We start from the raw sequence: 57,671 nt of genomic DNA, 5'->3' as shown, positions 1-57,671 counted from the left end.
CCGCAGTAGCTATGAAGACGGTCGCTATCACTGCTATTGTAGAACATCCAGCGCTAGATGATGTCCGTAAAGGTGTCATCGATGAGCTAAATGATGCCGGCTTTAAAGACGGTGAAAACTTAACGGTCAACTTCCAAAGTGCACAGGGCAATACTGCCACGGCGGGACAGATTGCCAAGCAATTCGTTGCAGACAATGCAGACGTTATCATCGCGATCGGCACTCCATCAGCGCAGTCAGTAGCTGCTGCGACTAGCAGTATCCCACTAGTATTTTCAGCAGTCACTGACCCAGTCGCAGCCAAACTAGTCACAAAACTAGATGGCTCTGGCACCAATGTCACTGGTGGCTCTGATGCACTACCTTATGAGCCACAAATTGAATTGATGCGTCAAATCATTCCTAGCTTAAAAAATGTCGGTTATGTTTATAGCCCAGGCGAAGTCAACTCAACGATTATCTTGAAAAACTTAAAAGAAAAACTGACACCACTAGGTATCAACGTACTCGAAGCGCCTGCCCAGCGTAGTACTGATATTGCGATGGCCGCCCGTAGCCTCGAAGGTAAGGTTGATATGATCTATACCTCAACCGATAACAACGTCGTATCGGCCTACGAATCACTATATCAAGTCGCTAAAGAGAGCAAAATCCCACTGATTGCCTCAGATACCAGTTCAGTTGAGCGCGGTGCCATTGCTGCCTTAGGCGTAAACTATTACGATCTTGGCCGCGAAACTGGTAAAATCGTTGTACGTATTTTGAATGGCGAAAAAGCAGGCACCATTCCTGTCTATACGCCGCAAATGTTGGATCTATACGTTAGTCCAAACCATGCCAAAGAACAAGGCATTACTTTGCCACAAGCGGTTATCGATAAAGCAAAAGAAGTGGTAGAATAACGCACTTTTTTTATAGTTGGCTCATCATAGCAATCATAATATAGATACCGAGTTTGATAGATTGCGTGTCAGCCGCCAGCTACCTTTATGCGATGAAGCTAAATGTTTAACATAAGAAACCCAGCTATGAATTAGTAGGCTGGGCTTCTTATTTAAGAGGCTATTGTTTAAAAAGCTATTGTTGCAGTAAAGGTTGTTTAAATGCTTTTATTTAGCTCAGTACTTATAAAGCACTTATAAGTACTGAGGTATTTGCTTAGAACTTTAGTATTTACATAGCACTTAACTTAACATAGCATCTAAATTTTGCGATATCTTGAACCAAAGCTTTGAACCAAGGTAGCTTATGATAGCTTTTCATCGTGACATGTTTTGGTTTACCCTAACCGCAGATTGCTTAATCTGTTAAATTCACCGCTTAGCCGTTTAGCTAAAATTGACTTATAAGTTTATAGATAAGAGCGCGCTGGTATAAGCCACTTACTCTATGAATTAATAAATAGAATGTTATTTACTAAACGCTTGGTTATGACTTACTGATATCTTATGTCTCTAATTGCTTTTTTTGGCGCGCTTGAAAGCGGTCTAATTTACGGCCTAGTAGCACTTGGTGTGCTCATCTCATTTCGTACGCTCGATTTTCCTGATTTGACGGCTGATGGTAGTTTTCCATTAGGTGGCGCCGTCGCTGGCATCTCTATCGTCGCTGGTGTCAACCCATGGTTGGCATGCGCTTTTGGTATGCTAGCAGGTTCAGTCGCCGGTATCGTTACTGCATGGTTGCATGTCAAACTTGGCATCCTGCAACTGCTTGCCAGCATCTTAGTCATGGTCGCGCTATATTCTGTCAACCTACGCATCATGGGCGCGCCCAACTTGCCGTTGTTAGGTGAAACCACAGTATTTAGCACTTTGGTCAATGACGAAAATGGCTATTGGATGCGTTGCCTTATCATTGGTGTGGTCATATTGCTTGCCAAGCTATTCTTAGATTGGTTTTATAGCACTGAAACTGGCTTATCCATGCGTGCAACTGGTTCAAACCTCCGTATGGCCCAAGCGCAAGGCATTAACACCTCTTGGATGACCATCATCGGTATGGCCGTCTCTAACGGCCTAATTGCTCTAGCAGGCGCGCTGTTCGTACAGACCCAAGGTGGTGCAGATATCTCTATCGGTATCGGTACGATTGTCATTGGTCTAGCAGCAGTCATCATTGGGGAGACCATCATCCCTGCCAAGCGTATTTGGCTGATTACCTTTGCTGTAATCGTTGGTGCGGTACTATATAAGCTATTTATTCAGGTCGCGCTATCGAGCGATACGCTGCGTAGTATTGGCTTTGGCCCGCAAGATTTGAACTTGATTACTGCCCTACTTGTGGTATTAGCACTGGTATTGCCAAAAGCAAAAACTAAGTTTTTATCTCGTAAAGTTCGCGTTCAATGACAGTCAAAGCAGGCGGTAAAAAACTGTAATAAGCTTGAAGAGACAATAAGGAATAACGATTATGATGCAAGCCACAGATTTACGGTTGACCTTTAACCCGGGCACGCCTATCGAAAACCCTGCCCTCCGTGGTATTAATTTAAACATCGCTGATGGCGAATTTGTGACTGTTATTGGTACTAATGGCGCGGGTAAATCAACTTTTCTAAACGCAGTAAGTGGTACTACGCGTGTTGATAGTGGCTCAATCTTATTAAACGGTATTGATGTCACCAAAAAAACAGCGCATCAACGTGCTCATTGGGTCGCCCGCGTATTCCAAGATCCAATGGCTGGCACCTGTGAAGCGCTAACCATTGAAGAAAATATGGCATTGGCCTATAAGCGCGGTGGTAAACGCGGTCTGAGCTTTGCACTAAATCAGAATAACCGTGATTTGTTTCGAGAAAAGTTATCAGTACTAAAGTTAGGCTTAGAAAATCGTTTGACCGACCGTATGGGGTTATTATCTGGCGGGCAACGTCAAGCAGTGAGCCTACTGATGGCATCATTACAACCCTCTAAGATTTTATTGCTTGATGAGCATACTGCTGCTCTTGACCCTAAAACTGCCGCTTTTGTTTTAGAGCTAACGGATAAAATTGTGACTGATAATGAACTTACTACCATGATGGTCACGCACTCAATGCAACAAGCATTAGCGCATGGCACGCGTACAGTGATGCTGCATCAAGGACAAGTGGTATTAGATGTCGCTGGTGACATACGTAAAGATATGACTGTGCATGACTTACTTGATATGTTTGAGCAAACGCGCGGTGAGAAAGTTGAAGATGACAGCTTGATTTTGAGTTAAATAACCCAACGGCTGCTATTTTCGCAAGAGATGTATTAGTTGCCAATCAAATTATAAACCTTCAAGAAAACACTCTTTTCTTGAAGGTTTTTTGTTATCTATAGTTAATGCTTCTACAAACTTTTCGCTAGCCATTATATAGTTGTTATATAAAGCTTATTTGCTGCCATTTACCTTTGAGGTCTGTTATGCGCAAAATTCCTGTTTATTCCCACCCTGCTGCCGGTTGGCCTGCGCTGATTTCCTCTACTCGTAAATTGATGGATTATCAGACTCTCTTGCGTGGTAGTTTAAGTGTGCTAAAAAGCAACCAGCCTAAAGGCGGATTCGATTGTCCAGGCTGCGCTTGGCCAGATCATAAATCACATAAGATGATTGATGTCTGCGAAAACGGCATTAAAGTTATCGCTAGTGAAACCATGTCAAAAAAGGCAGATGCACAATTCTTTGCACGGCATACGGTAACCGAGCTACAAGGATGGTCTGGCTACGAGCTTGAACATAGTGGGCGCTTATCAGAGCCCGTATATTATGATGCGACCCGAGACCGCTATGTACCGATTTCTTGGGAAGCTGCTTACAAGCGTATCGCTGAGCAGTTAGCACAGCTTGATTCGCCAGACGAGGCGCTATTTTATACCTCGGGCCGTGTAACTAATGAGCCAGCCTTTATGTATCAATTGTTTGTGCGCTGTTTTGGTACCAATAATTTACCAGATTGCTCAAACATGTGTCACGAGCCAACCTCAGTGATGCTCGGTAAACAGCTGGGCGTCGGCAAAGCGACGGTGATGTTAGAAGATTTTGAGCAAGCCAAACTGATATTAATGTTTGGTCAAAATCCTGCGACTAACCACCCACGCATGCTTGAAATGCTCGCCCATGCTCATGAGCAAGGCTGTCGAATCATCTCGATAAATCCTATGCGTGAACAAGGCTTAAGTAAATTTAGAAATCCGCAAAAGCCCACGCATATGGCGGCAGGTCAAAGTGATGATATGGTCGACGATGTCATTCAAATTCAAATCGGTGGCGATACTGCGCTGTTGACTGGTATTGCAAAATGGCTGATTGAGAACGATAAAATTAATAACGATTTTATTGCGACGCATACGTCAGGTTTTGAGCCATTAAAACAGTGGCTGACAGAACAGTCATGGGTGGATATCGAGCTTGGTTGCGGTATTGTTCAAACAGAAATTATTAATATCGCAAAGCTGGTTGCTAATAGTCCAGCGACGATTTGTACTTGGGGTATGGGCATCACCCAGCATGTGCAAGGTGATGACAATGTGGCGATGATTACTAACCTGTTACTATTGATGGGTATGATTGGGATTGATGGTGCAGGCGCTTCCCCAGTGCGTGGACACTCCAATGTGCAAGGCGATCGCACCATGGGCATTCATGAACGTCCCGGTCAAGCTCTGCTTGATAGCCTTGAGCGCGTTTTTGAGCGGCCAATGCCGCAAGAAGACGGTTTTGATGTGGTGGCTGGTGCCAAGGCATTAATTGCCGGCAAGCTTAAAGTCTTTATGAGTATGGGCGGTAATTATGCTGTTGCCGCGCCTGATAGCAGTGCCATTCAACAAGCCTTGACCACGACTCAGCTCAATATTTTTGTAGGAACTAAGCTGAATGAAACCATGCTGTATCCGGGCGCAAATAACCTCATCTTACCTTGCTTAGGTCGTACCGAACGCATAATCACCGCTAAAGGTGAGCAGTTTGCCACTATCGAAGATTCTATGTGTCAGATTGTACCTACTCAAGGCAACCTTAAACCTGTTAGTGATACGTTAAAGTCGGAAGCGCAGATTGTGGCAGATATTGCTACTCACGTGCTTGGCGTTGACTCATCTATCCCTTGGCAAGCAATGAGTGAAGACTTTGATATCATTCGTGATTATGTCGCACAAGCGATTGATGGATTTGAGAACTTTAACGAGCGTATTCGCGCGGCTGAGCGTGGCTTTCATTTATATCATCCAGCGCGCCATCGCGTGTGGAATACAGACAGTGGCAAAGCACAATTTGAAGTCCCACAATATCCGATTACTTATGTGGCAGCACAGATGGCAGAGACAACCTCAGCCCTTATAGACAATGCGAGAGAAGATAACAATATCGATAGCACGCAAGATAATGAGCAAAAAATCTGGCAATTGACCAGTGTCCGTAGCCATGACCAATTCAATACTATGATATTTGGTTATCAAGACCGCTATCGCCAAACCAATCGCCGTGATGTGCTATTTATGCATCCTGATGAGATGAGCCGTTTAGGTTGGCAAGAAGGTGACCATGTTGTGGTATCGCGTCAAGCCAGCTCAAATAGCTCAAACATTACAGACGGCACAGATAAACCACGTACATTAGGGCCTTTAGTATTGACTGAGATGGATATCGCATCCAACGCCGTCGCAACTTACTACCCTGAGTGTAATGATTTATTTGATTTAGACACGCATGCGCCAGACTCCCACATACCAGCTTATAAATCAACGACCGTTGTTCTGCAACGTGTTGATGCAAACGCTGGCATAGCCGACCCTGCATAGTAAGCGTGAGATAATGATTGAGTTATGAATATATTTAAAAGGAAAACGGTAATAACTATGTCAATGCCCATAAGATATAACGAGCCATCATGATAGCTGAAAGCAATGCTGAAACTGACGCGAAATATAGCGATCAATTCTTAGTAAATAATAAATTGGCAAATAAAATTTCAGAAACTATAGAATTATCTGCGGCACCACTTGCGCGTAATCATTTAGCGCAAAAGCATTATTATCCGTCAGATAAGTATGGTCATCATAGTATTGCTGGGACCAGTGTTGCTCAGACTAGTACTGATCAAATCAGAGTTGACTCCCAGTCAGCTAGCTTAGCAGTGGAAGCTGCGGTTGCTATCGTTATTAACGGTATTCACTATGCGGTATTGATGGCAAGTCCTCACCAGCTAGAATATTTAGCTGTTGGATTCTTATTTAGTGAAGGCTTAATTCAGCACAGTCATGAGCTGCTTGATTGGGAGGTTACCCAGCTTACAGATATCGCAAGTTATCAAAAGTTTACGCAAGATTCGTTTGGGCAGGATTCGCATGTAAAAAACCCTATGAATGAAAGTCTTGAATTTGAAGCATTTGAGCAAAGCTTAATATCACTGCAAGATTACGATATTTATGTGGTAGAGCTGGTGCTAAACCAACGCTGTCATCAGCGTATCCAAGCACAAAAGCGGCAGCTCGCAGGGCGTACAGGTTGCGGTATGTGTGGTATCACTGGACTAACGCAGGCACTGCCCGACTTGAGTGCTTATCGTCAAGACATGCAACAGGTCAAAGCAAATACTCCAAGCCTTAGCTATCTATTAGAAATACGGCAACAAGTCGATGCCATGCAACATACACATCAGTTGACAGGTGCCGTACATGCCGCCGCAACGATGTATAACCAACAATTATATTTGTTTGAAGATGTAGGACGTCACAACGCGCTCGATAAACTTATCGGCTGGCAACTGCGCAACAAGACGGAGGTTGAATGCGTCCTTATGACTTCACGCTTATCAATCGAGCTGGTGCAGAAATCCATTCGTGGTCGTATACCTTGGTTAGTTGGTATGTCCGCCCCTACCAGTACCGCCGTTCGTGTCGCCGAGCGTTATAGCTTGGGCTTGGCTGGATTCTTACGTGATAACAGAGTGACTTATTACTCAGGTACTTAAGGTGTTAAATTGAAAAAATATATAGGTGAAAGAAGTATTTAAACACAACGATATTTTCATTTCAGAAAATAAGCTTTAATATGGTTATAGATGCCTCTTTTCTTATGTTGGTTTTCAGAGCTTAGTAAAATTAAAGCTTAGAAAATTATTTATAAATCTCTATTTTTTAAACAATAGATTTTCTTACCCTATATTCAGAAAAAAAGAACAAGACACTAGATGCCTTGTTCTTTTTTTATTATTCAACGTTTACTATTAAGTCAAACTATCTAGTAAATTGTGAATACTTAGCACATGACGCAGGCTGCCAATAAGTCTCAGTTGCAAAAAACTCATCTCTACGAAGCACACCTTCATAACTGTCATCGAAAATGACTTTATAACGGCAAGTTTCTACATTTTGATTGGCATCATAGAATTTAAGGATATAATCCCATTCGCGAGCATTGAAGCCTTCTTGGAAGTGTGGAGTACCAATCAGTTTGTAAATCTCGTTTTTAGTAGTACCGACTTTAATTTTGGCAACATCATTTTGCTCAACGATTTTGCCTTCTCTTTGCCATGCTGAACTTTGATCAGGGAATACCAAATCATCAGGATTAACAGAGCCATGCTGAGCGCCCGGACTGACATGCCAAGTACAGCCAGTTACAGCAAATAAAAGAGCAGTAGCCAACAATCCGTGGCGATAAATAGATAAGTTCATTTTTTATTCCTTAATGTGTCATGAGTGATTTGACAATATCTGCCCGAGTACAGACATTGTCATAATGCGTTTGATTGGATTAGAAATGGAAGCCTGCACCGATAGCACCGCCAGCATTACCTTGAGTATCGGCTGTACCATTTATTTTCATCACCCAGCGACCGTTATCAGAGACTCTTGAGACACCGATAGCAACTGCGCTTTCGCCGTTATATGAGGCAATACCACCACCTACCATCGACTTACCTGCGATGTAAGCTTGTGGCAATGATGACATCGCCATCGCGGCTGAGATACCAGCATTGGCATTGTCTTCAACCTCACCAATTCTATAGCCTAAATTATTAACGTTTCTGTCAATAGTCACAAGCTCACCATTAATTGCTCTATCGACAGTATCAAGCTGACTCACGTTTACAGCATCAGTAGGATTAACACCAGCGGCGACATTAGTAATTGTATTGCCACCATTATCCAGACCATTGCTATCAAGCGTCGTATTGCCAGCTTTAATACTAGTCACTACTATATTTTCGGCAGTAGCTACTCTAATACCACCATTGTCATTACTCAGGACAATGTTATTTCCGGTGACAAAGTTAGCCGTATTGTTTGCTTGGTTAACAGTCTTGACATTATTACCATCAATCTGAGTAACGACTGTTTGCATGGCACTATCTGCTTTCACTAAGCTATCTTTACTGGCCTGACTGAGATCTACAGCATAGTCAGTAACGTTAGCGGCATTTTTATTACCAGCTGTTACGGTCACTGCACTAGAACCAGAAACGCTGGCACCATTCGCATTAACGGTATAGATATCTTGTCCATTTTCACCTGTGGTTTTAACCACATTAGTGATGTTAGTACCAGCAGCAACTTCAGTTCTAGAGCCAGCAGCAGCTGCTTGTATATCACCGATGTTAGCGGCATTGGTAGCGATATCGCCGCCACTTGCAACGTTAGTAATTACGGTACCGCCTGCATTAATACCACCTGCAGTAATACTAGGTCCAGTAGCGCCATCGCTATTAGTAAAGCTTACGCCCGTTTGATTAACAACAGTACTGTTACCAGCGTTATCACTAGCCGTAAAGCCGTTTGCACCGTAGCTAGTTGAATCACCAGCAGCATTGGTTACTGTAGTGCCACTTGCGGTCACAGTCGCTGTATTACCTGTACCATCATCAATACCCAGACCTTCATTGTTTAGAGTGCTATTACCAGCGGTAACACTAGTAACATCGAGTTCATCTGCAGTGGCCACTTGATAATTAGTTGAGCCATCTTCATTAGCGGTTGAAGTTACAACAATGTTTTTGCCTTGCGTAACTGTGCTTTTAGCAGCAGCACTGTTTCTGACTTCATTTAATTGATCAAAGTTAACCGCATCTGTGCCATCTGTAGCTCTAGCAACATTAGTGATTTTGTTACCGCCATTGTTTAGACCATTGTTGCTCAGTCTAATAGTTTGATTAGAACCGCCAGTCAGAATAACACCGTCATTATTAACAAGGGTGTTGCCAGTAGTGACGCTGTCTAAAGCTAAGTCTCTGTTCAATTGAAGTTGCACACCATTGGCTGTGGTCACTGGCGTTATATTTCCATCACCAGTAACGGCAATAGTGGCACCTAATACAAAATTATTAGCTGTAACGCCATTTCCGAAGTTAATACCCTGATTGATGCTAGTGGTATTATTGGTAATGTTAGTCGTATTATTAGTAATATTATTTCTATTATCAGTAATATCTGTGTTCAACGTATCTGCAACTGAGAAAAGCTGGCTGCCATTGATAGCATCAGTGCTGGTCGCCGTTACATTGCCCGCCGCAACGTTTTTCACTTGACGCTCTTGACCCGCAGCGCCAACAGATACCTGATCACCTGCTGCGATATTAGTTGCCCCAGCAAAGTTGCCAAAAGTTACGCCATTTATAGTAGCGCTTGTGACACTGTTCGCATTAGCCAAGGTATTCGAATTGGTACCAATCGCCACTGAACCCTCAGTGGTCGCTTGTGCGCCGCTACCAAGCGCAATAGAGTCTCTACCAGATGCTTTAGTTTGCTGCACAGATTGATAAGCAGCACCTTGCTGTCCAGAAACTGTAGAGGCATTTTCGATATCAGCAGAACCAATAGCGATACCACGATATCCAGTTGCAGTTGCAGAATGACCTACAGCTAACGAGCCTGTGCCTGTTGCGGCAGCAACGTTACCCATGGCTTGCGAATAATTACCTGTAGCAACAGATTGTCGTCCTATCGCTAAAGCAGTATTGCCTTCGGATAAAGAGCCGACACCTATAGCAACGCCAGCAGTGCCAGTGGTTTTTGCATATTCACCTATTGCTAATCCCAATGCACCTTCAGTGCGTGCTCCCGTACCTATGGCGACCGAGCCTGCGTTCATTCTCTCTGGTGTATAAGCTTGGGTAGCATTTGCATCAACGGTACTGGCATTAGCCACATTGTTGGTATAATAAGGATTGCCACGATCAGCGATTTGATATCCAATATCATCAGTAGAGGATGCGCAACCAATAGCGATATTTTCTTTATTAGTGCCTGAATTTGCTTGACTGACATTAGTACATTCGGAATTGGAAACAGCTGTACCATTACCTATACCGCCGCTTACCCCTACTGCAGCAATGGCTTGTGAAGACATGCCGATTGCCAAACCTGTTAGACCTACCGCAAATAACCCCGAACGTAATGCACTAAGGCGTAAGCTATAAGCACCTGCTGTCAGCTTGTTAGCAGATGCACTTGAAGCGTTAGAACTTACGCTAGACTTAGATGACTTGCCATTTGCTTTAGCGTTTTCAGCAACGGCTGTAAAACATTGTAGGGCGTCGTTCCAGATGACTTTATAATTGCGATTCATAATGTGTACTCCCAAATAGACCTATTAGATATAAAGAACAAAACCAAAATCTATGTTACAGAGAGCTTAAATACCAAAATGAAACGGGTCTTAATCTTATACGGAAGAAACATTTTGTTGAAATGTAACCAGCTACTAAGCGTTAAGAAGCGAAAACTTTTTGTATTGTAAACTTACTGTTTCCATATATATTCATAATTCCGGATATATGTATTCATATTAACGGATATACATATATAGAAACAATACCGTTAGACAGTTATTTACAACCGTTCGTCAATATCTTTACATATTAACAACAAAGTCAACTGTTAATATTTTAAAAAATTTATAACTAAATTCTCGTTTTAGTACAAAATTACTAGTCATTATCGACCATATTCAATACCAACAAAGACAAAAAGACCCCAAGCATTTAATAGCCTTGAGGTCCTTTTGTCTCTGCACTCACCTTAGTGAAATACACAAATATATGATTATAATTAAAGATTTAAACCAGCGTATTGGTTGGGAGTCTTAAAATTGTCACAGAAGACAATAGAATTAATTATTAATTGGAGAGTTTTTTCTGTAATGTGCAAGCTTACCTGTCATATATCAATCAATGAACTGTATAACACTCTTACTGCTTACCAGCTAAATAGCAAAAAATGTCCGTTCGTCGGGATTTTGAAGTCATTTATTATCAGGGACAGATAGGGATTTGATTGAATTTGTGCCAATAATTTGAGAAAAGTTGCTGAATTTGGTTATGTAGGTCCATAGATGAAGGCAGTATTTTTGGTTAGTCTTCCATTACTCAGCCCTCTTAATTATCAATTTATGACCTTCCATCTTATTTTAGTGCTAAATAGAATAAAGCCTATGAACACTACTGTCTGTCAACTACTTATCAACCTTACAATCATGCTCCCCACACATAATAAATATTTAAATATCAGATCTTTGAAGATTCGTATTCATTTGTGCTTTTGATATCTGAGGATAAATTTTTTAAGCATAGGAAGTAGTGAGGTAATCATATAGGATACAAGTGAGTCTTTAACAATTACATAGATTCATTTATCGTATTCGCATTGTTTCATATCAAATATAGGTATATTGTTAGGAAGCTGAAAACCCTATCTTATCAACCAGTTAGTACATAATCATTACTATCCATATTTTGAAATTGTCAATAGTTATATAGTTACATTTTCTTGACAAATAGCATCGCCCTACTCAACTCAATTGTTTCTAGCAACATTTGTTGTTAAGCGGCTCTAAATTTATAATTACTTTAAATTAAATATGATACTGTTAGATACAAAAAACCACTACTATTATTTCATAGCAGTGGTTTTTATAATTTATTAAAAGTAAAAATTTATGGACAGCTAGCGAGCTAAATAGGCTGTCATATCTTCCACTCCATGTAGTGTCATAGGGTACATGTTATTATTAAATAAATTTTTGATTTCCCCAATAGTCTGGGTATATTGCCAATAAGCTGGGGTTTCAGGATTCAACCATGCGACCTTGTCAAAATGGTCAAGTACCCTTTTCAACCACACTACGCCAGCTTCATTATTCATGTATTCAACGCTGCCACCCACTGAAAATAGCTCATAAGGTGACATTGAGGCATCACCAACGAATATCACTCGATACTCGCGACCATATTTATTTAGTAGCTCAAAGGTTGGCATAGGCGCACTATGACGACGATTGTTATCCTTCCAGACATAATCATACAAACAGTTATGAAAGTAAAAGAAATCTAAGGTTTTAAATTCGTTTTTTGCCGCTGAGAACAACTTTTCTAATGCTTCAACATGGATATCCATACTGCCGCCCACATCAAATAGCATCAGTACTTTGACACGATTGCGACGCTCAGCCTGCATATGAATATCGAGTACACCTTTCTTAGCAGTACGTTTGATGGTTTCATTAATATCTAGCTCGTCAGCGCTACCTGTGCGTGCAAATTGGCGCAAATTACGCAGTGCCATCTGAATTTGCCGCGTGCCAAGTAAACTATCATCGTCAAGGTTACGGTATTTACGCTGCTCCCAAACCTTTGCTGCACTGCGTTTACGTGACTCTCCGCCCACGCGTACGCCTTCTGGATGGTCACCATAAGCACCAAACGGTGAGGTGCCACCGGTGCCGACCCATTTACTACCACCTTGATGCCGCTCTTTTTGCTCTTTGAGACGCTCTTCTAAAGCCTTCATCAACTCTTCAAGCGAACCGTACTTTTTGAGCAATCGCCGCTGTTCTTCTGTTAGATTTTTTGGATCTAACTTTAAGTCCAGCCACTCTTTGGGAACGTCCGTCAGCTTCGCCATTAACTCATCAATGTCTAAGCTATCGACTCCTTCAAAATAATCTGCCATTGCCCGATCGAACTTATCAAAATGACGTTCGTCTTTGACCATACACAGACGAATAAGGCGATACATATCTTCACGACTGGCAAAATCGCGTAGCTCTGGGTCATCTGGATATTCAGGATGCGGCTGCATCATCAACCCGTGCTCAAGTGCAGCATTTAAATCAAGCAGCTCGCGTGTACTAACAGGGACACCGTAAGTACGTAAGGTATAAAATAGTTTGATAAACATAATGTTTAACCTCAGCGGCGCATCATATTGGCAAAACGCTGTAATAAGTTCACATCGGCTTCATTCTTAAGCAATGCGCCATATAATGGTGGGATAGATTTTTCTCCACGCAAGTTTTCTTCTAGCTCTTCTTGTGCCATGTTATCAGCCAGCAATAAGGTTAACCAATCGACCAACTCTGAGGTTGAAGGTGGCTTTTTGAGCCCTTGAATATTACGCAACTTATAGAAAATATCGAGTGCATCATTGACCAGTTTTTCTTGAATATTAGGAAAATGGACATCAATAATTTGACGCATGGTTTGCTCTTCTGGGAAGTCGATATAATGGAAAAAACAGCGACGCAAAAATGCATCCGGTAGCTCTTTTTCATTGTTTGAGGTGATAATGACGACAGGGCGCTGCTCAGCAGTAATGGTCTCGCCCGTCTCATAGACATAAAAAGACATTTTATCAAGCTCATGCAACAAGTCATTTGGAAACTCAATATCCGCTTTATCTACTTCATCAATCAGCAGCACGCTACGCTCTTTACTGGTAAAAGCTTCCCAAAGTTTACCAGGCTTGATGTAGTTACCAATTTCATACACCTTGTCATCACCCAATTGTGAATCACGTAGGCGTGATACTGCGTCGTACTCGTACAGCCCTTGCTCAGCTTTGGTCGTTGATTTGATATGCCATGTAATAAGCGGCATACTTAAACTGCTGGCAACTTCTTCTGCAAGTAAGGTCTTGCCTGTGCCCGGCTCACCTTTGATTAGCAGTGGCTTTTGTAATGTCATAGCCGCATTGACTGCCAGTTGCAGATCATCGGTGGCAATATAACTCTCAGTACCTGTAAAGCTTGGTTTTGCAGTCTTATTTTCAGTGCTCATGGTCAAATCTCAGTCGTTGTAATCAATATGGATATATGTCAAAAAATAATAGTTTAGATTAGCACAGCCTTTCTTAATGCCCAAATACTCATGCGTTCGCAGTAGCTAACAAATCTTAAGCATTTTGCTAATCTAAAGTTAACGTATTGCCATAAAAAAAGACACGCAACGGTGTCTTTTATTTTACTTCCTACAGTTTACAAAAAACTTGCTAGCTGATGTAAGTTGTTAACTATAGCTTCTTATCTGAATCAACCGAACCATCATCAACTTGTGTACTAGGCTTTGTCGTACTTAACCTCTTATCTATATTATCGTTAGAACTTTGCTTTTTCAAATTAATCTCTTGCTTGGCATTCATAGCATCATTATTTGAAGGCTTGGTAGTTACTGGAATGTTTACTGGTAATGGCTCACTATTCTTCTCTTCTATATAATTACCCGTTGCCAGTTGCATATTTGCTTGCGCATCTTCAGCACTACGGCGACGCGCTTTGTCCAAACTTGAATCAAAAGCGCCACGAATAAGCTGCCAGACAAAACCAACGAATAACCCAACGACCAATACCACTAGAATTGGTAGCGCATTGGTAATAGCAGTGGCAGTATCCTTCATCATAATCGCATAAACGACACTGATGCTTGCGGGCGCTATGACACTAGGATCACTAAGTGCAGTACCTGGTGCCAAGAGCACAGCAAACAATACCATCCAGCTCATGCCACCTAATGGACGCGGTAACATGCGTGCGACCAAAATCCAAAGTAGTAATACCACGATGGAGCCACCGAGATAAGCGTACATTGGCAGGTCGGCGGGTGGTACGTTTTTGACCATCTGACTCCACCAAATGACAATCTCACCAAGAATGTCACTAAGCTTTTCCAGAGGTAAGCTTTCTAAGATACTTTTTAACCAGTCCATGCGTGTTTAGATACCTACGTTTGTAATTAGCAATAGAGTCATTGATTAGTCACTAAATTAATTAGCAACTCAGCCCTAACGTGCAAGCTTGATAGGTGACTAGTTTATCACGACTTTATAGCAAAAAGCATATTAGCCTCTTGTGCAAAGACTTTTTTACGTGGGATTTTGGTAGCTTATTTAGTGGTTTTAGACTATCAGCTACCATCACCTTACTTGTGTTTTCACTGGCAGAATTATAAGTGCCTAGCCATAACCTAGTCGTAAATATTATCCTGAGACTCGCGAGCGCGCAGTTCTGCTTGACGGCGCATCACATCTTGCGGTGGCACTTGGACAAAATACCCTTGTGATTTTAGCTTCGCCAATACTTCTTCCTTGTCGACGCGGGCAAGCTTTGGCGTCGTTTCCAAATCCAGATGTATAACGAATTTACTCATACCTAAACTGGCTCGAAAGTCTTTTGGCAATACACCCAACCAATCCTTGATTTCATCAGTATCATCAGGATAATCGGGACGCGCGATATAGACATACATATCGTCATGTTTGGGAAATTTATAAATATCACAATGCATAGAACACCTATTTAACACTAAAGATTAAAGCAAATTGCAAGTTAAAGCAGTCATGCAAAATGCTTATGGATAATAGGATTATAGCCTATCATGGTTCACTTTATTATCAATACTCGCTTTCAGTGGTAGCTTTTTCACAAAGCAGCCTTATCTTTCCCTACTACTTATATTTTGTATTAGCATTTATTATTAGTAATGACTGAACTATCAATGAGACTTGGAGCATGATTTAGGGCATATTTGACGGTCAAAACCAGCAAAAAAACGACTTTTTATGAAATTATTGGCATTAATCCAATTGATGACTTGTAAAACAGCTATGAACCTTTCATAATAAAAGCGTTTTTCAGGAGAGAGTTTTTGGCAGAAATGAGCGCTCATTGTGCGCTATTCATACTGTCATACGACCACCGAAGGCGCATCTACCCTGCCAATCGCTCAGGTAAAAGGACTGAAAAACGCATGCCCCCACTGTTTATTTGCATTTTTTATTTTAATTTTGCAATCATAAACAAGCGGCATAACAAATCTGGAGAGTGGTAAGGACGGACGACGCCTTACCCACCGAAGGGGAGAAAATACGACACTACACGCTCTGAGCTCATATTGAGTGCATAGCCTCTGATAAACAGCTGTCGTATTGAAAATCTCAGGTCACAGGACAGATAGGGCTTTTGCTTAAACGGACGTTACGCGTCTGTTTGGCTCACTGCTTTATGTTTTGTGTTACCCTTTGTGGCAATGTTTGCACCCTGCAATCTTGCTTCTCGCTACTGTTACGACGCTCATCAACCTCGTGCTTTTTACAAAGTACTGATGACGTACACACAAGGATTTGTTATGACCGATACTAGTTCTCAAGACAATAATAGCCAAGCTCCTCAACGTACACCTCTATATCAGTCTCACGTCGATAGTGATGGCAAAATGGTGGATTTTTCTGGCTGGGAGCTCCCAATTCATTACGGCTCACAAATCGAAGAGCATGAGGCAGTACGTACTGATGCTGGGATGTTTGACGTCTCACATATGGTAGTGGCTGACGTCAAAGGCGCTGAAAGCAAGGCATGGCTACAAAAACTACTAGCAAACGATGTCAATAAACTAAAAACCGTTGGTAAAGCCTTATACTCGCCTATGCTTAATGAGCAAGGCGGCATCATTGACGATCTTATTGTTTACTTGATGAATGCGGATGAAACCGAATATCGTATCGTGTCAAATGCTGGTACCCGTGATAAGGACATCGCTCACTTTGATAAAGTTGCTGAAGCTTTTGAGGTTGCTATTACCGAACGTCCAGATCTTGCTATGCTTGCCGTTCAAGGGCCAAATGCAGTAGCAAAACTGGCACAAGCTAAACCAAGCTGGGCTGATATTCTTGACGAGCTTAAGCCCTTTGTTGGTGCTGACCTTACTGATATAGAAGGTAAAGATTGGTTTGTCGCTCGTACTGGCTACACTGGCGAAGATGGCGTCGAAGTCATTATGCATGCTGATGATGCGCCCGCATTCTTTGAACAGTTAAAAGCTAATGGCATTAAACCTGCTGGCCTTGGTGCGCGTGACACCCTACGTATGGAAGCTGGCATGAACCTCTATGGTCATGATATGGACGAAAATATCAGTCCTTATGAGTGCAACATGGGTTGGACACTGGCACTAAAAGACGAGCGCGACTTTGTTGGCCGTGAAGCAATGGTTAGCAAACGTCAGCAAGCAAAAGATGACAGCACTGCGATGAAGCAAGTTGGTTTACTACTGACTACCCGTGGCGTCTTACGTGAAGGCATGGAAGTCACCATCAATCAGGGCACAGATAATGAGCAAAAAGGCATCATTACCAGTGGTACGTTCTCCCCTAGCCTCAAAAACTCTATCGCTATCGCACGCGTTCCAGCCAGCTTATCAGACGACGATAAAGTACAAATCGACTTACGCGGTAAAGGTAAGTTCGTAGATGCTCGTGTCCTTAAGTTACCATTTGTACGCAATGGCAAGCAGCAGTTTGACTGATTTTAATATTGACTAAGCTTAACGAATACTGTTTGATTGTGGGTTAATCGAAACTTTCAACGACCAAAATGATAACTTCGATTAACCACAGCCTATTATTGGCTTTTATGATTTCTTAATATGTTTTATTATCCAGCCTCTATCACTTAGGAGAGACACCATGAGCAATGTTCCAGCAGAATTAAAATACATCGCCAGCCATGAATGGTTACGCTTAGAAGAAGACGGTACTATTACCGTTGGTATCACTGACCATGCCCAAGACTTGCTTGGTGACGTGGTGTTCGTTGAGTTACCAGAAGTTGGTGACACTATCGTCGTTGATGATGAAATCTCAGTGGTAGAATCAGTAAAAGCGGCATCTGACGTTTATGCTCCTATCTCAGGTGAAGTCGTCGCAGTCAACGAAAGCCTTGAAGATGATCCTGAAATCATCAACTCAGACCCATACGGTGAAGGTTGGTTCTTTAGAATGAAGCCTGACAACATGGATGACTACGAAGCGCTACTAACGGCTGAAGAGTACCAAAACGAGCTGTAAGCTTCTAAAGTATTGAAGCTAGTAAATAATACTAGCTGTCCAAAAACTGCAGATATTAGCGTCAGCTGGTATCTGCTTATATTTAGTAATATACAGACAACCTAATTCAACGAATAAACTAACTGTTGTATGACTTTATTCGTATCACGCTACGATTACCTATTTTTATAGTTCTTTATACTAACGCTATGTTTTGGAGCCTCATATGAGTCAAGCAGATTCTAACGCCAATCATACTGATGCAGCCGATACGCATAGTACTCATGTGGACAGAAATAAAACAGCTAATCTAGCAACACCTAGCTATACGCCGCAACTGCAAGCCTTTCGTGAAGTTATAGAATCACGTCGTTCAGTACGTCGTTTTACGGATACCACTATTCCTGATGGTGTGCTCGCAGAATGCCTACGACTGGCCATGCTAGCGCCAAATTCTAGCAACTTGCAGCCGTGGGAGTTTTATGTAATTGATAGTACAGATAGCCGCAAACGTGCTGTCAAAAACTGTATGAATCAAAATGCAGCAAAAACATCTGCCCGCTTAATTGCCGTTGTCGCCCGTACTAATATTTGGCATGAGCATGCTCAGCAAGTTTTACGTGAATACCCTGATAAGCCTGTACCAAAAAAGGTCAAAGACTACTACACCAAGGTGGTAGCAGTAGACTTTTTACGTGGTCCGGTGAATACAGTATCTGCAGTTAAATGGGGCGCTACCCAAGTATTCAGACAAGTAAAAGGTCCGATAAAATCGCCCTACTATACTTCTGAAGATATCAAAAACTGGGCGACCAATAATACTGCATTGGCTGCTGAAAATCTGATGCTAGCACTGCGAGCACACGGTTTCGATAGCTGTCCTATGGGCGGATTTGACGAGCCTGCGATGAAAAAACTGCTTGGACTTAGCGATGATCATCACGTTGTCATGATGATTGGTGCAGGTGAGCGCTCTGACAAAGGTATTTATAACTCGCAGTTCCGCTTTGACCAAGACCAGTTTGTCCACTATGTTTAACTGATTGCCTGATTCGGCCTATAGCTTTTCCTTGATTTAGTGATTATTAAATTAAAGTTACCGTCTCAATTTTGCTCTACCCTTTTATCCTAACTTATTACTTTTTTATCCAGTCTATTAAGGATTGTCATGACTAATTCTCAAAAACCTACCTTTGATACTTTTAAAGGTTTATTTAATGAAACTGAATTCGTTTATCGTCACCTAGGTTCTAACGATACCAAGCAAGCCGATATGCTAAATGCGATTGGCTATAACGACATGGCAAGCTTTATTAATGATACGGTCCCTGAGCCAGTACGCATACATAAAGAATTAGACTTGCCGCTCGCGATGAGTGAGCATGCAGCCCTTGCCAAACTACGTGCCATGGCTGATAACATTACGGTCAACAAGAGCTATATCGGTCAAGGTTACTCGCCTGTGCGTATGCCAGCCGTTATTCAACGTAATGTGCTAGAAAATCCAGGTTGGTATACTGCTTACACGCCTTATCAAGCTGAAATCGCTCAAGGTCGTCTAGAAGCATTGCTTAACTTCCAACAAGTTTGTATTGATCTGACTGGACTTGAGCTTGCTGGTGCTTCATTACTTGACGAAGCGACTGCCGCTGCAGAAGCGATGGCAATGTCAAAACGCATGAGCAAAAGCAAATCAAACCAATTCTTCGTTGATGACCGTATCTACCCACAAACGCTAGACGTTATCCATACCCGTGCTAAGTACTTTGGTTGGGAAGTTATCGTTGGTGATTTTGAACTGGCAAAATCTGGTGATTACTTCGGTGCACTATTTCAGTATGTTGGTAAAGAAGGCGATGTCAAAGATTTAACGGACGTTATTAGCGCCGTTAAGAAAAACAAAACCTACACATCAGTCGTCAGCGATATCATGAGCTTGGTGTTATTAAAGTCACCTGCTGATATGGGTGCAGACCTTGCATTAGGTAGCACGCAGCGCTTTGGTATTCCTATGGGCTTTGGCGGTCCACACGCTGCCTATTTTGCTTTCTCTGATAAAGCAAAACGTTCAGCACCTGGTCGTATCATTGGGGTCTCAAAAGACTCGCAAGGCAACACTGCCCTACGTATGGCGCTACAAACTCGTGAGCAACATATTCGCCGCGAAAAAGCCAACTCAAATATCTGTACCTCACAAGTATTGCTTGCCAACCTTGCTGGCATGTATGCCGTCTATCATGGCCCAAGCGGTGTGAAGCGTATTGCTACTCGTATTCATGCGTTCGCAACTGCCTTCGCTGATGTTATTAGCAATGCAGGTAGCGACAACCAATTAAATGTCGTCCATAAGCAATTCTTTGACATGGTTGTGGTTGATTGCGGTTCAGAAAAGATGGCAACTCAAATCTTTGAAAATGCAGACAATGTTGGCTATAACCTGTGGCGTCTGAGCGATAGTAAACTGGGTGTATCGTTTAGTGAAATTAGTGATGAAAAAGACTTTAATGTCTTAACTCAGCTTTTCGTTAGCAAGTCGCATAACTTACCTGAAGCGGCCAGTGTATCTTTAGATGCGGCGCACTTACGTACAGATGATATATTAACGCATCCAGTATTTAACTCGCATCATACCGAACATGAAATGCTACGTTATTTAAAGTCGCTTGAAGATAAAGATTTGGCGATGAACCGCAGTATGATTCCACTCGGTAGCTGTACAATGAAGCTAAACGCTACTAGTGAGATGCTACCTATCACATGGCCTGAGTTTGCAAACGTGCATCCTTTTGCACCGCGTGACCAAGTAAGCGGCTATATCGATATGATCGATAGCTTACAAGAGCAGCTAAAAGCTATTACTGGTTTCGATGATGTTTCTATGCAGCCAAACTCTGGCGCATCAGGTGAATATGCAGGTCTTCTTGCTATCCGTCGCTATCATGAGTCACTAGGTGAAACTGACCGCGATGTTTGCCTCATTCCTCAATCAGCGCACGGTACTAACCCTGCTACAGCAATGATGATGGGCATGAAAGTCGTTGTGGTCAGAACTGATGATAACGGTAACGTCGATATCGACGATTTAACGGCTAAGTGTGAAGAGCACAGCAAAAATCTTGGCGCTTTGATGATTACCTACCCATCAACGCATGGCGTGTTTGAAGAAGGCATCCGTAAGATTTGTGACCTTATTCATAAGCATGGTGGTCAAGTCTACATGGATGGCGCTAACATGAACGCTCAGGTTGGTATCATGCAGCCTGCTGACGTTGGTGCAGATGTACTACATATGAACTTGCACAAGACATTCTGTATTCCACATGGCGGCGGCGGTCCTGGCATGGGTCCTATCGGTATGCAGGCGCATTTGGCACCATTTATGGCCAACCATACCATCAGTCCAGTCCATAACGCTCAAAAGGACTGTTCAGCAGTATCAGCAGCACCGTATGGTTCAGCGAGCATTTTACCAATCTCGTGGATGTATATCGCGATGATGGGCCGTGATGGCTTGCTTGAAGCAACCAATCTGGCGCTATTAAATGCCAACTATGTTGCCTCTCAGCTTAAAGACCACTACCCTGTTTTATATACTGGTAAAAATGGTCAAGTCGCGCATGAATGTATCATTGATATTCGTCCGCTAAAAGAAGAGACGGGCATCAGTGAGAGTGATATCGCTAAACGCTTAATGGATTATGGCTTCCATGCACCAACGATGAGCTTCCCAGTATCAGGTACGTTGATGATTGAACCAACAGAGTCTGAATCTAAAGAAGAGCTAGATCGCTTTATTAGTGCCTTAAAATCTATCAAAGCTGAAGCAATGAAAGCTAAAGCAGGCGAAGATAATTGGACACTAGAAGACAACCCATTGGTCAATGCACCGCATACAGCTTCTATGATTACTGATAGCGAATGGACGCATCCATACAGCCGTGATACTGCTGCGTTCCCGCTACCTTATGTCCGTGCTCACAAGTTCTGGCCAAGTGTGGCACGCGTCGATGATGCTTATGGTGATAAGAACCTGATGTGTTCTTGCCCAAGTATCGAGAACTACATGTAGTATTTGATATACAAAAAGTCGTCTCAATACATTGTCTTATATAAAAACAAACCTCCAAGTCAGTAGCTGATTTGGAGGTTTTTATTTTGTTTACTATTTATGTATATAATATTTATAGTCAGTTCAACATAAAACAAGTACGTTCAAAATAGCGTTATGCTGGTATAAATTTTAAACTAAATCGACTATAACATCACCGATAAACAATCCTATTATTTAGCGATATAATAAAAGCTGAAGGCGATAGAAATTAGCTTAACTCACTGTAATAAAATAGCTTTTTTGGACAATATCATGCAACAGAAAAACCGGGTCATTCTTATTCATGGCTTACATCAAACCGCATGGATTATGCGGCCATTGGCTAAACGCTTACAAGCAGCAGGTTTTGATACTCATCAATACAGCTACCGTAGTATGCGTGATGGCATCACAACCAATAGTCAGCGTCTCAATACATGGCTTGAGCATAACCATCATCCCGACCTGCCGATAGATTTGGTCGGGCATAGTTTAGGTGGCTTGATTATTCGCGATTTTGTTTATCATTACCCAAAGTGGCAGATTGGACGCTGCGTGACCCTCGGGACACCGCATGTTGGTAGCGTTTGTGCCGATTACATTTGGCGATTGACCCCTATTGTCGTAGGTCGCTCATATGTTGATGCATTGGATGGGACGGTTGCGACATTGCCAGAACATGTTACTTTGGGCGTGATTGCGGGCAATAAGCCCTATGGCTTGGGGCAGCTATTTTTGCAATATCATAATCGCAAGCTGCGTAAAGCAGGCCGATCGCAACTTGAGCAGGAGCTTGTGCATGATGGGACGGTATATGTAAAGGAGACTAAAATTGATGCTGCTACTGACCATATTGTCATGCCCGTCTCACATACAGGCATGTTAGTTAATGAGTCAGTGGCGGCGCAAACAGAATATTTTCTACAGTATGGAAGATTTAAACGTTGATACCCATACCTTGCTGCAATTCTGTTTTATGCTTTTTAATGACAGGAATTAAAGTTTGCATTACCCAATCATTGCGCCAGCCCTTTAAGCCTTGCGGTAGTTCTGCTAAATCTTTATCAAAGGCAATCACTTCGTAAAGCTGCCCCAGCCATTTTTTGCGCATAAGCACGTTAGCTGGCACGCCAATTTTTTCTGCTTGTGCATCTACCGCTTGTTGAACGGCTTTTGACAGCACTTTATTTTTAGAGCGGTATGGCGGTAGTAAGCACTCTGGATGCTCAACAGGCGCTAGGTTTTTTGCTTCTTTGATGACCTTTAGCAACTCTTCACCATAAAGACGCAACATACTACGGTGAATTGTTGTCTTATGGGCAAGCTCACGCATACTGGTTGGCTTTTCGGTGATAATCTCACGCACTGCTTGTTTTTTAATCACAAAAGTACGCGGCTGATTGGTCGAACGTGCCAGCGCTTCACGCCAAGTAGCAACCGCTTGCAATATCGCCATTTGTTGCGAATTATAGCGATAATCTGCCATCGTTAAGTACATGGCCTCATCTTCTACATGCTGCGTTTGGTATAGCTCATAAGCATACAACTGGCAATCTGCCCATACATATTCAAACAGACCTTGTCTTTTTAACTCATATTCAAGGCTCAAATATAGCGCTGGTAAAAAACGTACATCATCAATTGCATATTGCTCTTGCTCATCTGATAATGGGCGTTGCAACCAATCAGATTGACTTTGTTCTTTATCAATATGCATATCCAACTGATCATCAAGTGCTTGCTGATAGCCCATTTGTAGCTGCCCAGTTAAATAAGATAAGGCAATCTGCGTATCAAAAATATTGGTCAATGGCGGACAACCAGATAGTAGATAAAAAATACCTAAATCTTCTCCGCAAGCATGCCAAATTGCAACATCAACTTTACTTAGCGCTTGCCAAAGTTCAGCTAATTGTAACTGCGGCGCATCTAACAAATAAATATGATCGCCCGTATTTAGCTGCACGAGTGCCAAACGCGGATAATAAGTATCACGCTTGATAAACTCAGTATCTAGAGCTACTCGTCCACAAACCTCCAAGGCCCTAATGACTTCGTCTAATTGCTCTTGTTCCCGCACCCAAGTGACAGACGCCTCATCCGCTACATCTAGTAATGCATCAATATCTGGCTCGGCAGGCACTGCTGCTAAATTAGCAACTGCGCGCATCTGGCTATCATTAACACTTTCAGTCGGGTTAGATTGCAAATCACTATCTTGAGAATAGTGGGTTTGGGAGGTTGAATCAAAAGAGCTAAGGTCAGACACGGGCAGATACCTGCATAGATAAAAGAGAATAAAGCGCTAACAATAGCGCTTAGAGATAGAAAATTAAATTATTATAGCAAAACACGATACTTAGTTTGAAATGCTTAGTTCAAAACGCTTAGTATAACAACACCAAGTATAAAATGATAAATAAGCGCTTAGAAATTTAAATTCTGAGAGCTGCTATGTACCAATCCAAAAGATACATGACTTATTTTTATTATAAAAAAGAGCGATTTTGTAGAGCTTGCCCAAGAGTCATACTATCAAGATATTCAAGTTCACCGCCCATAGGTACGCCTTGTGCCAAACGCGTGACTTTATTGACGTGACGACTGACAGCCTCACTAATAAAGTGCGCAGTCGTCTGACCTTCAACAGTAGTACCCGTTGCCAGTATGAGCTCTTCGACTGGTTCTTGTTTGACGCGCCATACCAATTGGTCAATATTTAAATCATCAGCGCTGATACCATCAATCGGTGACAGATGCCCACCTAAGACAAAATAGCGTCCACGGTAGCCTGCAGTCTGCTCAATTGCCATAACGTCAGCAGCGGTCTCGACCACACACAGTATCCCATCATCGCGTCTTGGATCTTGGCACAGCGGGCAAACTGCATCATCACTAAAGCTATGACAACGCTGACATTCAACGATATCACGCATTGCCTCATCAAGTGCTTGAGCAAGTGCCATACCTTGTGGACGTTTCTTAGTGAGCAGATGTAACGCCATGCGCTGAGCGCTCTTTTGACCGACACCCGGTAAAATACGCAGCTGTTTAACCAGCTGATCAAATTTGGCTGTAAGCAAAGTTGCTTCCTTTATCTATAAACCGTAGCTATAAAAATGGGGTCGCATCCTATAGATAACAACCCCATTATTGTCTTCAATATGCAGTATTTACCGCAAATTAAGGCTTAGAATAAACCTTGCATACCTGGTGGTAGACCCATGCCTGAAGTCGCGCCAGCCATTGTTTCTTCGTATAGCTCATCTGCTTGACGAACCGCATCATTGATAGCAGCAGCGATTAAGTCTTCGATCATATCAGGCTCATCTTCAAGCAAGCTTGGATCAATACTTAAGCGCTTGACCACATGACGACCAGTCATAGTGACTTTTACTAGACCACTACCCGCTTCTGCATGGACTTCTTTATTAGCTAAATCCTTTTTTGCCGTCTCAACATTAGCTTCAACTTTCTTTTGCATCGTTTGTGCTTGTTGCATAAGTGCTTGAATGTTCATAATTGCCTCTTTCTTTTATAGTAATGAATGATAAATGATGAATAGCTGTTAATCATAAAATTGATACGATAACGTTGATTATACCGTCATCTTTATAAACTGTCTAAACCACGTGCCAAATCTTTGATAATATCTTCTACATCTTCTAGACCTACCGACAAACGGATAAGCCCATCTTTGACACCAGCCTCAGCGCGCGCCTCAGGTGTCAGTCGAAAATGAGTTGTGGTCGCAGGATGCGTAATGGTGGTTTTGGCATCCCCTAAGTTGTTGGTGATAGAGACCATTTGAGTCGAGTCGATAACATGCCAAGCAGCAACCTTTGGATCACGGCTATCCGCATGAGCAGATGCCTCAACTTCAAAACCCATGATGGCGCCATAGCCTTCATTCATATGATGTTGACGCTTGGTAAGCTCGTGAGATGGGTGATCAGAGAGTCCTGAAAAGTGCACTTTACTGACGTTAGGATGACTGACCAAGAACGCTGCTACTTTATTAGTATTGGCACAGTGAGCTTGCATACGTAATTTAAGTGTCTCAAGTCCTTTGGTAAAGACCCATGCATTAAACGGACTCATACTGATACCGCCTGAGCGCACAACTGTAAATGCCTCTTGCATCAGCTTATCACTACCGACCAGCGCACCACCCAATACTCGACCCTGCCCGTCTAAGTATTTGGTTGCAGAATGAATCACCACATCAGCACCCAAATCTAATGGGCGTTGCAGCGCTGGCGTAGCAAAACAATTATCAACGACTAGTAACACATCATTGGCTTTACAGAGCTGACTTAAATAACCGATATCACAAATCTGTGCCAAAGGATTGCTCGGGCTTTCGCAATAAATCACTTTAGTATTTGGTTGTATGGCATTTGCCCATGCATCATTATCGAAACAATCGACGTAGCTAACCTCAACGCCGAACTTAGCCATATAATTATTAAACAGCCCAATAGATGAGCCAAATAATTGATTGGCGGCAAGCAGATGATCGCCTGCCTTTAAGTAGGCTAAGCACATGGTCAAAATTGCGCCCATGCCTGAAGCTGTAGCGACAGCGCGCTCGCCATTTTCAAGTGCTGCTAAACGACGCTCAAAGGTGCGCACGCTAGGATTGGTATGCCGTGAATAGACGTTACCAGTCTTGGTGCCATCAAAATGCGCGGCGGCATCGCTTGCTGAAGTATAGACATAAGAGCTGGTAGTAAATATAGGTTCGGAGTGCTCGCCCTCGTCAGTACGGTGTTGCCCTGCACGAACCGCAATGGTCTGCATACCATAATCGAGGCCTAAATCTAAGGCATCATTACGCCAGTTTGGATCTAATTTATTTAGATTACTTTCATCTTGCACTTGCGACTGACTCATAAGTTTTCCGTTGCTATGGTGAGTATTGAGATTACTGCTTATCTTTCTAATTATAGATTGATGAAGGCGTTTATCATATCATGCCACTATATTTCAGACATTAGATTTCAGTTAGTAGGTTTAGTTAGTAGGTTTAGTTAGTAGGTTTAGTTAGTAGCTTTCAGGTATCGCTGCTAACTACCTATATCTTTCAAGACAGCTAAAATTGATGATTAGTTTTGAGTATTCCTAAAAGGTTATTTTTGAAAACTATCTTGCCAAGCAATAGAGCTTAAGATAAGTTGTCGCTTCAACTCGATCAATATCTCAGTCTAAGAAAAATAACGTATTTTTAATAGGCAGATATTGCGACACCTGCTAAGCTAAGCAGCGATTTAATTCGTGTTCTAAACGTTGCTATTATATAGCTCATAAACAATGCTATTATTACTCTACATTAGTCTGTATAAATTCCAGTATATTTTTAAGCTCACTTTTTTAAGCTCATTAAGGTAAACCAGTTATGTCGATGTTAAGTATAGAGCCAAGCAGCTTGACGCTGAGTCTAACACTTGGACTAACCTTAGGCCTTAGTGGATGCCAAAGCTTGCCAAAGCAGCCACATTTGCCTGAAAGCCAAGCGCTATCAGCGCGCGTTAATGCTTTATACCAACAAGACAGTAGCCTAGACAGCTCTCAAAGTAAAAATACTGACATTAGTAATACCGACTTGGTTGCAGCCATTAGTGAACAAAATGACATTCACCCTGAGTTATCAGGCTATCATCCGATTGTAACTGGTGCGAACGCTTTTGCCTCACGTAGCATTTTGACTGATATGGCTACTCGCAGTATTGATGTGCAGTACTATATTTGGCATGACGATCAGGCAGGTCAATTACTATTGAAAGACTTATGGGAAGCAGCTGAGCGCGGAGTTATTGTACGCTTGTTGCTCGATGACTTTAATAACGATGCAAAATTTGATCAGCATTTACTGCGTTTTGCCAGTCATCCAAATATTGCTGTACGTATTATTAATCCCTTGATGCACCGCAAGTTCCAAGCGATGAACTTTGTCACTGGCCTACCACGTATCAACCGGCGTATGCATAATAAAAGCATGACTTTCGATAAGCAGATTACCGTTATTGGCGGTCGTAACATTGGCAATGAGTATCTTAGTAATGATCAAAACAGTCAATTTGCTGATTTAGATGTGCTGCTCATCGGCAAAGTAGTTGCAGATATTGATAATAGCTTTATGAGCTACTGGTCAGCACCGATATCCTTCGATATTGAAACGCTGGTCACTCTAGATAAAGGGACTACCAGTAATTTTTTAATCGGTTTAGATAAGTTAGATGAAGATGAAAAGAGTAGTTCACGCAGCAGTTTAGCTATCTACAAAACAGCTATTGAAGACTCCTCTATTGATGTTGATTTGGTCAATAAACGCGTGCCATTTCGTTGGACAGACATGCAGTTTTTGAGTGATGACGTTGGCAAATTGACCAAAACAGTTCCTACCGACAGCAACTTGGTTCATCAATTACGTACCTTATTAGGCAGTCCGTCTAAAAAACTCACTATCATTTCATCGTACTTTGTCCCAACTAAGGATGGAGTAGATACTCTAGTACAGTTGGCAGAATCAGGTATCGATATAAAGATTTTGACCAACTCTTTTGATGCTACTGACGTGACTGCAGTGCATTCTGGTTATAGTAAATGGCGTCCTCACTTGCTGGGTGCTGGTGTCAAAATATATGAGCTAAAATCGACTGCTAGTGAAGAGAAACGCGAAAATAAATTATGGAAAGCGCGCAGTCAGTCATCAACCAGCTTACATGCTAAGACTTTTGCTGTAGATGACCATCAGGTCTTCATTGGCTCTTATAATGTTGATCCACGTTCAGCCAATATTAATACTGAAATGGGTGTAATTATCAATGATGATGAGCTAGCCAGTCAGTTGCATGAGGCGCTTAGTGATGATCTATTGAGTCAAGCTTATGAAGTAAAGTTAATAGATAACAATCAATTACAGTGGCATACCATCGAAGATGGTAAAAAGGTGGTTTATAATTCAGAGCCACGAGTAGGTTTCTCTGACCACGTATGGCTCACTATCATGTCTTGGCTACCTATCGACTGGCTATTATAAAATTTAAAACTGTTTAATTTCTAAAGATGTCCTTAAATTGGTTAGTGAGCTTTCAAGCAAAATCCTCTTAGCTTAAAACGTTCTAATTTATTTTTTCGGCAAATCAGCATCTAATTATGTTGGTTTGCCGCTTTTCATTATGGCCGGTTATCTCCATGATGACCGTCTTAACAACCACTTTAATATGTGGATGCGTGATCTATTATGCCGTCTCGTTCTCAATATGCACTAATGTCTTCTAAAGACAAAAATATCGTTCTATTTATCTGCTTTTGCAGCGCTATTGCTTTTTTCGACTTTCTGATCTATTTATATATTGCAGACATTGTGTCCTCTGCTTTTTTCCCCGCTAGTACCAATCCTGATGTTCTAAAACTTCGAGGAATTGGGCTTTTTGCCGTGGGCTATTTGGCACGACCGCTTGGTGGCATCATTCTTGGTCGATATGGTGATATCAAGGGCCGTAAGCCGACTTTATTAATCAGTATGCTGATCATCGCAGGTAGTTTGCTGGCAATGGCATGTTTGCCAACGTATGCACAATGGGGATTAGTAGCTCCAGCCTTATTTATAATATTAAGGCTTATACAAGGCATGGCGTTTGGTCTTTATGTGCCATTAGCTTGGGTTTTTGTGGCAGAGCATGTACCACGGCAGTATTTATCAGTTGGCTGTAGTTATGTGACCGCCAGTTTTTTTATAGGTGTGCTACTCTCCAACGCTTTTTTTGTATGGCTGACTGGTTCTATGACTCCTGAGCAACTAACCACTTATGGTTGGCGCTTGCCATTTTTTGTTGCAGCGGCCATGAGCTTTTTGCCATTATTGGCATGGCGCTTTATTGACGAGTCACCGTTTTTTTTAGAGATGAACAAGTCAAAGCCTAGTAACTATGTTGCCAAACCATTCACATTACTCTTTAAGCATTGTAAACATTCAATATTTATCGGCATGATGTTAACTTTGATTATTTCTAGCATTACTACCGTAATCGTACTATTGCTCCCAGATTTGATTGAATTGCGCTTTAGCTTGGACAAAGATTTGTTTGGGTTTTCACACAGCTTAGGTATTGTGTTTATGATTTTTGGTTGTGTGTTTTATGGAATACTATCTAACTATCAAAATTTCGGTAAAATTTTAGTCGCTGGTTCTATCTTACTAATCGCTCAAATGTTTGCCTTTTTTTACCATATGCAGGCTGGTGGCGATTATATTTTAATCATGTATGCACTCTTAGGATTTTGTGCTGGCATTGTTGGAATGGTGCCAGCTATTTTCGTACAGTTATTTCCGACCAATGTACGCCTAACAGGAATGGCGTTTTGCTACAACGTGACCTATGGTATTGTAGGCGTATCAGTACCTTTTGGGCTTGGCTATGCCACTACGTTTGTAAGTTTTTCACCAGCACTGTACATCGCTTTTATCGGCTGTATTGGAATTATTATGGGGGTTTATTTTTATAATTTGCCCGAATATAAAAAAATCAATCAGCTTATTTAGCATCGGTATTATTCAACTTACCTATTATTCATTTTTATAACTTCTTTGTTTAAAAGTTGAGTGTAATAATCTTTTTAACCCATTGCATCCAATATAAATATTTAAAAAATAAAATATTAAGGCTTAACAACCATGGTTGATATGACCAATAAACGACTCTCAGTCGCACCGATGATTGACTGGACAACGACAGATTATCGTTACTTTGCGCGGCTCTTTAATCCGCAAGTTTATTTATACACCGAGATGATCAGTACCGGTGCGTTAATCCATGGCAACCGTGCGCGGCATTTACGCTTTGATGCACTTGAGCATCCTGTTGTATTGCAGCTAGGAGGTGCAGACACTACCGAAATGACTCAGTGTGCTGAATTTGCCCAGCAGCATGGTTACGACGAGGTCAATATCAATGTTGGCTGCCCCTCTGACCGCGTACAGCATAATAAGATTGGCGCTTGCCTAATGGCAGAACCCCATACGGTCGCTGATTTAGTGAAGCACATGCAGGCTGCTGTCGATATTCCAGTGACGGTTAAGCATCGCATTGGTATTGATGATTTTGACAGTTATGAGTTCATGGCAGATTTTGTACAAACTGTGGCCGCTGCTGGTTGCACGCGCTTTATCGTTCATGCACGTACCGCATGGCTACAAGGTCTTAGTCCTAAGCAGAACCGTGAGATACCGCCGCTACGTTATGATGATGTCTATCGTCTCAAGCAAGATTTTCCAGAGCTTGAGATCGAAATTAACGGTGGTATCGATACAATAGCCGATATTGCAGCGCACTTGCAGCACATTGATGGCGTTATGATCGGACGAGCCTTTTATCACAACCCTTATCTATTAGCAGAAGCCAATGGCTTATGGGGGCAACCTGTACCCAAGCGCTCAGATATTTTAGCGCAGCTGTATCCATATCTGGATGAACAGGTCGCAAAAGGTGAAGCACTCTCTACGATGGCGCGACACTATTTAGGACTGTTCCAAGGAATGACTGGCGCACGCAAGTGGCGACAAGCGTTAAGTGGTAAGCCTCATTTAACGATTGAAGACATCAAGCAGGCAGCATCGGAGGTTCTACAGTTAAACCCTGATGCGTAGTTTGTCTTGGGTAAGACTGTTTTGATTAAACTTATTTTGGCTAAACAGATTTTTGACTAAGCCACTTGTGCTAAATACTGCCACATAGCAACACCATTATTAATAATGTGTAATAGCATTGGCAGTATTAGCGAGCCTGACTTGATCCGCGCGTAGCAAAATATAAATGCTAGTACTACGATAGTAGTGATTTCATAAATACCATATTGCAGATGAATAATGGCAAATATAAGGCTAGTCACGATACTCGCTACCAGTGTACCGCGCTGCTTCGAATATGACGTTGCAGCAAACTGCTCAGCAATGGCTGACCATAATATACCGCGAAAAACCAACTCTTCATATATCGGTGCGACAATCACCATTGCAAAGATTAACAACCACACTGAACTGACAGATTGATATAAAGGATCTACGAAGACCAGTGGTGATTTATCCAACAAGTAAGTCAATGCCTGACTGCCAATCATAAATATCAATAGCAATCCAAGCACACCCATGCCGACTGCTATTGAGAACGGTTTGAGTGCTAAATACTGACGCATGTCACCAGATTTTAAGCGCACAATCAAATAGCTGAGTGCCATTAGTAACACGCAGCTAATAATAATCGATGCGCTTACTACTGTCCCATCATTACTACCAAAAAAGAATATATCACCCACTGTTGAGTTTTTGACGATGGGCAACCATAGCTTGCCAGCGATATATATCCCAATCAATTGACTGCCAAAAAAAGCGATGACCATCCCTATAACAAGTAGGAATGCACCTAAGCGTGAAAATAATGGTAAACGCTTAGACTGCAGTGTCAATACATCGTTCGAAGCGGTGGCATGGTTTGGCATAACGTTATGACTCAAAACGGTAAACTGTCAATTCTAATAGAAAATTAATATTAATAATATCTAGCCTTTACGTTGGCAGTTGCTGCTTAATTAATGTTAATACCTGTAATGCTACAGACTCTGGATGCTCAAGTGGAAACATATGACCACCTGCATGCGTTTCGTAAGGAATACCCAGCCGTGTTTGTATTTGCTGCGGGAAACGACGCTTTAAAAATATACTATCTTCTCCAATAATTAGCGTAACTGGCGGTTTAGGCCTGCGATTAGGAGATAACCAGTACCAAGATGGATTGGTACGAAACACAGCAACCTCACTGTCTTTAGGGATTGCCAACGTTACTTTACCATCTGCGCGCTCACATAAGCCATGCTGAATATAGCCCTCAAAACTACGTTCATCAAAATGCTTAAAAAAACCTTTATGACGCATCTTCTCGTAAGCATCTGCACGACTGTCCCAAACGTCACGACGATTCTTAGATATTCCGGATGGTGACAACTTATCCATCATGCGATTATCCATCAGGGGTAGCTTGTCAGCCGCCTTTGCCACATGCCAAATCAAACTGGACTTGCCATAAATCCAAGGCGGGTCCATGAGTACCGCTTGACTAAAGATTTCGGGTGCACGGTATAACGCCTGCAAGGTACACATAGCACCAAGTGAATGCCCAACTCCTATCACTTGCGTAACACCATGTTTTTCGCAGGCAGTCTGTGCACTATCGATAATCTGCTGGGTTAGACTGCGCCAATGATTATCAACAGGATAATTTGGATCTCCACCTAGCATCGGTATATATTCAATCGTAAAAAACTCAGCCAACTTCTCAAAGAATGGTTGATAGACCGCACTTGGCATCCCATTGGCATGGGCAAAATGGATGACCGGCTTCTGGGTTATTTTGGATACAGGCAACGATGCAAAGGTCTGCAAATTGATTTCACTCATGACAGGCTCTCATTGGTTCATATTATTATTTGGTACGTTATTTAGAATTATGAAACATCATATATAACTAAGGCTGAGCATAACTATATGCTCAGCCTCAACAATCATACACATTAAATATAAAACATAAAATGCTTAACGCATTTGCACGTTACCATCTTCTTGCGGTAATACATCAAGATTGATACTTGAACCAACGCCTGCGCCTAGTTTGACTGCGAAGCGATCCATAAACATTTGGAACGGATCCATCGGCGTATAGTTAACCACATTGTCTAATTTTAAATCTCTTTCCAAACTTGCAATACTACCAGTCTTGTCGGCTAATCCTAAAGCTATCGATTGCTCACCAGTCCAAAACAATCCTGAGAATAGTTTGTTGTCTTCTGGATTTTTCAAACGGTCGCCACGACCTTCTTTTACGGCATTGATAAAGTGCTTATGCGTATTAGCGAGGACTTTTTCGACATGTTGCTCTTCGTAGTTACTTAACGGACGTGACAGGCTCAAGATATCTTTATACTCGCCAGCCGTGATAGTACGATCTTCAACACCTACTTTGTCCATCAGGCTTTCGATATTATAGCTTGGCATAATGACGCCAATAGAACCCACTAAACTTGATGGATTAACATAAATCTCATCTGCAGCTGATGCAATATAATAAGCACCAGATGCACCAATATCACCAATAACAGCATAGAGCTTCTTATCTGGATACTCTTGACGCAAGTCCATCATGGTTTGCCAGATTTCATCTGATTGTACCGGAGACCCACCAGGTGAGTTAATCTCTAGCGCTACCGCTTTTGAGTTGTTATTTTCAAAGGCGCGCGTCAATGCTTTGCTAATGTCATAGGCATTGGCAGCGTCAGCGTTACTTATCGTCCCTTGTAGTTCAACTACGGCTAAATGTGGCTTACTGGTATCAATTCCGTCCAGACCAGAGGGCGCTTCACTAGTGCAACTACGACCTACCGTTAAAAATAACAATAGGATATAACCGAAAGTGAGCAATTTGAAAAAGATACTCCAACGCCTTGAGCGGCGCTGCTCTTCTACACTGGCTAATAAAGTTTTTTCAATGAGACGCCATTCTTGTCCACTTGGCTGATTAGGCGAGATTTGCTGCGATGTTACCGGCTGATTTTCTGAATTATCAGGACGTTTATTAGGGTCTGGTGGCCAGTTGGGCATATAACTTCCTAGGTAAGAAACAATCTAAAACAATAAAAAAATGGTCTAGAACATAAATATAGTAAAAATTGAAATATATGAATATTCTGTCTTAATATGCCACTAAGTATGGTGGTATTTTAGTCATGGTTCAATAGTGAAACCGTGAATTATCATCATATTATGATGTTAGGGCGTGTTGAAACTCAATGCTACTTCTAAGGGATTATGATCGTGAGTAATTATTTCATCAACCTGTTGGCGCTTTAGTACGTCAGCAGATATCTGCGATGCGCTGTGACCAAGCCACTGTATAGGATAACTTGAAGTCTTGTCATTAGTAAATGACTCAGCTGAACACAGCAATGACCACATGTGCCAAATGCGCTGGTGAGTATCAGCATCCAAGATAATACGCGCTTTATAAGACTTGTCTTGTTCGTTTTGTTTATTTTGATAAGGACTTTGTTGAGTAGCTTGTAATGTCATTGGATTAAGTATCTGAGTAGTTGCAAGCAGGGATTGTTGTGGGTCGTTAGCGTTATACCGAACCACACGTATTGGTTGCTGACTGTCAATTGCTATGGTGCAATCCCAAACGCTATTATCCTCTATTTCACTCCAGCCTGTCATAGCATGCAGTGTTAAAGCACCATTAGCCAGCTGCCAATTCTTACCTTGCTCGCAATTTTGAGCACTGATCGTTGTTTTTTTCGTAGATTGATTACTGTCTAGATATGACTGTTGGTAGGCCGTCCAGCGTTCATGACGTCCTGCTTGCCAATATTGATTGGTAGGTATACTTTGACGTAGCTGCAATACAGTCATTGGTAGCAGCTGGGTATTAGTCTTAGCATTACTACTATTTCCATTCTTGCTAGGGAATGTTCTCATTAGTGCTGTTGCATTGGTTTGTACGACGATACCTTCTAAATGCTTAATCGATAAAGTCCGTAGCTGTTGCTCTAAACTTGCGGTCAACTTATCTGCAGTCAGTGCGCTTGACATCGTCCTTTTATCAAATGGTCTATGATCTGCTAAAAATAGCCAGCTAACGTTAGCTGAAATCAATGTACTGTTATTGCTATTGCTATTTTTTTTATCAGTCTTATCATTTACTACTGGATATTGCAGCACCGTAGCGCTCAAATATTGATCGCCAGTTGGTAGCACATATAGGGTTGGCGTTATCGCTAATGACTGCTGATTGGCATACACCGTCATCACTAATAAGCTCAGTGGCGGTAGTGCTAGCCAGCGACTGATAAGCCCGCGCGGTAGCAACCATGGCAACATAGCCAATAAGGCCATTAATAATATAGCCATGTTCACTGGTGTATATAACCATGCATCTGATAGTGATGGTAACGAGGTTAACCACATTATTAGTTCATGTAAGCCTGCGACTATCATACTTACCAATGACCAAATACTATCAGCCACCGCAGGCAGTACGAGATAACAAAGTCCTGCTAACAGATTCAATGGGACGATTATCCAGCCGAACAAACCAATAGCAAATAGGTTAATGACTAGCCCCCACAACGATGCCTTACCAAATAATAGCAACGTTATCGGTAGCAGCGCGATAAATAACCAAAACTGCAGTTTGAATATGCGTTTGCCCGTTATCCATAATTGCGTGAGAAAAATATTGCTTGTACGATTATCATGACTAATACTAGGTCGATACTGCTGTGGCAAAACTGATTTGTCTTGCTGGTGCGACATATCATCATATTTAAGCAATAATGCTACTGCGATAAAAGATAGCCAATAACCTGCCTGCCATAACACATAAGGATCATGCCATGCCATCAGCACTGCCAGTGCTAGCAATACACGCATAGTACTAATCGGTAGTAGCGTTAATCGTACCAATCCTACTATCAGCAACATCCAAGCAGTACGTGCAGCTGGTACATCAAAACCTGTAAACAAAGCATAGATAAAGGCGGCACTAATCATGACCCACCAGCGCACTTGCCAACGCGGTATAACACGATATAGCGCAGACCCCATGCGATCGACTAACAATACGGCTGCACCTGCGAGCATAATTGCTAAAAACAAAACATGGGTGCCGGAAATAGCCAAAAGATGGGAGATACCAGCCAGTTGGTATAAATCTTTAGTGTCACGGTTAATTAAACTGCGATCACCGGTGAGCAAACTCAATGTTACTGCTTTTGCTTGCTGCTCAGCTATGGTTTGCGCCGCCCAGTTTTGATAAAAGTGTTGTCGCAGTTGCCAACGCCATTGGTCAATGTGAGTACGCAAACGTTTCAAGAAGGATTCAGACGCAGAATTCGAAGCTGACGCACTGTCTAATGAATTAACGGGTGTTCCAATCGCAATGATAGTCGCCATACCATCAATATGACGACTACGTAGCCAACGATAGCTATCAAAACCTGTTGGATTATTGATTGCTTGCTCGGAGGTAGCTAAAGGCATAAGATTCAAGGTCATTAGCAGCTGATCGCCAGGCTGTAAATTATTGAGATCTGATGTCTGCTTATTATTAGATGATTTATTAGAATAGGCATTGAGTAATACGCGATATTCTAAACCTACACCAGTGTCATCATATAAATTCTTATCATGTAAATTACTATTGCTTAGGCTATTATTAATATAATCGCGTGTTTGTGCATGTAAATCTTGAGAGGTTAATTCGGAGACTAATGGCGACACGGCTTGTAAGGTTGCCACTTGCCGATAGCCACTGTTTATTTCAGGATTATAGACGCTATCGCTGATACCTTCGATAGTAACCAACGCTTGAACTCGCATAGGTTCATCAATTTTCGTACTCTCTGTTTGTTGATAGCCAGACAAAGCTTGCAGTGCACTGCCAATAATGAGTAGGCCTACCAATATAATCACCAGCAGATAACGGATGAATTTAAAAGGCAAGGTTGTATTCTGTGCTTTATATTTGAGAAGAGAGCTATTAGTTAAGTTAGTTGATAGCGGTAACAATGCATTACGCTGAATAACGAGAAGTAAGATAACCGTCGTTAAGATTAACAAGAGCCAAATTGTAGAGCTCACTACGAGCGAATTTAACGGTAGAGCCATATCTTCAACAAGGTTCAATGTTGCTATCGTTAATGTCCCTATCATAACTACGATTATTGAAATGCCAACCAACCAATACACCAGCACTCCTTGCTTGATAGTTTATTAAATAAATTTTAGCTTGATGCAACTTGCAACCTTCTGTATAAGATGGCAAGTAACCTTAAAAAGATAGTGATGAACTGTTCTGAATGGCTTATTATTTATTGCACTGTCTATTATCTAACATAAGACGACTAAATACCGATGATAGCATTATTAACTATATTACCCTATACTAATTAAACATGTCGCGGTTGCCATTACTTATAGCTACCCTTCCTATTATTTTACTGACGATATTTTATTAATATTGCTACATACCAGCCTCTTACACTCTGCTGAGTGGACTGTAGATAATGATCAAAGGCAAACCTGTGCCCCAAAAACGTCTCAAAAGCCTACTACCCACGCCCGAAAAAATCTTAGAAAGTCGCACCTTAAAGCTATTTGCGCCGCATCTGGCTGATCCGCGTTTATGGCAATTCAACCGCCATAGTTTGAATAAGGCAGTTTATATTGGCGTGCTCAGCGCATTTTTTCCGTTGCCAGGACAGATGCTGTTGGCTTTAATCGGCGCGCTTATTTTTCGCGCTAACGTACCTATGGCACTTGGCTTAACATGGATCACGAACCCCCTTACCACCCTTCCAGTTTTCTACGCTGGTTATTATGTTGGTGCTAAGATTATGGGCGAGCCAATGATTAGTTTGAGGGTAATTGGTAGGATGATTACTGACTTTAGCTTGTGGGTATTGTCAAGTGGTGCTAATCCTTTCGTTACTTATCGCGGTACTGTATCATTGGCTGCATTCTGTTTGGGATTAACGTTGCTAGCAGTGGTTACTAGTATTGTTTGTGGTTTAGCCTTCAAAGCAATTTGGCGCTATAAAACCGTTACTAGCTGGCAAAAGCGACAAAAAGAGACTTTGGATAAACCACCAAAACCCTAATAAAACTTAGTCATTCCTAACTGTTTTTATTATACGAAAACCTTATTCATCTTCTTGGTTTTTGTTTATAGATTCAATAACTTGATCCGTAAAACTATTATCCATGACTAAAATATCGATCACTTCCTTATCTTTAAGTAAAGTATAACGCTTGCCGGTAGCACTATCTTGAGCTTTTATGTCGTAATCAGCACCAGCAAGCGTTATGGCATCAAAAGCTGGTGTTAGTAACTCTATTTGTGCCTGCCTATCAAGCGTATCAAATAAAGTTGGATCAATATATGTCTTTAATGGGTCATCGCCTTCTTCAGCACTACCAAAAGCAGCCACTGGGTCATCATTTTCATTCATAATATTCGTCCTCATGAATTTTGCTCAGACTGTCAATTATATGAGCAGTTGTCGTTATCAAATTGCTATCGTACTTATCTGTTATCTGTTATCCGTTTAGTGGCTTAATACTCAGCCCAGTGACCATTGCGTAGCAATAATTGGCGATCGGCAAGTGCTGCTAGATTACGGTCATGAGTCACCATAAGCAATGCCGTTTGCATCGTACTCTGCAACTCTGACAACAAGCCAAATACGCTTTGGGCATTATCGTAATCCAAGTTACCGGTCGGCTCATCCGCCAATATTAGCGAGGGCTTAGTAACCAATGCGCGAGCAATTGCCACTCGCTGACGTTCGCCACCTGATAGCTCACCTGGTCTATGGTCTAATCGATGTCCTAAACCTACATTCTCTAACAGCTCAACCGCCTGCTTACGCGCTTCGGTCGTTGATACTTTTGGGCGCATCAATAGCGGCATTGCGACGTTTTCTACTGCAGTGAATTCCGCCAATAAATGATGAAACTGATAGATAAAACCCAAATGCTTATTACGCATCGCACCGCGCTCAGTTTCATTCATATGATTTAAGCACTTACCATGCAGCCATACTTCACCCTCAGTTGGTGTGTCTAGACCACCCAACAAATGCAACAAAGTACTCTTACCTGAACCACTGGTACCAACGATAGCGATACGCTCGCCAGCATTAACGGACAAATCCAAGCCCGTCAGTACTTGTGTGCGCACGGCGCCTTCGTCATATATCTTATTGATGTTGCTTGCCTCTAAAATGGCCGCCATACTACTTCCTTTATTCATATTTATTGTCAATTTAAAACTGACACATGAAATTTATAATTATATTTTCCCACGCTGTTATCGTAAAGTATTAAAGCACTCTATTCATAACGCAATGTTTGTGCAGGCTGAATTTTAGCAGCTCGACGTGCAGGATATATGGTTGCCAAAAAGCTTAGGACAAATGAGGCGCCTGTAATCAGTACCACATCAACCAAACGTAGCTGCGACGGTAAGTAATTGATAAAATATGCGTCAAACAGATTTAGACCGAAACTTTGGTTAATCCAACCTAAAATATCACTAATACTTAATGCAAATATAACCCCGAGCACAGTACCAGCTACCGTACCAATAACACCAATCACAACACCCTGTACCATAAATACTTGCGTAATCAAACGTGGGGACGCACCAAAGGTTTTCAAAATCGCTATATCTGCTTTTTTATCAGTCACTAGCATGACTAAACTTGAGACAATATTGAACGCTGCAACAAGAATAATTAAGAATAGTAGCAAGCCTACCATCGCTTTTTCCATTTGAATAGCACCAAATAGATTGCCATGGGTTTGGGTCCAATCGTTGGGGTACAGTTGTTCTGGCGCGATGGCAGCCGCTTTCTGCGCTGCCATCGGTGCATTGAACAAATCATCAAGCTTCATGCGAATACCTTGTGCACCTTCTGGTAGGCGCAGCAGTTTCGCCGCATCGTTCATTGGAATGAATGCCATCAAGCTATCTACTTCTGGACTGATACTAAATATACCGGTTAAAGTAAAACGCTTAAAGCGTGGTATCACGCCAGCTGGAGATGGCGATGCCTCTGGTAGCACCAAAGTAACTTTATCACCGATACTCAAACCTAAAGACTGCACCATCTCTTCGCCCAGTACAATACTAAAGTCGCCACCTTTTAGAGTATCAATGCTGCCTTCCGTCATATGCTCATTAATGATCGAAACATTTTTTTCGTACTCAGGATCGACACCTGTGACCATAATCCCTGCAACCTGACCGTTTGACGTCAGCATACCTTGCAGTTGAATGAATGGTGCTACTGCTGCAACCTCTGGATCTTCTTTGATGCGATCAGCAAGCTGCTTCCAGTCACTGATAACTTCGGGCGAAGTCACAGTCGCTTGCGGAACCATTCCCAAGATACGAGTTTTCAACTCGCGATCAAAGCCATTCATAACTGATAGTACGGTAATCAATACCGCCACCCCAAGGGTTAGACCAATCATTGAGATGAGCGATATAAAAGAGATAAAGCGATTACTGCGCTCTGCTCGGGTGTACCGTAAACCGATAAATAACGCTAAAGGACGAAACATATTAAAACTCTTTATCTTATCTGGGTGAGCAACTTTCATATAAGCACATCAATGCAAACTAGCAAACCTGATGTGCTTGGCAAACAACTGAGCCAACAAGGGCGATGGTTGTATTAATATTAAGTAAACACATAACGTAGTTTCAGACACGCCAACTATGGGTGTCAAAAAAGTGGATAGTTTGACACAATTTTTCCAATATGTGCCAATCATTAGCAAAAACTGCGGGTCTTTTTTAACAAAACATAGTGCTTTGTTATTATTTTTTTATGGGGGGCTTGCTATTAGTTGCGTCTATACCTATATATTGTATGCTAAGGACAATTGTCATTAACCCCTCATTGTTGTTTGTTGACCCATCGCTAATGTTGCTGCGCAAACATAGCACAATAATAAGCATGTATATAATATATTGCTTAGGTATTGGCTTACTGCGTCAGTAACAAATAAAGACTAACTAGCGATATTTGGTGTCCAAACTTCATGCCTGACTTAAGTTTGAGTATTTTCATGACCATTAATTATCAATATAAAAACGTACAATCTCCTACCAAAATTACCTTAACAGACGAGCAAACTGCTGGTCATGCTGATCATTGGCGTATTTTAACTGATGATATGAGTCGTGATGTGCCGGAATGGCTACAGCAGATGATCGAGCAAGCGGCTATGCCAAAGGGACTAAATAATAACGTTAGTGCTCAAGATACTTGCTTGCTACTCTCAGAAGATCAACCTTGTCATATCAATCAAGTATTAGCGATGAAAGACGGCAAGCCTGAGTGCTTTATCAACGCCTATCCTTGCGTCAATGGCCCTTACGGTTTGACTTGTACGATTGAACGTACGATCGTCAATGAGAGTACACACGATGCGGTTCTACGTTTACGTAGCGTTGATGGCAGTATCATTTATGCTTTCGATCAGCTCTATACTGCCAATCGTAATTTGTACCAACAAAACACGCCCTATTTTGTGAATTTTAGTGCATGGGCGCATGAAATTACGATCAGCGAGCAGAATGAAGTTATTATGGTCGAGGATCAAGAAGCCATTCGCTATCATCGTGCCTTTAATGACATAGTGGCTGCTAATGATGGACAAGTACCAGATGATATTCAAGAACAAATTAAAGACTGGCAACCAGAAACCAAAGAACAAATGGCACCTGTAGAAATCAACTTGGGTCATATGTGTGCGTATTTATTTGGTGACACGCTAGGACAAGAAGACGAAGCATGGTGTCAAGGACAGGTAATTGGCAAACAAGACACTATATTCAATGATAAGCCTATCATTTTGTTTGATGTGGTTATACTACGTGAGCAAGATGCAGACCCGTTTGTCGTACGTGTCGGTGCGCTGAGCACGGTGACTACCAAAGCTATCCAAGTAAACGATTACATACAAGCAAATATCTGGCTACAAGCAGCAATTTATAAAGAAAATCAGACATCTGAAAATTCAAAAGTATAGATACAGAATCAGATACAAGCCAGTTAAACATCTTAAAAAAATTAATTTAGCTAGGGCATAATATTATTATCTACTAAGTATAAATATGAATTTTTAACAATCTGTGGTTCCAATAAAAAGCCCCTAATATTTAATTAGGGGCTTTTTTGTGCATGGCTAAACAACTCTAAGCCATCGTAGTCATTGATTTAATACGTTTAAATAGCTCTTTTTGTTCCGTACTCACACGTGCAGTTTGTAAGGCCATCAACTGTGACATATCACCTTCAACACGAATCTTACCGCCCATAAAAGCACCCATAATCTCATTCATATCAAAATCTGTGATAATAGACTGCAGAGTATCACGATCGAGCAATAGCGTAGTAGTAGCACTATCGTTTAAGCCTTTATGAAGCAGACCATCTGAAAAACTGGCTTCGATATCTTGCTCAGCATCAGAAACTTTTAGATTAATAATCATGTTTGCCAATGCTGGCGGTAAGTTTAGCTCACCAGCTTCATTGCCTAATTGTGATACTTGCTCAAACCATGCATCCGTCAAAAAAACTGCCATATTATTATCCTTTATAAACTTACGGTTGATGTTACTGCGTCTCATTATGGCGCGGTTTTAGGATAAGTAAAACCCAAAGATGCCACTATTTGTCAAACTGTAACAAATTATCATATTTTTATATCTACCTGACATAGTCATAAATCAATATATATTGATATCTCTCGCTAAATATGAGCTTATATTGATCTAATGAGGCAAACCCTTACATTTTGTATTGATATATACAGGGTTTTTGTTATGATGAGCGCCGATAGTTATAGATAAATAGATAGCCTACGAAGATTGTCAATGTGACAATCAAATTGGGTTAACTTAATGAAAAATACTGATAACCTTCAATTATTTTTGTCTTAACATATCCACTCTATAGGAGTATCATAAGTTAAATCATATGGTTAGTGACACATAAGCTGACAATGTTGATAAAGCCGTTTAGTGATACTGAGCACTATAAGAGGATAATGACAATAGGATGACTATTCATTAACGTTATATCAAAATCTTATTTATTTTTACCACGAACATAGAGGTTTACAGTCATTTTGCTAGAATATTAGTGAAGGTTGTCAGCCAAATTGTTTACCAAAGAGTTTGTATTTTGGCGCATAGTTCTGATGATATTTTATTAAGATTGCGTTACAATACCTTAAACAGAGTCGGGAGTTTTAACTAAACATTACGTAAACATGTTTTTTGTCAGCTGCCGCTAGCATACGTCTATGATTCATACTCTATATAATAGATGTTTGATGCTCAAGTACGGCTTGTTTCCTTATTAACCTTAACGATGTATTAATCGCCTCAATCTCGCCGAATAGTGATAATAGCGCTTCTTAGTGCTCATTTATCGTCATTATTAGTCAATCCCCTGCGAGAAATTTCACGTGGTAGTTAATAAACCTTTACGTTGATAAGTGAGTCAGACAACAGCATGTGCCACGATCGTTATATTTTTATAGCATAAGTATCGTGGAGAGTTAGTTAATTCTGTTGATAATTCGGGCTGTAAAGGAATCATCCAATGAGTTTACAAAACACAGCAGTCGCCCCAGTTGACCGTGAATATGAAATCACTATCATAAGATTTTTTACGATCATGGCCGTAGCATGGGGCATCGTCGGCATGAGTCTTGGTGTGTTCATTGCTTCACAGTTGGCATGGCCAGCACTTAACTTTGACATTCCATGGCTGACCTTTAGTCGTCTAAGACCGCTACATACTAATGCGGTCATTTTTGCGTTCGGTGGTTGTGCCCTATTCGCAACGTCCTACTATATTGTCCAGCGGACTTGTAAAACAAGGTTATTTGCGCCTTATCTAGCTTGGTTTACTTTTTGGGGTTGGCAAGCGGTTATCGTATCAGCCGTCATTACTCTACCTCTAGGTTTAACCTCTACTAAAGAATATGCTGAACTTGAGTGGCCTATCGATATCTTGATTGCTTTGGTCTGGATATCTTATGCCATTGTTTTCTTCGGTACACTGATCAAACGTAAAACCTCACATATTTATGTGGCTAACTGGTTCTTTGCTGCTTTTATTATTACGATTGCTTTACTTCATATCGTAAATAGTATGGCTATTCCTGTTAGCGCGTTTAAATCTTACTCACTATTCGGCGGTGCAACTGACGCCATGGTACAGTGGTGGTATGGACATAATGCGGTAGGTTTTTACTTAACAGCAGCCTTCCTTGGAATGATGTATTACTTCGTTCCAGTACAGATTGGCCGTCCTATTTATTCTTATCGGTTGTCTATCGTTCACTTTTGGGCGCTAATTGCGTCTTACATGTGGGCTGGTGGTCACCATTTGCATTATTCAGCGCTTCCAGATTGGACGCAGTCACTTGCAATGGTATTCTCAATCATCCTATTCGCTCCATCTTGGGGTGGTATGATTAACGGTGTATTAACGCTATCAGGTAGCTGGGATAAACTGCGTACCGATCCAATCATTCGCTTTATGATTGTTGCATTGTCGTTCTATGCGATGTCAACTTTCGAAGGTCCAATGATGTCGATCAAGACGGTCAACGCGTTATCGCATAACACTGACTGGACGATAGGTCACGTACACTCAGGTGCGCTTGGTTGGGTAGGTATGATTACGATTGGTTCATTATATGTATTGTTACCACGTATTTATAACAAGCCAAAAATGTACTCTATCAGCTTAATTACTACGCATTTCTGGCTAGCAACTGCTGGTACTATATTTTATATCGTATCAATGTGGATTTCAGGTATTGGCCAAGGCATGATGTGGCTTGCTACGAACCCAGATGGTACTTTAGTATATAGCTTTGTTGATACCGTTGAGTTCTCGCATTATCCGTATATTGGCCGTGCTTTTGGTGGGTTCTTATATGTATCGGGTATGTTTGTTATGGCATATAACTGTTATAAAACGCTCAAAATGCCAGAGGGTAAGCCTGTAGATATCGCAGACCCTACTGATCATCAACCCAGTGTCGATGACTCAAAGACAGCTAACGTATAAGGAGCTATCATGGCTGGTACACCGCATGAAATTATTGAAAAAAATACAGGCTTGTTGGTCATCTTTATCGTTATCGCAATTAGCTTTGCAACGCTAGTTGAAATCGTACCATTGATATATGATAACAAGAATCCTGAAGACGGCGGGGTGAATACGCCCCTTCCCGCCATGGAGCCTTGGACTGCACTTGAATTTGAAGGCCGTGATATTTATATTCGTGAAGGTTGTCACGTATGTCACACTCAAATGGTTCGTCCATTGCGTGCTGAAGTTGAGCGTTATGGACCATATTCACGTGCTGCTGAGTCTACGTGGGATCATCCTTTCTTATGGGGATCAAAACGTACAGGTCCTGACTTAGCACGTGTTGGTGGACGCTACTCTGAAGATTGGCAAAAGCAGCATTTAATCGCTCCACGTTCACTGGTGCCTGAATCTGTTATGCCAGGCTTCCCTTGGTTGGCAACTAACGAAGTCAACGGTGAAAACGTTCAAGCTAAGATGCGTCTATTCCGTGATCGTTTTGGCGTGCCTTACACTGAAGAAGATATTGAAGGTGCTCCTGATGCGGTTATTGGCGCCACTGAGCTTGATGCTCTGGTTGCCTATCTCCAGCAACTGGGTACCGCTATGGAAGGACAGCGCTAATGGGTATTGGTGAATTACAAACAATTGCGACCGTCTCTGCCTTTATTGCCTTTTTGGGCGTTGCATGGTGGGCGTATTCGCCAAAAAACAAAAAACGCTTCGAAGAAGATGCACAACTTGCGCTTGATGACGAGGTCAAAGAGACTTTGTCTGAAGAGCAGCGCAATAAGGATGAACGATGACATTTTTTTGGAGTTCTTGGATTACCATACTAAGTATTGGTTGTTGGCTTTTTATTCTTGGGGTCTTATTATTTGTATTAAAATATAAACCAGATCTCGAGGAAGACGGTACTACAGGTCACACTTACGACGGTATTCAAGAATACGATAAACCACTTCCTAAATGGTGGTTAGTAATATTTTTTGGCTCAATCGTTTGGGGTGTTGCATATTGGGTGTTTTTCCCAGCTCTTTTCCCATCAAAGTGGGACGGTATTGCAACAGTAGAAGTCGATGGCGAAACTCTGCCTTGGACATCAAAAAACGAGCTATATAGTGAGCTTGAGAGTAACAATAAAGTATTTACAGATAACTTTGAGAAAAACATTCTAGCAAAAGCTAATGCCAGCGGTGCTACATCGACTCTAGCGACACTTGCTGACATGCAAGCGACCATGCGTCGTAGTGAGAATCCGCCAGCAGATTTGCAAACTCAGATTGATCAAAAAGTTGCAGAACTTGCACCTTATGTAGAGAAACTATCTGAGAACCCAAATGCGCTGAAAGTCGGTAGTCGCCTGTTTTTACAGAACTGTGCAGTGTGTCATGGCTCTAACGCTAAAGGTGCAACAGGTTATCCAAATCTAACTGATAATGATTGGTTATATGGTGGTGCACCTGAGAATATCCTGACTACGCTTCATAACGGCCGCGTCGGTGGTATGGCAGCATGGCGTGATCAACTTGGTGAAGACGGTATACGTGCTGTCTCTGAGTATGTTTTATCAATATCTGGTAATCAAGAAGATTATGACCTTGATCAGACAATGGTTGCACAGGGTAAATTGATATTTAATGAGCCTACTAACTGTGTACTCTGTCATGGTCCAGATGCTAAAGGTATGATTTCTACTGGCGCACCTAACTTGACTGATAATATTTGGTTATATGGTGGTGAGCGTGAAACCATTCGTGAGACTTTACGTTATGGACGTGCTGGTGTAATGCCAGAGTGGCAAACTAAGCTTGGTAATGAGCGTATTATGCTTCTTGCTGCTTACGTTTATTCACTATCAGATAAAAAAGTTCAACCTAAAGCGTTACCTGTTATGGCTACTGCCACTGCTCCTAATGCAGCCGAAACTGCAGAAGTTTCTACTAACTAAGCTTTTTTAGTTAACAGTTATATTATGGCGCAAATAGATGGATGTTATTTAAAAAAAGGAGGACTGTCATTACAGTCCTCCTTTTTTAGTTAAGCGTTTATTTACAGCCCTTAACCCTATAGTCAGACTATGATAAATCCCATTATTTTTACGCTAATAATAATTGTTTTTTAAGGGTATCACCCCATTTAAAGTAAGGGGAATGCTAAAATAGTAATGATTGTAAATAGGCCGTGAATTATTCATTTAGACAATATTTATTCAATTCCAACCAATTGTATATAATCGCTCATTTTTTAGCTGGTTAAACCTATTTTAATATCCATATTTATAAAGCTATCCTGTTACTTACTGACATTGATAACATCGTAAGCATTTACATCTTATTTTTATCACAGGTGTATGTTACTCATGCCAGCAGACTGATTCTTTTTTAAAAGAGGCAAGTTTATGTCAGCACAACAACCTAATAAAATCCCAGTACAACAAATAGATCTTGATGCGACAAAGTATCGTATCCACCCTCGGTTTGTCACAGGTTTTTATCAAAACATTCGTGTCATTAGCATGTATGCATTTTTAGCATTGTTTTTGATTCTACCTTGGTTGCGTTATAACGGTAGGCAGGCAATTTGGTTTGATGTGCCATCGCAGCATTACTATATCTTTGGCATGACTTTTTTGACGCAAGATTTTTATTTTATTGCCGCATTTGCCCTAATTGCCGCTTTTACTTTGTTTATGGTAACTGTTTACGCTGGCCGAGTATGGTGTGGCTATGCTTGCCCACAAACGATTTGGACGCATCTTTATCAATATGTCGAAAAAGTAGTCATTGGCGATCGCAACAAACGTATCAAGTTCGATAAATCCCCAATGAGTGCTACCAAAGCTTTTAAACGTTTTCTGATATATTTTATTTGGTTTGTGTTTTCGATGATAACTGCCACCACTTTTGTCAGTTATGTGGCAGGAACTGACTATTTGTATAGTAGTTGGCAGATGATAGGTTTTATTCCATTTCCTGATTGGTCAACGTGGGTTTGGGTCTCAGTATTTATATTTGCTTTTTCAACTTATGTTAATGCGGGCTACATGCGTGAGCAAATGTGTGTCCAAATTTGTCCTTATGGTCGTTTCCAAAGTGTCATGTTTGATAAGGATACACTCATTGTTTCTTACGATTATGAGCGCGGTGAGCCTCGTGGCGCGCGTAAAAAGGGCACTAATCCTGACGATTTAGGCGATTGTATCGAATGCCAAATGTGTGTGCAGGTATGCCCTACTGGTATTGATATTCGAGACGGCTTACAAGTCGCCTGTATTCAATGTGCGGCTTGTGTCGATGCTTGTAATGAAGTCATGGATAAGGTTGGCTATCCACGGGGGCTCATCAGATATACGACGGAGAGGCAGCTTGCTGAAAAAGAGCCTAGCCGTGTCCTACGTCCGCGTTTATTTGCTTATTTAACGTTACTGGCTGTGTTATGTGGTGGTCTTATCTATGCTTTGACTGATCGTGTGCCACTAGAAATTGATATTCGCCGTGACCGTAACCAGCTGTCTTCTATGACTACTCAAGGTATGATTGAAAATAGCTATATTGTGAAGCTAACCAATAAAACGCAAGAGCCCCATGCTTATACGATCGCGCTTGCGCCGCAAGATGGTCTGAGTTTAGAGCTGCGTTTTAACGATGTACCATTAGAAGCTGGCGAGAGCTTTGATATGCCAGTCAGTATTTATGGTGACCCTGATATCGTTGAATCGGGTCAAACGCCTATTACGTTAAATGTGGTTAGCGAAGATGGTCAGTACAAGGTAAGTAAGCAAAATATTTTTACTACGCAAGGTCAGTAAACATCTGAAATATAACGTATAATCTATGGTTAAGTGTTGTTATATCAGACACTTAACCGATAGAACAGCGCATTAATCAAACTATATTGATTGTGCTTATGGATTATCCTTAAGCAGACTTCATTTAACGGTCATGTTTATCAGTTCATACATTTAATAGGTATTCTATGTCTACACCAACTCCTACGCCAAACTTTAAGCATCAAGATAGCCAGCCTTGGTATAAGAACTATATGGTGGTCATCTTTGTGATCGGTATGCCAGCTTTTGTGGTTATCGCCTGTATTTGGTTTGTTTACTACTCTTACCAGATTCGTGACAGTGTAGTACGTGATGACTGGTATATGGATGGTAAGACCCTTTATCATGATGTGTCACGCGATAAGCTTACATACGACTTAAACCTGCATGGCAAAATGCAGTTTACATCAGACGGTGATATTACTTTTTATCTTGACTATCCACAGCAGAGTCTGCAAACAGGCAAGTTGCTGAACGGTGAACCACTCACCTATCCTGATAAGTTAGAGTTATCTATCTCGCATGCAACAGATGTCAAAAAGGATCGTGACGTGGTGTTACAGCATCAAGATGGCAATAGATACAGTGCCAAAGTAGATATCGACCCAGTAAAAGCTAAGTACTATCTACAAGTCAGCAATGATGGTAAAGATGACTGGCGTATGCAGGATGTCGCAAAGTTGCCACGTCCAGAAGTTAGCTTTGATCCATTGCCTGTCTTTGCTAAAAGTTAAAGCGAGTCTTGAAAAATTAGTTTTAAAATACAAAAAACCAGCTATTAATCAGCTGGTTTTTTTGTGAGTGTTATTTGGCTTGTGTCGCCTACTAACCAATTTTACTTAGTGAAATAGACAGCTAAATAACGGGATTAATTGTGGGAATTTTTAATGTAGTACCGCTACTTTCTGTCGTTTTATCCGTGCTTATCGTTTTATTAGTGCTTACTGATTGCTGATTATCATTATAATTATGAGTACTAGCAAATTTTGGATTAAAAGTCTGAGTTTTTGGCGCTATAGGAAGACCAATCTCAGCGAGACTAGAAGTCTGCCCTGCTTGGATATTATCACCTTCAAATAAGCGTTCGTTATCATCGCGCTCTAAACTTAACTGTTCAAAATCAAATAGCTCACGATCTGCTAATTGTGAAGGCGCAACATTTTGCATGGCTTTGAAGATAGAAGCCAAACGCTGCGGATGAGCATCATCCCATTCGCGCAGCATGTCATTGATAATTGCGCGTTGTAGATTGGTTTGGCTACCGCATAAGTTACAGGGAATAATTGGAAATTCCTTTAAGCGTGCATATTCGATAATGTCTTTTTCTTCAACATACGCTAATGGACGAATAAGTATGTTTTGTTTATCGTCGCTGAGTAATTTGGGCGGCATCGATTTTAGCGCACCACCATGAAATAGATTCAAAAAGAAAGTCGCCAACATATCATCGCGATGATGTCCAAGGGCGATTTTGGTCGCGCCAATTTGTTTGGCAAAACCGTATAACGAACCACGACGCAGACGCGAACAGGCCGAGCAATAGGTTTTTCCTTCTGGCACTACGCTTTTGACGATACTATAAGTATCTTTTTCTAAAATATAGTGTGCAATTCCTTGCTCATTTAAATAAGCGGGCAAGATATCTTCTGGATAACCAGGCTGCTTTTGATCAAGATTAACTGCGACGATATCAAAGCTAATCGGTGCAATACGTTTCAATAACAGCAAAATATCTAGCAGTGTATAGCTATCTTTACCGCCTGAGACGCAAACCATTACCACGTCGCCATCTTCGATCATATTAAAATCGCGAATCGCCCACGATACTTGTCTACGCAGTTTCTTTTGTAATTTGAGAAACGATGCAGACTCTTTATATACATGCTCTGTAGATGCTTGTTCGTCATCTGACTGTCCAGAAGCAAGCTCAATAGCGACATTCATATCAGCTTCATCATCTTCCATACTATAGAAATCAGTCTCTGAAGTGTGGCTATCCAAATCAACTTCAGGAGACATATTGTCAACCTGAGACGTATTTTTGGGCGTAAACAAGGTCGCTGCGGTCATAAATTACTCAATATCTCTACAAGGATTATTTTATAAGAAAGCAGTTTGCGATAAAACGGACTATGAATAGGTATTACTACTGATACTTCCAAAACAGAAGCGATTATAACAAAAATTGCTAACAGATTGAAAAGCTGAGATTAAATTATAAGGTTTAAATGCTACATCTATTTGCCAACGCTACAAATACAGTCTTAAAAATCTTATGCGATGTTCTGACATCTTATCGTCTTTATGGTTGTGTAATAGTAGCGGTATTTTTGTTAAAATAGCCTTTTTTCGCAAATCAATAATAGACATCCTTATGACTAACGTTAATCCGCAAACCAACTTTCCTAATCACGCATCCGAGGCTACCTTGAATGATCTTCATAAAAGCCAAAATGCTGTTGTGCTATTGTCAGGTGGTCTCGACTCGGTAACTTGTCTGTATTGGGCCAAAGCACGTTATGCCTCTGTCACTGCCGTAAGCTTTAATTATGGTCAGCGCCATAATAGTGAACTTGTCGCGGCAAAAGCGATCGCTAAAACTGCAGAGGTTAATCACCGAATCATTGATATCGATATCGCCCAGCTTGGGGGTTCATCGTTAACTGACCACAGCATGATCGTTCCTGATGGCGATGCGGATAAATTCCCTAACAAAAAACATGATGAGATTGATAACGACGCAATTCCAAATACTTACGTGCCTGCGCGCAATACTATATTCTTATCTTATGCGCTAGCCGTCGCTGAAGTGGCTGATGCCAATCACATCGTCATTGGGGTCAGCTCAGTAGACTATTCTGGATATCCTGACTGCCGTCCTGAATATATCGCCGCCTTTGAACACATGGCAAACCTTGCAACCAAAGCGGGTGTCACTGGTCATCATTTGAGTATTCAAACACCTCTACAGCAGCTGTCTAAAGCACAAACGATTGAGCTTGGACTATCGCTTGGTGTCGATTATGGACAAACAATTTCTTGCTATCAAGCGGATGTAAACGGCCTTGCTTGCGGTGTTTGTGACAGCTGTGCGCTGCGTCGTCAAGGATTTATACAAGCTGGAGTCGCTGATCCCACACATTATCAGGCACAATACCAAGGCTCAAACTAAGTTGCACCTTGTATCTAAATCTTATTTGATAAGTGCCGCGCAATTTAAGAAGTTTACAAACATAAGCGTAACATTTGATTGCATCAACACAGCAAGCGCATGGTGTTTTTTGACAACTATAATTGTTATGGTATGAGTCCTTATATTTTTACGACCTATGTTTTTATTAAGTAACCTCTACAAGTGGTGCGAAGAAATTTTTAGTTAATACTAGCATTACCCATTTAGCGTCTGTTCGTTTTTTATTCTATTGACGCTGTATCTATTTATAAGAGAATATTTATGAAGCTATTACAAATACTACCCCTAGCATTAATTGGTCTGATCGCTATGCCGCAAGCAAATGCTATCGATATTAAGCAAAACAACGTTAATCAATGTGTCACTGGTGCAGTCAAATATAAAGTTGCTGATAAAAATACTGCTACTAAGCTCTGTGATTGCACTATTGGTGTACGTAGTGAGATGACTATTGGTCAGATGTGGGAAATTGAAAGCTATGCGCAAGACAAAAAGGATCCTTCAGGCCTACCTTACGTGAAAAAAATGCAAAAAGATCTACAACAGTGCACGAAAGGACTAGACTTAAAGCAACCACAAAAACCTGCTTAAACTATCAGTTAAAAACGTATAATAAAAAAGACTGGCAAGTGTCAGTCTTTTTTTTGCTAATAAATGAGTAGAATATTAAATTCATCATTTATTTCTGTTAATCTAATTATAATAAGCTAACCAATAATCAAAATTGACCCTATTTTCAAAGATTAAAATAATACTGAAAATAAGTATAAGCCCTACATATATTAGGCTAAATGATTTTAATCATATTTTTTGAGTTTGACATAATAAGGAATTTAACATGGCTAAGCCAACAACAGAAAGCATTGTTCTACCAGATTTTCCAGTAACTATAGTACGTAATCTCGATAATAACTTTATCCACGATGATATTAGTTTAAAAGAGTTGGTTCAGCATACCGATAAAGGGCTCATTCTTTATTTTTATCCCAAGGACAGTACGCCTGGTTGTACCACTCAAGCCACAGAGTTTACTGAGCATCTTAATGCCTTTGATACGCTTGGCTATGACATCATTGGTGTATCGCGAGACAGCGTTGAGTCTCATGAAAAATTTATCACCAAATATGATTTACAGATTCCATTGATTAGCGATAGCGATGAAAAGCTATGTCAGTACTTCGATGTCATTAAAGAAAAAAACATGTATGGTAAGACGACTATCGGCCTTGTGCGCTCAGCATTTGTGTTTAATAAAGACGGCGAGCTCACCCATGCACAGCGCAATTTACGTGCAAAAGGATATACTGAGCGTTTGCTCGACACATTAACCTCTTAATAAGTAAGTTTAAGGTCGAAAGAATAGATAAGAATATAAAAAGCCTTACCAACACTGATTAATATGTATCAGTACTAGTAAGGCTTCTTATATCTGCTATCGTTCTCTTACTAGACTCTCATAAACCCTAAATCTTGATTATTGAAATTGTGAAGATTGGGGGCTATCAGTCTTAAATCACTATTCGGTACGCCAAACCATTTAGCCAAAGTTGCGGAATACTGGTCAATAGAAGTGGTAGGTAACATTCTTCCTTGTCCTACATCTTCTGCCGTATCAAGGCCGATTTCAGGACTTTGACCATAAAAGTCTTTGCCATTTACCGCACCACCCATAATCATATGATGACTACCCCAACCATGATCAGAGCCGTTACCATTACTACTAAATGTACGGCCAAAGTCTGATGCAGTAAAGGTTGTCACACTCTGAGTCATATTTAATTCTTCAGTCGCTTCATAGAAGCTTGCTAATGCATCATCAACTAATGACATTTGCTTGCCATGCCTACTTAATAAGCTAGAGTGAGTATCAAAACCTTTAAGACTCACAAAGAATACCTGTCTTTTCACACCAAAATTGCCGCGTGCTTTGATTAGCTTTGCAACAACCTCTAGCTGCTCAGCTAAAGAGTTATTGGCTGAAAACTGCGTATTCAGTTCGCCTGCACTTTCTAAAGCCGATGACATAGTGTATTCAGCGTCTATTGAACGCAATGTAACTTCATTAATATGGTTTTCCATAATATTGTCACGATTCGAGGTAATAAGCTCTCTAAAAGCCGATGCGCACTTTCGTGAACCATAAAGTCTGGCATTTTCTTGTGCTGGTGAAATGGGAATAATGCCATTTGATTCAATATTAAGTGGGATTGTTTTATCTCCCGTCAGAAATAGAGAGTCGTTAGCTGTACTAATACAAGAAAACATGGCTTGCGAGTTTTGATTCAAAATAAGATCACCGATCTTTCCACCCCAGCCTTCCTTAAACGCTTCAGAAGAAGTGCTTTGCCATATTTTTTTCTGTGTAGAGTGTGAAAACAGTATATTTGGCAGGGGTACTGTTTTTCTTTTGTATTCATCAAGCGAGGTTGGTTGAATTAAAGTACCTACATTTTGTAAGACCGCCAGTTTTTTTAGATGAAATAAGCTATTTAAACGTTGAAGGTTGGGATGAAACCCCCATTTTAGTCCGTCTGCTAAGCTTGATGATGGTATCAAAGGCAGAATCTTTGATTGGTCTATAGCAATACTTTGGCGTACGTCTTTATAAGTCTTGTAGTTATTCGAATCGAAAGGAATAAGGGTATTAGCCTGATCATTACCTCCATCTAAAAACACACAAACCAAGGCTTTATAATCTGTTGCCGTTGCTGCTGCTGCTTCAGCCATACCCATAAGATTTATAGTGAAAGGATTGGCAACGCCTGCTGCGGTTAGGTATCCTAAACGCTTTAAAAATGCTCTTCTTGATAATTCACTCATAATAATAATTCGCTTCTATCTAATAGTCTTTTTATTTCTGTACGAGATAATCTGGGCTAACCATAGTCATAAATATAGCTAAATGAATGCGATCCTCTTTCCAGTCGGCAGAATTATCTGTCAACTCTTTTAAAGCGAATCTTATTAAACCTATCGTTTTAGATGACATCTGACCGCCACATAAGATAAGGTTCAAGTGATCTACTAACTCTTCAGGTTGATCATATAACTTCATCTCTGTTCTATAATCTGGTGCTATCTCAATGACAGTTTCAATAAACCCATAAAAAATGCCTTTTTCGATCACACGTTTTATATGATTAATATAACCTACTGTAGAGGTCACATTATGTAGCTGAAGCTCTGGCGCGACCATCCCATTATCGATAAACGCATCTGTATTAGGCGTATAATCCATATCAAAAAAGTTAAATACTGAGGGTGCCCTAAGAGGACTTTGATTCAGGAACCATTTTCTACTACTGGTAGTACTCACCATCCACTCACCTGATTCGCTCTGACGATTACTAAAGGTATGAACCCATTGAATCAGCCTAACCATAGGCTCTCGAACCTTACCAATAGTTGGTTCATATATATCAGGAAGAATGCGAGCCTCTTTATCAGTTAAAATAGCTTCTAAAACTGACTTTAAGTTACCGCGCTCGCCTTTATTATCGCTATTAAAGATAGTAGCGACTCGCCTTACATAATTAGGGCTTGGATTACTGGTAACTAAACGCTGGATAATCTGCTTGCTTATGAACGGTCCAACATTGGGATGATTGAATAAAGTGTCGATCACGATATCTAGTGCTTGCTCGCCACTTGTGCCTTCAGGTACAGTCACCCCAAAAAAGCTTGCGCTACGAGTATCATGCCTGCTCCGTATATTAATCATAGGATTACGCGTGAATTCAACGTAAGTATCTGATTTATCAACGTTAGACCTATTATCTACCGTCCAACCCGTTAAAGCTCGAGCAATATTGGTGACGGTTTCTTGGTTATAAGTTTCTATCGGTTTGCCATTGCGTAATTTAGGTGTGCCATCAAGATTTAACTCAACTAATCCAATGGTAAATAGCTGCATGACTTCTCGAGCGTAATTCTCATCTGGTCTGCGCCCTGAATCATTGGCTCTTCTACTGTGTCTTAAATCTAGATAGGCACCCATACCTATATTTAGAGTAATTGACTTTAATAAATCTCTAAAACTACCAAACGCATGCTTATTAAGTAGATCCCAATATGCAGCAGCGGCAAATGATGGATGAGGAAGGCTCAAGCCAATAGTGGACAATACCATAGTCTCAGATAGTGCTAATGCCATACGCTTACGTAAAGTATCTTTAGAAGACAGCAATTGTTGCCATGCCATCCAGTCTCCAGGTCTATCAGAATATTGATTTTTTTTAGTATTATGCCCTTCTTTCAATAACCAGTTATATCCCGTAATCTCGATTGGCATAGAAAATTGTTCATTTAACCATCGACTTATACCAATGCTTTTAAGATCTTCAATCTCTGCTTTGGTTGAAGAAAACTGCGCTTGCTGCAAAAACCTAGCAGCGTTAATATCATTCAGTGGTTCTATCCCCATAATATTATCTTCAGCTGGGCTGGTTGGATTAGAGCTGGATGCATCAGGGCTTGTCGTGCTAGGACCTGTCGTACTAGGACCTGTCGTACTAGGACCTGTCGTACTAGGACCTGTCGTACTAGATCCTGTCGTACTAGAACCTGTTGTACCAGAGCCTGCTGTACTAGAGCCTGTTGTACTAGAACCTGCTGTACTAGAACCTGCTGTACTAGAACCTGCTGTACTAGAACCTGCTGTACTAGAGCCTGCTGTACTAGAGCCTGCTGTACTAGAGCCTGTTGTACTAGAACCTGCTGTACTAGAACCTGCTGTACTAGAACCTGCTGTACTAG

Annotated in this window: 45 protein-coding genes and 2 riboswitches (1 of these 47 running past the window's edge); of the genes, 24 read left to right on the top strand and 21 right to left on the bottom strand. The window is 41.2% G+C overall.

What is annotated here, in order from left to right; all coding sequences use genetic code 11:
* The 5 genes from AAEY87_RS09780 to AAEY87_RS09760 form a co-directional block, all read left to right on the top strand.
* Positions 1 to 902, top strand: partial view of an ABC transporter substrate-binding protein gene (locus AAEY87_RS09780; protein WP_350657034.1) — the 3' portion only. The gene continues 139 nt to the left of window position 1, outside the view; only the last 902 of its 1,041 coding nucleotides appear in the window; the start codon falls outside the window, past its left edge; its stop codon occupies positions 900 to 902.
* Between the two features lie 546 nt (positions 903 to 1,448).
* Entirely contained in the window at positions 1,449 to 2,351 is a 903-nt protein-coding gene (locus AAEY87_RS09775; protein ID WP_068036528.1) for an ABC transporter permease, read from the top strand.
* Positions 2,352 to 2,412: 61 nt separating this feature from the next.
* Complete coding sequence (locus AAEY87_RS09770) at positions 2,413 to 3,207, top strand: ABC transporter ATP-binding protein (protein ID WP_068036530.1); 795 nt, start codon at positions 2,413 to 2,415, stop codon at positions 3,205 to 3,207.
* A gap of 188 nt (positions 3,208 to 3,395) precedes the next feature.
* A complete protein-coding gene (locus AAEY87_RS09765) occupies positions 3,396 to 5,768 on the top strand; it encodes an FdhF/YdeP family oxidoreductase (protein WP_350657033.1) in 2,373 nt (790 codons plus the stop codon).
* Between the two features lie 89 nt (positions 5,769 to 5,857).
* On the top strand, positions 5,858 to 6,940 hold the full coding sequence (locus AAEY87_RS09760) for a formate dehydrogenase accessory sulfurtransferase FdhD (protein ID WP_350657032.1): 1,083 nt from the start codon (positions 5,858 to 5,860) through the stop codon (positions 6,938 to 6,940).
* Positions 6,941 to 7,205: 265 nt separating this feature from the next.
* Here the strand turns inward: AAEY87_RS09760 and AAEY87_RS09755 are convergent, their stop codons facing one another.
* The 6 genes from AAEY87_RS09755 to AAEY87_RS09730 all read right to left on the bottom strand — a co-directional run bounded on the left by AAEY87_RS09755 (position 7,206) and on the right by AAEY87_RS09730 (position 15,526).
* Positions 7,206 to 7,646 (bottom strand): outer membrane protein assembly factor BamE, encoded by a 441-nt coding sequence (locus tag AAEY87_RS09755; protein WP_068036533.1) that lies wholly within the window; start codon positions 7,644 to 7,646, stop codon positions 7,206 to 7,208.
* A 79-nt stretch (positions 7,647 to 7,725) separates the two neighbouring features.
* Entirely contained in the window at positions 7,726 to 10,536 is a 2,811-nt protein-coding gene (locus AAEY87_RS09750) for a YadA family autotransporter adhesin (protein ID WP_350657031.1), read from the bottom strand.
* Between the two features lie 1,376 nt (positions 10,537 to 11,912).
* The gene (locus AAEY87_RS09745; protein WP_350657030.1) at positions 11,913 to 13,145 is read right to left on the bottom strand and encodes a vWA domain-containing protein; all 1,233 of its coding nucleotides are present in this window, start codon (positions 13,143 to 13,145) and stop codon (positions 11,913 to 11,915) included.
* An 11-nt stretch (positions 13,146 to 13,156) separates the two neighbouring features.
* Entirely contained in the window at positions 13,157 to 14,023 is an 867-nt protein-coding gene (locus AAEY87_RS09740) for an AAA family ATPase (RefSeq protein WP_350657029.1), read from the bottom strand.
* 232 nt (positions 14,024 to 14,255) lie between these two features.
* Positions 14,256 to 14,948: a hypothetical protein gene (locus tag AAEY87_RS09735; RefSeq protein WP_227514045.1), complete on the bottom strand. Its 693-nt coding sequence runs from the start codon at positions 14,946 to 14,948 to the stop codon at positions 14,256 to 14,258.
* A 257-nt stretch (positions 14,949 to 15,205) separates the two neighbouring features.
* Complete coding sequence (locus tag AAEY87_RS09730; protein WP_068036543.1) at positions 15,206 to 15,526, bottom strand: YcgL domain-containing protein; 321 nt, start codon at positions 15,524 to 15,526, stop codon at positions 15,206 to 15,208.
* Between the two features lie 337 nt (positions 15,527 to 15,863).
* Positions 15,864 to 15,990, top strand: a riboswitch (glycine riboswitch).
* Between the two features lie 55 nt (positions 15,991 to 16,045).
* Positions 16,046 to 16,201, top strand: a riboswitch (glycine riboswitch).
* A 165-nt stretch (positions 16,202 to 16,366) separates the two neighbouring features.
* On the opposite strand from AAEY87_RS09730, the gene gcvT reads away from it, so the two are divergent.
* From gcvT to AAEY87_RS09705, 5 genes are all read left to right on the top strand, one after another.
* The gene (gcvT, locus tag AAEY87_RS09725; RefSeq protein WP_350657028.1) at positions 16,367 to 17,542 is read left to right on the top strand and encodes a glycine cleavage system aminomethyltransferase GcvT; all 1,176 of its coding nucleotides are present in this window, start codon (positions 16,367 to 16,369) and stop codon (positions 17,540 to 17,542) included.
* Positions 17,543 to 17,702: 160 nt separating this feature from the next.
* Complete coding sequence (gcvH, locus tag AAEY87_RS09720; RefSeq protein ID WP_068036548.1) at positions 17,703 to 18,083, top strand: glycine cleavage system protein GcvH; 381 nt, start codon at positions 17,703 to 17,705, stop codon at positions 18,081 to 18,083.
* Between the two features lie 205 nt (positions 18,084 to 18,288).
* Complete coding sequence (locus AAEY87_RS09715; protein ID WP_350657027.1) at positions 18,289 to 19,101, top strand: nitroreductase family protein; 813 nt, start codon at positions 18,289 to 18,291, stop codon at positions 19,099 to 19,101.
* A 129-nt stretch (positions 19,102 to 19,230) separates the two neighbouring features.
* Positions 19,231 to 22,131: an aminomethyl-transferring glycine dehydrogenase gene (gene gcvP, locus AAEY87_RS09710; RefSeq protein WP_068036551.1), complete on the top strand. Its 2,901-nt coding sequence runs from the start codon at positions 19,231 to 19,233 to the stop codon at positions 22,129 to 22,131.
* Between the two features lie 294 nt (positions 22,132 to 22,425).
* A complete protein-coding gene (locus AAEY87_RS09705; protein ID WP_350657026.1) occupies positions 22,426 to 23,100 on the top strand; it encodes an esterase/lipase family protein in 675 nt (224 codons plus the stop codon).
* On the opposite strand, the gene AAEY87_RS09700 is transcribed toward AAEY87_RS09705, so the two are convergent.
* The 4 genes from AAEY87_RS09700 to AAEY87_RS09685 all read right to left on the bottom strand — a co-directional run bounded on the left by AAEY87_RS09700 (position 23,090) and on the right by AAEY87_RS09685 (position 27,048).
* On the bottom strand, positions 23,090 to 24,421 hold the full coding sequence (locus AAEY87_RS09700) for a ribonuclease D (protein WP_350657025.1): 1,332 nt from the start codon (positions 24,419 to 24,421) through the stop codon (positions 23,090 to 23,092). The genes AAEY87_RS09705 and AAEY87_RS09700 overlap by 11 nt on opposite strands.
* Positions 24,422 to 24,641: 220 nt before the next feature.
* The gene (gene recR, locus AAEY87_RS09695) at positions 24,642 to 25,235 is read right to left on the bottom strand and encodes a recombination mediator RecR (protein ID WP_350657023.1); all 594 of its coding nucleotides are present in this window, start codon (positions 25,233 to 25,235) and stop codon (positions 24,642 to 24,644) included.
* A gap of 107 nt (positions 25,236 to 25,342) precedes the next feature.
* Positions 25,343 to 25,672, bottom strand: coding sequence for a YbaB/EbfC family nucleoid-associated protein (locus tag AAEY87_RS09690; protein ID WP_068036555.1), 330 nt, complete (start codon positions 25,670 to 25,672; stop codon positions 25,343 to 25,345).
* Positions 25,673 to 25,764: 92 nt separating this feature from the next.
* Positions 25,765 to 27,048 carry an O-succinylhomoserine sulfhydrylase gene (locus AAEY87_RS09685; protein ID WP_350657022.1) on the bottom strand — a complete coding sequence of 428 codons (1,284 nt, stop codon included), beginning with the start codon at positions 27,046 to 27,048 and terminating at the stop codon, positions 25,765 to 25,767.
* A gap of 502 nt (positions 27,049 to 27,550) precedes the next feature.
* On the opposite strand from AAEY87_RS09685, the gene AAEY87_RS09680 reads away from it, so the two are divergent.
* From AAEY87_RS09680 to dusA, 3 genes are all read left to right on the top strand, one after another.
* Complete coding sequence (locus tag AAEY87_RS09680) at positions 27,551 to 29,194, top strand: phospholipase D family protein (RefSeq protein ID WP_068036557.1); 1,644 nt, start codon at positions 27,551 to 27,553, stop codon at positions 29,192 to 29,194.
* Between the two features lie 204 nt (positions 29,195 to 29,398).
* Complete coding sequence (locus AAEY87_RS09675) at positions 29,399 to 30,700, top strand: MFS transporter (RefSeq protein ID WP_068036558.1); 1,302 nt, start codon at positions 29,399 to 29,401, stop codon at positions 30,698 to 30,700.
* Positions 30,701 to 30,832: 132 nt separating this feature from the next.
* Positions 30,833 to 31,804: a tRNA dihydrouridine(20/20a) synthase DusA gene (gene dusA / locus AAEY87_RS09670; protein ID WP_350657021.1), complete on the top strand. Its 972-nt coding sequence runs from the start codon at positions 30,833 to 30,835 to the stop codon at positions 31,802 to 31,804.
* Between the two features lie 56 nt (positions 31,805 to 31,860).
* Here dusA and AAEY87_RS09665 read toward each other — a convergent pair whose 3' ends face one another.
* From AAEY87_RS09665 to AAEY87_RS09650, 4 genes are all read right to left on the bottom strand, one after another.
* Positions 31,861 to 32,652 (bottom strand): CPBP family intramembrane glutamic endopeptidase, encoded by a 792-nt coding sequence (locus AAEY87_RS09665; RefSeq protein WP_350657020.1) that lies wholly within the window; start codon positions 32,650 to 32,652, stop codon positions 31,861 to 31,863.
* Positions 32,653 to 32,719: 67 nt separating this feature from the next.
* Positions 32,720 to 33,607, bottom strand: coding sequence for an alpha/beta fold hydrolase (locus AAEY87_RS09660; RefSeq protein ID WP_068036562.1), 888 nt, complete (start codon positions 33,605 to 33,607; stop codon positions 32,720 to 32,722).
* 135 nt (positions 33,608 to 33,742) lie between these two features.
* Positions 33,743 to 34,804 carry a signal peptide peptidase SppA gene (gene sppA / locus AAEY87_RS09655; protein ID WP_068036563.1) on the bottom strand — a complete coding sequence of 354 codons (1,062 nt, stop codon included), beginning with the start codon at positions 34,802 to 34,804 and terminating at the stop codon, positions 33,743 to 33,745.
* A gap of 168 nt (positions 34,805 to 34,972) precedes the next feature.
* A complete protein-coding gene (locus tag AAEY87_RS09650; protein ID WP_350657019.1) occupies positions 34,973 to 37,948 on the bottom strand; it encodes a ComEC/Rec2 family competence protein in 2,976 nt (991 codons plus the stop codon).
* A gap of 335 nt (positions 37,949 to 38,283) precedes the next feature.
* Between AAEY87_RS09650 and AAEY87_RS09645 the strand changes: the two genes are divergently transcribed.
* A complete protein-coding gene (locus AAEY87_RS09645; protein ID WP_350657018.1) occupies positions 38,284 to 38,859 on the top strand; it encodes a DUF2062 domain-containing protein in 576 nt (191 codons plus the stop codon).
* Positions 38,860 to 38,901: 42 nt separating this feature from the next.
* Here the strand turns inward: AAEY87_RS09645 and AAEY87_RS09640 are convergent, their stop codons facing one another.
* The 3 genes from AAEY87_RS09640 to AAEY87_RS09630 all read right to left on the bottom strand — a co-directional run bounded on the left by AAEY87_RS09640 (position 38,902) and on the right by AAEY87_RS09630 (position 41,329).
* The gene (locus AAEY87_RS09640) at positions 38,902 to 39,210 is read right to left on the bottom strand and encodes a hypothetical protein (protein ID WP_350657017.1); all 309 of its coding nucleotides are present in this window, start codon (positions 39,208 to 39,210) and stop codon (positions 38,902 to 38,904) included.
* Positions 39,211 to 39,314: 104 nt separating this feature from the next.
* Positions 39,315 to 39,995 (bottom strand): lipoprotein-releasing ABC transporter ATP-binding protein LolD, encoded by a 681-nt coding sequence (gene lolD / locus AAEY87_RS09635; RefSeq protein WP_068036567.1) that lies wholly within the window; start codon positions 39,993 to 39,995, stop codon positions 39,315 to 39,317.
* Between the two features lie 98 nt (positions 39,996 to 40,093).
* Positions 40,094 to 41,329 carry a lipoprotein-releasing ABC transporter permease subunit gene (locus tag AAEY87_RS09630; RefSeq protein ID WP_068036568.1) on the bottom strand — a complete coding sequence of 412 codons (1,236 nt, stop codon included), beginning with the start codon at positions 41,327 to 41,329 and terminating at the stop codon, positions 40,094 to 40,096.
* 510 nt (positions 41,330 to 41,839) lie between these two features.
* Between AAEY87_RS09630 and AAEY87_RS09625 the strand changes: the two genes are divergently transcribed.
* Positions 41,840 to 42,805 carry a hypothetical protein gene (locus tag AAEY87_RS09625; protein WP_350657016.1) on the top strand — a complete coding sequence of 322 codons (966 nt, stop codon included), beginning with the start codon at positions 41,840 to 41,842 and terminating at the stop codon, positions 42,803 to 42,805.
* Positions 42,806 to 42,971: 166 nt separating this feature from the next.
* Here AAEY87_RS09625 and AAEY87_RS09620 read toward each other — a convergent pair whose 3' ends face one another.
* A complete protein-coding gene (locus AAEY87_RS09620) occupies positions 42,972 to 43,361 on the bottom strand; it encodes an SCP2 sterol-binding domain-containing protein (RefSeq protein WP_068036570.1) in 390 nt (129 codons plus the stop codon).
* Positions 43,362 to 44,385: 1,024 nt separating this feature from the next.
* On the opposite strand from AAEY87_RS09620, the gene ccoN reads away from it, so the two are divergent.
* The 6 genes from ccoN (at position 44,386) to AAEY87_RS09590 (ending at position 50,457) form a co-directional block, all read left to right on the top strand.
* Entirely contained in the window at positions 44,386 to 45,867 is a 1,482-nt protein-coding gene (gene ccoN, locus AAEY87_RS09615) for a cytochrome-c oxidase, cbb3-type subunit I (RefSeq protein WP_068036571.1), read from the top strand.
* A 9-nt stretch (positions 45,868 to 45,876) separates the two neighbouring features.
* Positions 45,877 to 46,515: a cytochrome-c oxidase, cbb3-type subunit II gene (gene ccoO / locus AAEY87_RS09610; RefSeq protein WP_068036572.1), complete on the top strand. Its 639-nt coding sequence runs from the start codon at positions 45,877 to 45,879 to the stop codon at positions 46,513 to 46,515.
* Positions 46,515 to 46,697, top strand: a complete 183-nt coding sequence (locus AAEY87_RS09605) for a CcoQ/FixQ family Cbb3-type cytochrome c oxidase assembly chaperone (RefSeq protein WP_068036573.1) — start codon at positions 46,515 to 46,517, stop codon at positions 46,695 to 46,697. The genes ccoO and AAEY87_RS09605 overlap by 1 nt, the downstream gene beginning before the upstream one ends.
* Positions 46,694 to 47,842 (top strand): cytochrome-c oxidase, cbb3-type subunit III, encoded by a 1,149-nt coding sequence (gene ccoP / locus AAEY87_RS09600; protein ID WP_068036575.1) that lies wholly within the window; start codon positions 46,694 to 46,696, stop codon positions 47,840 to 47,842. The genes AAEY87_RS09605 and ccoP overlap by 4 nt, the downstream gene beginning before the upstream one ends.
* 450 nt (positions 47,843 to 48,292) lie before the next feature.
* Positions 48,293 to 49,702, top strand: coding sequence for a cytochrome c oxidase accessory protein CcoG (gene ccoG, locus AAEY87_RS09595; RefSeq protein WP_068036578.1), 1,410 nt, complete (start codon positions 48,293 to 48,295; stop codon positions 49,700 to 49,702).
* Positions 49,703 to 49,869: 167 nt separating this feature from the next.
* Complete coding sequence (locus AAEY87_RS09590) at positions 49,870 to 50,457, top strand: FixH family protein (RefSeq protein WP_068036580.1); 588 nt, start codon at positions 49,870 to 49,872, stop codon at positions 50,455 to 50,457.
* A 121-nt stretch (positions 50,458 to 50,578) separates the two neighbouring features.
* On the opposite strand, the gene ttcA is transcribed toward AAEY87_RS09590, so the two are convergent.
* Positions 50,579 to 51,793 (bottom strand): tRNA 2-thiocytidine(32) synthetase TtcA, encoded by a 1,215-nt coding sequence (gene ttcA, locus AAEY87_RS09585; RefSeq protein ID WP_350657015.1) that lies wholly within the window; start codon positions 51,791 to 51,793, stop codon positions 50,579 to 50,581.
* A 304-nt stretch (positions 51,794 to 52,097) separates the two neighbouring features.
* Here ttcA and queC point away from each other — a divergent pair, with 304 nt between their 5' ends.
* From queC to AAEY87_RS09570, 3 genes are all read left to right on the top strand, one after another.
* The gene (gene queC, locus AAEY87_RS09580) at positions 52,098 to 52,895 is read left to right on the top strand and encodes a 7-cyano-7-deazaguanine synthase QueC (RefSeq protein WP_068036586.1); all 798 of its coding nucleotides are present in this window, start codon (positions 52,098 to 52,100) and stop codon (positions 52,893 to 52,895) included.
* 282 nt (positions 52,896 to 53,177) lie between these two features.
* A complete protein-coding gene (locus AAEY87_RS09575) occupies positions 53,178 to 53,507 on the top strand; it encodes a hypothetical protein (RefSeq protein WP_068036589.1) in 330 nt (109 codons plus the stop codon).
* A 247-nt stretch (positions 53,508 to 53,754) separates the two neighbouring features.
* Positions 53,755 to 54,252, top strand: coding sequence for a peroxiredoxin (locus AAEY87_RS09570; RefSeq protein ID WP_068328442.1), 498 nt, complete (start codon positions 53,755 to 53,757; stop codon positions 54,250 to 54,252).
* 110 nt (positions 54,253 to 54,362) lie between these two features.
* On the opposite strand, the gene AAEY87_RS09565 is transcribed toward AAEY87_RS09570, so the two are convergent.
* On the bottom strand, positions 54,363 to 55,736 hold the full coding sequence (locus tag AAEY87_RS09565; RefSeq protein WP_350657013.1) for a DUF1501 domain-containing protein: 1,374 nt from the start codon (positions 55,734 to 55,736) through the stop codon (positions 54,363 to 54,365).
* 31 nt (positions 55,737 to 55,767) lie between these two features.
* Positions 55,768 to 57,671 (bottom strand): DUF1800 domain-containing protein (locus AAEY87_RS09560; protein ID WP_350657012.1); only part of this gene is annotated, 1,904 nt, incomplete at its 5' end.

Origin of the sequence: Psychrobacter sp. S1-30-MNA-CIBAN-0213 (genome assembly GCF_040309845.1) — a bacterium.
Lineage (GTDB): Bacteria > Pseudomonadota > Gammaproteobacteria > Pseudomonadales > Moraxellaceae > Psychrobacter.
Note: the sequence above shows the minus strand (reverse complement) of the source record. Positions and strands in the feature narration are given on the sequence as shown.

Bases quoted from the DNA above. Each gene is read 5' to 3' on its own strand.
- AAEY87_RS09730 (WP_068036543.1), bottom strand. From the start codon at position 15,526: ATGCATTGTGATATTTATAAATTTCCCAAACATGACGATATGTATGTC.
- AAEY87_RS09765 (WP_350657033.1), top strand. From the start codon at position 3,396: ATGCGCAAAATTCCTGTTTATTCCCACCCTGCTGCCGGTTGGCCTGCG.
- AAEY87_RS09685 (WP_350657022.1), bottom strand. From the start codon at position 27,048: ATGAGTCAGTCGCAAGTGCAAGATGAAAGTAATCTAAATAAATTAGAT.
- AAEY87_RS09735 (WP_227514045.1), bottom strand. From the start codon at position 14,948: ATGGACTGGTTAAAAAGTATCTTAGAAAGCTTACCTCTGGAAAAGCTT.
- AAEY87_RS09675 (WP_068036558.1), top strand. From the start codon at position 29,399: ATGCCGTCTCGTTCTCAATATGCACTAATGTCTTCTAAAGACAAAAAT.
- ttcA (WP_350657015.1), bottom strand. From the start codon at position 51,793: ATGACCGCAGCGACCTTGTTTACGCCCAAAAATACGTCTCAGGTTGAC.
- AAEY87_RS09760 (WP_350657032.1), top strand. From the start codon at position 5,858: ATGATAGCTGAAAGCAATGCTGAAACTGACGCGAAATATAGCGATCAA.
- AAEY87_RS09625 (WP_350657016.1), top strand. From the start codon at position 41,840: ATGACCATTAATTATCAATATAAAAACGTACAATCTCCTACCAAAATT.
- AAEY87_RS09770 (WP_068036530.1), top strand. From the start codon at position 2,413: ATGATGCAAGCCACAGATTTACGGTTGACCTTTAACCCGGGCACGCCT.
- sppA (WP_068036563.1), bottom strand. From the start codon at position 34,804: ATGCCCAACTGGCCACCAGACCCTAATAAACGTCCTGATAATTCAGAA.
- AAEY87_RS09640 (WP_350657017.1), bottom strand. From the start codon at position 39,210: ATGAATGAAAATGATGACCCAGTGGCTGCTTTTGGTAGTGCTGAAGAA.
- AAEY87_RS09775 (WP_068036528.1), top strand. From the start codon at position 1,449: ATGTCTCTAATTGCTTTTTTTGGCGCGCTTGAAAGCGGTCTAATTTAC.
- AAEY87_RS09715 (WP_350657027.1), top strand. From the start codon at position 18,289: ATGAGTCAAGCAGATTCTAACGCCAATCATACTGATGCAGCCGATACG.
- AAEY87_RS09690 (WP_068036555.1), bottom strand. From the start codon at position 25,672: ATGAACATTCAAGCACTTATGCAACAAGCACAAACGATGCAAAAGAAA.
- AAEY87_RS09565 (WP_350657013.1), bottom strand. From the start codon at position 55,736: ATGAGTGAATTATCAAGAAGAGCATTTTTAAAGCGTTTAGGATACCTA.
- AAEY87_RS09680 (WP_068036557.1), top strand. From the start codon at position 27,551: ATGTCGATGTTAAGTATAGAGCCAAGCAGCTTGACGCTGAGTCTAACA.
- AAEY87_RS09590 (WP_068036580.1), top strand. From the start codon at position 49,870: ATGTCTACACCAACTCCTACGCCAAACTTTAAGCATCAAGATAGCCAG.
- gcvP (WP_068036551.1), top strand. From the start codon at position 19,231: ATGACTAATTCTCAAAAACCTACCTTTGATACTTTTAAAGGTTTATTT.
- AAEY87_RS09660 (WP_068036562.1), bottom strand. From the start codon at position 33,607: ATGAGTGAAATCAATTTGCAGACCTTTGCATCGTTGCCTGTATCCAAA.
- AAEY87_RS09750 (WP_350657031.1), bottom strand. From the start codon at position 10,536: ATGAATCGCAATTATAAAGTCATCTGGAACGACGCCCTACAATGTTTT.
- AAEY87_RS09740 (WP_350657029.1), bottom strand. From the start codon at position 14,023: ATGAGCACTGAAAATAAGACTGCAAAACCAAGCTTTACAGGTACTGAG.
- ccoO (WP_068036572.1), top strand. From the start codon at position 45,877: ATGGCTGGTACACCGCATGAAATTATTGAAAAAAATACAGGCTTGTTG.
- AAEY87_RS09575 (WP_068036589.1), top strand. From the start codon at position 53,178: ATGAAGCTATTACAAATACTACCCCTAGCATTAATTGGTCTGATCGCT.
- queC (WP_068036586.1), top strand. From the start codon at position 52,098: ATGACTAACGTTAATCCGCAAACCAACTTTCCTAATCACGCATCCGAG.
- gcvH (WP_068036548.1), top strand. From the start codon at position 17,703: ATGAGCAATGTTCCAGCAGAATTAAAATACATCGCCAGCCATGAATGG.
- AAEY87_RS09745 (WP_350657030.1), bottom strand. From the start codon at position 13,145: ATGTTTATCAAACTATTTTATACCTTACGTACTTACGGTGTCCCTGTT.
- AAEY87_RS09705 (WP_350657026.1), top strand. From the start codon at position 22,426: ATGCAACAGAAAAACCGGGTCATTCTTATTCATGGCTTACATCAAACC.
- lolD (WP_068036567.1), bottom strand. From the start codon at position 39,995: ATGGCGGCCATTTTAGAGGCAAGCAACATCAATAAGATATATGACGAA.
- dusA (WP_350657021.1), top strand. From the start codon at position 30,833: ATGGTTGATATGACCAATAAACGACTCTCAGTCGCACCGATGATTGAC.
- ccoP (WP_068036575.1), top strand. From the start codon at position 46,694: ATGACATTTTTTTGGAGTTCTTGGATTACCATACTAAGTATTGGTTGT.
- AAEY87_RS09755 (WP_068036533.1), bottom strand. From the start codon at position 7,646: ATGAACTTATCTATTTATCGCCACGGATTGTTGGCTACTGCTCTTTTA.
- AAEY87_RS09605 (WP_068036573.1), top strand. From the start codon at position 46,515: ATGGGTATTGGTGAATTACAAACAATTGCGACCGTCTCTGCCTTTATT.
- AAEY87_RS09620 (WP_068036570.1), bottom strand. From the start codon at position 43,361: ATGGCAGTTTTTTTGACGGATGCATGGTTTGAGCAAGTATCACAATTA.
- AAEY87_RS09630 (WP_068036568.1), bottom strand. From the start codon at position 41,329: ATGTTTCGTCCTTTAGCGTTATTTATCGGTTTACGGTACACCCGAGCA.
- AAEY87_RS09665 (WP_350657020.1), bottom strand. From the start codon at position 32,652: ATGCCAAACCATGCCACCGCTTCGAACGATGTATTGACACTGCAGTCT.
- ccoG (WP_068036578.1), top strand. From the start codon at position 48,293: ATGTCAGCACAACAACCTAATAAAATCCCAGTACAACAAATAGATCTT.
- ccoN (WP_068036571.1), top strand. From the start codon at position 44,386: ATGAGTTTACAAAACACAGCAGTCGCCCCAGTTGACCGTGAATATGAA.
- gcvT (WP_350657028.1), top strand. From the start codon at position 16,367: ATGACCGATACTAGTTCTCAAGACAATAATAGCCAAGCTCCTCAACGT.
- AAEY87_RS09570 (WP_068328442.1), top strand. From the start codon at position 53,755: ATGGCTAAGCCAACAACAGAAAGCATTGTTCTACCAGATTTTCCAGTA.